Annotated in this window: 57 protein-coding genes and 2 tRNA genes (1 of these 59 only partly in view); 33 read left to right on the plus strand and 26 right to left on the minus strand. The window is 71.3% G+C overall.

The window, feature by feature from the left end; genetic code table 11:
• Nucleotides 1–161: 161 nt before the first annotated feature.
• Nucleotides 162–962, minus strand: a complete 801-nt coding sequence (locus tag ACWDN5_RS20370; RefSeq protein ID WP_310968122.1) for a trypsin-like serine peptidase — start codon at nt 960–962, stop codon at nt 162–164.
• Nucleotides 963–1093: 131 nt separating this feature from the next.
• Here ACWDN5_RS20370 and ACWDN5_RS20375 point away from each other — a divergent pair, with 131 nt between their 5' ends.
• Complete coding sequence (locus tag ACWDN5_RS20375; RefSeq protein WP_310968121.1) at nt 1094–1903, plus strand: SDR family NAD(P)-dependent oxidoreductase; 810 nt, start codon at nt 1094–1096, stop codon at nt 1901–1903.
• 120 nt (nt 1904–2023) lie between these two features.
• Nucleotides 2024–2650, plus strand: coding sequence for a hypothetical protein (locus ACWDN5_RS20380; RefSeq protein WP_449677394.1), 627 nt, complete (start codon nt 2024–2026; stop codon nt 2648–2650).
• 1 nt (nt 2651) lies between these two features.
• Here the strand turns inward: ACWDN5_RS20380 and ACWDN5_RS20385 are convergent, their stop codons facing one another.
• The gene (locus ACWDN5_RS20385) at nt 2652–3311 is read right to left on the minus strand and encodes a response regulator (RefSeq protein ID WP_310968119.1); all 660 of its coding nucleotides are present in this window, start codon (nt 3309–3311) and stop codon (nt 2652–2654) included.
• The gene (locus ACWDN5_RS20390) at nt 3308–4885 is read right to left on the minus strand and encodes an ATP-binding protein (RefSeq protein WP_449677431.1); all 1578 of its coding nucleotides are present in this window, start codon (nt 4883–4885) and stop codon (nt 3308–3310) included. Before ACWDN5_RS20390 ends, ACWDN5_RS20385 begins: the two co-directional genes overlap by 4 nt.
• Nucleotides 4886–5077: 192 nt before the next feature.
• On the opposite strand from ACWDN5_RS20390, the gene ACWDN5_RS20395 reads away from it, so the two are divergent.
• The 4 genes from ACWDN5_RS20395 to ACWDN5_RS20410 all read left to right on the plus strand — a co-directional run bounded on the left by ACWDN5_RS20395 (nt 5078) and on the right by ACWDN5_RS20410 (nt 8699).
• Nucleotides 5078–5884, plus strand: coding sequence for an ABC transporter ATP-binding protein (locus ACWDN5_RS20395; RefSeq protein ID WP_191309041.1), 807 nt, complete (start codon nt 5078–5080; stop codon nt 5882–5884).
• Nucleotides 5874–6761 (plus strand): ABC transporter permease, encoded by an 888-nt coding sequence (locus ACWDN5_RS20400; protein WP_449677395.1) that lies wholly within the window; start codon nt 5874–5876, stop codon nt 6759–6761. Before ACWDN5_RS20395 ends, ACWDN5_RS20400 begins: the two co-directional genes overlap by 11 nt.
• A gap of 1 nt (nt 6762) precedes the next feature.
• Nucleotides 6763–7818 (plus strand): ABC transporter substrate-binding protein, encoded by a 1056-nt coding sequence (locus ACWDN5_RS20405; protein WP_449677397.1) that lies wholly within the window; start codon nt 6763–6765, stop codon nt 7816–7818.
• Between the two features lie 188 nt (nt 7819–8006).
• Entirely contained in the window at nt 8007–8699 is a 693-nt protein-coding gene (locus ACWDN5_RS20410) for a G1 family glutamic endopeptidase (protein ID WP_449677398.1), read from the plus strand.
• A 1-nt stretch (nt 8700) separates the two neighbouring features.
• On the opposite strand, the gene ACWDN5_RS20415 is transcribed toward ACWDN5_RS20410, so the two are convergent.
• Entirely contained in the window at nt 8701–9309 is a 609-nt protein-coding gene (locus ACWDN5_RS20415) for a hypothetical protein (RefSeq protein WP_449677432.1), read from the minus strand.
• Nucleotides 9310–9400: 91 nt separating this feature from the next.
• Nucleotides 9401–12310, minus strand: coding sequence for an ATP-binding protein (locus ACWDN5_RS20420; RefSeq protein WP_449677399.1), 2910 nt, complete (start codon nt 12308–12310; stop codon nt 9401–9403).
• A gap of 448 nt (nt 12311–12758) precedes the next feature.
• Here ACWDN5_RS20420 and ACWDN5_RS20425 point away from each other — a divergent pair, with 448 nt between their 5' ends.
• Complete coding sequence (locus tag ACWDN5_RS20425) at nt 12759–13862, plus strand: S1 family peptidase (RefSeq protein ID WP_449677400.1); 1104 nt, start codon at nt 12759–12761, stop codon at nt 13860–13862.
• A 93-nt stretch (nt 13863–13955) separates the two neighbouring features.
• On the opposite strand, the gene ACWDN5_RS20430 is transcribed toward ACWDN5_RS20425, so the two are convergent.
• From ACWDN5_RS20430 to ACWDN5_RS20440, 3 genes are all read right to left on the minus strand, one after another.
• Nucleotides 13956–14360 (minus strand): SsgA family sporulation/cell division regulator, encoded by a 405-nt coding sequence (locus ACWDN5_RS20430; protein ID WP_310968113.1) that lies wholly within the window; start codon nt 14358–14360, stop codon nt 13956–13958.
• A 154-nt stretch (nt 14361–14514) separates the two neighbouring features.
• Nucleotides 14515–15729 (minus strand): MFS transporter, encoded by a 1215-nt coding sequence (locus ACWDN5_RS20435; RefSeq protein ID WP_449677401.1) that lies wholly within the window; start codon nt 15727–15729, stop codon nt 14515–14517.
• A gap of 20 nt (nt 15730–15749) precedes the next feature.
• Nucleotides 15750–16223, minus strand: a complete 474-nt coding sequence (locus tag ACWDN5_RS20440) for an Lrp/AsnC family transcriptional regulator (RefSeq protein ID WP_310968111.1) — start codon at nt 16221–16223, stop codon at nt 15750–15752.
• A 201-nt stretch (nt 16224–16424) separates the two neighbouring features.
• Here ACWDN5_RS20440 and ACWDN5_RS20445 point away from each other — a divergent pair, with 201 nt between their 5' ends.
• A complete protein-coding gene (locus tag ACWDN5_RS20445) occupies nt 16425–17414 on the plus strand; it encodes a beta-ketoacyl-ACP synthase III (protein ID WP_310968110.1) in 990 nt (329 codons plus the stop codon).
• On the opposite strand, the gene ACWDN5_RS20450 is transcribed toward ACWDN5_RS20445, so the two are convergent.
• The 3 genes from ACWDN5_RS20450 to ACWDN5_RS20460 form a co-directional block, all read right to left on the minus strand.
• A complete protein-coding gene (locus ACWDN5_RS20450) occupies nt 17402–18895 on the minus strand; it encodes an adenylate/guanylate cyclase domain-containing protein (protein WP_449677402.1) in 1494 nt (497 codons plus the stop codon). The genes ACWDN5_RS20445 and ACWDN5_RS20450 overlap by 13 nt on opposite strands.
• 100 nt (nt 18896–18995) lie before the next feature.
• Complete coding sequence (locus ACWDN5_RS20455) at nt 18996–19808, minus strand: class I SAM-dependent methyltransferase (RefSeq protein WP_449677403.1); 813 nt, start codon at nt 19806–19808, stop codon at nt 18996–18998.
• 1 nt (nt 19809) lies between these two features.
• The gene (locus tag ACWDN5_RS20460; protein WP_449677404.1) at nt 19810–20493 is read right to left on the minus strand and encodes a FadR/GntR family transcriptional regulator; all 684 of its coding nucleotides are present in this window, start codon (nt 20491–20493) and stop codon (nt 19810–19812) included.
• A 54-nt stretch (nt 20494–20547) separates the two neighbouring features.
• Here ACWDN5_RS20460 and ACWDN5_RS20465 point away from each other — a divergent pair, with 54 nt between their 5' ends.
• Nucleotides 20548–20790: a VOC family protein gene (locus tag ACWDN5_RS20465; RefSeq protein ID WP_310968105.1), complete on the plus strand. Its 243-nt coding sequence runs from the start codon at nt 20548–20550 to the stop codon at nt 20788–20790.
• An 87-nt stretch (nt 20791–20877) separates the two neighbouring features.
• Nucleotides 20878–21651 carry a sulfite exporter TauE/SafE family protein gene (locus ACWDN5_RS20470; RefSeq protein WP_449677405.1) on the plus strand — a complete coding sequence of 258 codons (774 nt, stop codon included), beginning with the start codon at nt 20878–20880 and terminating at the stop codon, nt 21649–21651.
• Here ACWDN5_RS20470 and hisC read toward each other — a convergent pair.
• Nucleotides 21632–22696: a histidinol-phosphate transaminase gene (hisC, locus tag ACWDN5_RS20475; protein ID WP_449677406.1), complete on the minus strand. Its 1065-nt coding sequence runs from the start codon at nt 22694–22696 to the stop codon at nt 21632–21634. The genes ACWDN5_RS20470 and hisC overlap by 20 nt on opposite strands.
• Nucleotides 22697–22842: 146 nt before the next feature.
• Here hisC and ACWDN5_RS20480 point away from each other — a divergent pair, with 146 nt between their 5' ends.
• The 5 genes from ACWDN5_RS20480 (at nt 22843) to ACWDN5_RS20500 (ending at nt 27560) form a co-directional block, all read left to right on the plus strand.
• On the plus strand, nt 22843–23472 hold the full coding sequence (locus ACWDN5_RS20480) for a dienelactone hydrolase family protein (protein ID WP_310968102.1): 630 nt from the start codon (nt 22843–22845) through the stop codon (nt 23470–23472).
• An 85-nt stretch (nt 23473–23557) separates the two neighbouring features.
• On the plus strand, nt 23558–25537 hold the full coding sequence (locus tag ACWDN5_RS20485) for an acetoacetate--CoA ligase (RefSeq protein ID WP_449677407.1): 1980 nt from the start codon (nt 23558–23560) through the stop codon (nt 25535–25537).
• Between the two features lie 37 nt (nt 25538–25574).
• Complete coding sequence (locus tag ACWDN5_RS20490; RefSeq protein ID WP_449677408.1) at nt 25575–27290, plus strand: phosphatidylglycerol lysyltransferase domain-containing protein; 1716 nt, start codon at nt 25575–25577, stop codon at nt 27288–27290.
• A 65-nt stretch (nt 27291–27355) separates the two neighbouring features.
• A tRNA-Ser gene (locus ACWDN5_RS20495) sits at nt 27356–27445 on the plus strand.
• Between the two features lie 41 nt (nt 27446–27486).
• A tRNA-Arg gene (locus ACWDN5_RS20500) sits at nt 27487–27560 on the plus strand.
• Nucleotides 27561–27638: 78 nt separating this feature from the next.
• Here ACWDN5_RS20500 and ACWDN5_RS20505 read toward each other — a convergent pair.
• The gene (locus ACWDN5_RS20505) at nt 27639–28865 is read right to left on the minus strand and encodes a cellulose binding domain-containing protein (protein WP_449677409.1); all 1227 of its coding nucleotides are present in this window, start codon (nt 28863–28865) and stop codon (nt 27639–27641) included.
• Between the two features lie 362 nt (nt 28866–29227).
• Here ACWDN5_RS20505 and ACWDN5_RS20510 point away from each other — a divergent pair, with 362 nt between their 5' ends.
• Nucleotides 29228–30856 carry a glycosyl hydrolase family 18 protein gene (locus ACWDN5_RS20510; RefSeq protein WP_310968098.1) on the plus strand — a complete coding sequence of 543 codons (1629 nt, stop codon included), beginning with the start codon at nt 29228–29230 and terminating at the stop codon, nt 30854–30856.
• Nucleotides 30853–32202: a cellulose binding domain-containing protein gene (locus ACWDN5_RS20515; RefSeq protein WP_449677410.1), complete on the plus strand. Its 1350-nt coding sequence runs from the start codon at nt 30853–30855 to the stop codon at nt 32200–32202. Before ACWDN5_RS20510 ends, ACWDN5_RS20515 begins: the two co-directional genes overlap by 4 nt.
• A gap of 53 nt (nt 32203–32255) precedes the next feature.
• On the opposite strand, the gene ACWDN5_RS20520 is transcribed toward ACWDN5_RS20515, so the two are convergent.
• Nucleotides 32256–33557, minus strand: a complete 1302-nt coding sequence (locus ACWDN5_RS20520) for an aspartate aminotransferase family protein (protein ID WP_449677411.1) — start codon at nt 33555–33557, stop codon at nt 32256–32258.
• A gap of 84 nt (nt 33558–33641) precedes the next feature.
• Between ACWDN5_RS20520 and ACWDN5_RS20525 the strand changes: the two genes are divergently transcribed.
• On the plus strand, nt 33642–34547 hold the full coding sequence (locus ACWDN5_RS20525; RefSeq protein ID WP_310968095.1) for a LysR family transcriptional regulator: 906 nt from the start codon (nt 33642–33644) through the stop codon (nt 34545–34547).
• Here ACWDN5_RS20525 and ACWDN5_RS20530 read toward each other — a convergent pair.
• Together ACWDN5_RS20530 and ACWDN5_RS20535 are read right to left on the minus strand one after the other, a co-directional pair.
• On the minus strand, nt 34525–34992 hold the full coding sequence (locus ACWDN5_RS20530) for a hydrogenase maturation protease (RefSeq protein ID WP_310968094.1): 468 nt from the start codon (nt 34990–34992) through the stop codon (nt 34525–34527). The genes ACWDN5_RS20525 and ACWDN5_RS20530 overlap by 23 nt on opposite strands.
• 119 nt (nt 34993–35111) lie before the next feature.
• Nucleotides 35112–36155 carry a tetratricopeptide repeat protein gene (locus ACWDN5_RS20535; RefSeq protein WP_449677412.1) on the minus strand — a complete coding sequence of 348 codons (1044 nt, stop codon included), beginning with the start codon at nt 36153–36155 and terminating at the stop codon, nt 35112–35114.
• Between the two features lie 178 nt (nt 36156–36333).
• Here ACWDN5_RS20535 and ACWDN5_RS20540 point away from each other — a divergent pair, with 178 nt between their 5' ends.
• From ACWDN5_RS20540 to ACWDN5_RS20550, 3 genes are all read left to right on the plus strand, one after another.
• A complete protein-coding gene (locus ACWDN5_RS20540; RefSeq protein WP_310968092.1) occupies nt 36334–37005 on the plus strand; it encodes an HNH endonuclease family protein in 672 nt (223 codons plus the stop codon).
• A 9-nt stretch (nt 37006–37014) separates the two neighbouring features.
• The gene (locus tag ACWDN5_RS20545; RefSeq protein ID WP_449677413.1) at nt 37015–37653 is read left to right on the plus strand and encodes an alpha/beta fold hydrolase; all 639 of its coding nucleotides are present in this window, start codon (nt 37015–37017) and stop codon (nt 37651–37653) included.
• Between the two features lie 121 nt (nt 37654–37774).
• On the plus strand, nt 37775–38518 hold the full coding sequence (locus tag ACWDN5_RS20550; protein WP_449677414.1) for a 3D domain-containing protein: 744 nt from the start codon (nt 37775–37777) through the stop codon (nt 38516–38518).
• 119 nt (nt 38519–38637) lie between these two features.
• Here the strand turns inward: ACWDN5_RS20550 and ACWDN5_RS20555 are convergent, their stop codons facing one another.
• On the minus strand, nt 38638–39276 hold the full coding sequence (locus ACWDN5_RS20555) for a nitroreductase family protein (protein WP_449677415.1): 639 nt from the start codon (nt 39274–39276) through the stop codon (nt 38638–38640).
• Nucleotides 39277–39294: 18 nt separating this feature from the next.
• Nucleotides 39295–40272 (minus strand): aldo/keto reductase, encoded by a 978-nt coding sequence (locus ACWDN5_RS20560; RefSeq protein WP_449677416.1) that lies wholly within the window; start codon nt 40270–40272, stop codon nt 39295–39297.
• 48 nt (nt 40273–40320) lie between these two features.
• On the opposite strand from ACWDN5_RS20560, the gene ACWDN5_RS20565 reads away from it, so the two are divergent.
• Nucleotides 40321–40800 carry a MarR family winged helix-turn-helix transcriptional regulator gene (locus ACWDN5_RS20565; protein ID WP_396136877.1) on the plus strand — a complete coding sequence of 160 codons (480 nt, stop codon included), beginning with the start codon at nt 40321–40323 and terminating at the stop codon, nt 40798–40800.
• Here the strand turns inward: ACWDN5_RS20565 and ACWDN5_RS20570 are convergent, their stop codons facing one another.
• The 3 genes from ACWDN5_RS20570 to ACWDN5_RS20580 form a co-directional block, all read right to left on the minus strand.
• On the minus strand, nt 40801–41220 hold the full coding sequence (locus ACWDN5_RS20570) for an ATP-binding protein (protein WP_449677417.1): 420 nt from the start codon (nt 41218–41220) through the stop codon (nt 40801–40803). It lies immediately after the preceding gene.
• Nucleotides 41221–41282: 62 nt separating this feature from the next.
• On the minus strand, nt 41283–42062 hold the full coding sequence (locus ACWDN5_RS20575) for a SigB/SigF/SigG family RNA polymerase sigma factor (protein WP_449677418.1): 780 nt from the start codon (nt 42060–42062) through the stop codon (nt 41283–41285).
• On the minus strand, nt 42059–42475 hold the full coding sequence (locus tag ACWDN5_RS20580; protein ID WP_310968084.1) for an anti-sigma factor: 417 nt from the start codon (nt 42473–42475) through the stop codon (nt 42059–42061). The genes ACWDN5_RS20575 and ACWDN5_RS20580 overlap by 4 nt, the downstream gene beginning before the upstream one ends.
• 163 nt (nt 42476–42638) lie before the next feature.
• Here ACWDN5_RS20580 and ACWDN5_RS20585 point away from each other — a divergent pair, with 163 nt between their 5' ends.
• The 3 genes from ACWDN5_RS20585 to ACWDN5_RS20595 all read left to right on the plus strand — a co-directional run bounded on the left by ACWDN5_RS20585 (nt 42639) and on the right by ACWDN5_RS20595 (nt 44366).
• Nucleotides 42639–42947, plus strand: a complete 309-nt coding sequence (locus ACWDN5_RS20585) for a WhiB family transcriptional regulator (RefSeq protein WP_310968083.1) — start codon at nt 42639–42641, stop codon at nt 42945–42947.
• Between the two features lie 218 nt (nt 42948–43165).
• Nucleotides 43166–43519: an STAS domain-containing protein gene (locus ACWDN5_RS20590; RefSeq protein ID WP_003078104.1), complete on the plus strand. Its 354-nt coding sequence runs from the start codon at nt 43166–43168 to the stop codon at nt 43517–43519.
• A gap of 58 nt (nt 43520–43577) precedes the next feature.
• Nucleotides 43578–44366: a metal-dependent hydrolase gene (locus ACWDN5_RS20595; protein ID WP_310968499.1), complete on the plus strand. Its 789-nt coding sequence runs from the start codon at nt 43578–43580 to the stop codon at nt 44364–44366.
• Here ACWDN5_RS20595 and ACWDN5_RS20600 read toward each other — a convergent pair.
• The gene (locus ACWDN5_RS20600; RefSeq protein ID WP_449677419.1) at nt 44329–45102 is read right to left on the minus strand and encodes a nuclear transport factor 2 family protein; all 774 of its coding nucleotides are present in this window, start codon (nt 45100–45102) and stop codon (nt 44329–44331) included. The genes ACWDN5_RS20595 and ACWDN5_RS20600 overlap by 38 nt on opposite strands.
• Nucleotides 45103–45198: 96 nt before the next feature.
• Between ACWDN5_RS20600 and ACWDN5_RS20605 the strand changes: the two genes are divergently transcribed.
• From ACWDN5_RS20605 to ACWDN5_RS20615, 3 genes are all read left to right on the plus strand, one after another.
• Nucleotides 45199–45744, plus strand: a complete 546-nt coding sequence (locus ACWDN5_RS20605) for a TetR/AcrR family transcriptional regulator (RefSeq protein WP_310968081.1) — start codon at nt 45199–45201, stop codon at nt 45742–45744.
• A gap of 92 nt (nt 45745–45836) precedes the next feature.
• Nucleotides 45837–46157, plus strand: a complete 321-nt coding sequence (locus ACWDN5_RS20610) for a hypothetical protein (protein ID WP_310968080.1) — start codon at nt 45837–45839, stop codon at nt 46155–46157.
• A gap of 38 nt (nt 46158–46195) precedes the next feature.
• Nucleotides 46196–46657, plus strand: coding sequence for a hypothetical protein (locus ACWDN5_RS20615; protein ID WP_449677420.1), 462 nt, complete (start codon nt 46196–46198; stop codon nt 46655–46657).
• Here the strand turns inward: ACWDN5_RS20615 and ACWDN5_RS20620 are convergent.
• Nucleotides 46654–48291 (minus strand): ABC transporter permease, encoded by a 1638-nt coding sequence (locus ACWDN5_RS20620; protein ID WP_449677421.1) that lies wholly within the window; start codon nt 48289–48291, stop codon nt 46654–46656. The genes ACWDN5_RS20615 and ACWDN5_RS20620 overlap by 4 nt on opposite strands.
• A complete protein-coding gene (locus ACWDN5_RS20625) occupies nt 48288–49184 on the minus strand; it encodes an ABC transporter ATP-binding protein (RefSeq protein ID WP_310968077.1) in 897 nt (298 codons plus the stop codon). The genes ACWDN5_RS20620 and ACWDN5_RS20625 overlap by 4 nt, the downstream gene beginning before the upstream one ends.
• Nucleotides 49185–49277: 93 nt before the next feature.
• Between ACWDN5_RS20625 and ACWDN5_RS20630 the strand changes: the two genes are divergently transcribed.
• From ACWDN5_RS20630 to ACWDN5_RS20645, 4 genes are all read left to right on the plus strand, one after another.
• A complete protein-coding gene (locus ACWDN5_RS20630) occupies nt 49278–49766 on the plus strand; it encodes a GbsR/MarR family transcriptional regulator (RefSeq protein WP_310968076.1) in 489 nt (162 codons plus the stop codon).
• 70 nt (nt 49767–49836) lie between these two features.
• Complete coding sequence (locus ACWDN5_RS20635; RefSeq protein ID WP_310968075.1) at nt 49837–50502, plus strand: SGNH/GDSL hydrolase family protein; 666 nt, start codon at nt 49837–49839, stop codon at nt 50500–50502.
• Between the two features lie 419 nt (nt 50503–50921).
• Nucleotides 50922–51527 (plus strand): RNA polymerase sigma factor, encoded by a 606-nt coding sequence (locus ACWDN5_RS20640; RefSeq protein WP_086843814.1) that lies wholly within the window; start codon nt 50922–50924, stop codon nt 51525–51527.
• Nucleotides 51524–52003, plus strand: coding sequence for a hypothetical protein (locus ACWDN5_RS20645; protein ID WP_086843812.1), 480 nt, complete (start codon nt 51524–51526; stop codon nt 52001–52003). The genes ACWDN5_RS20640 and ACWDN5_RS20645 overlap by 4 nt, the downstream gene beginning before the upstream one ends.
• On the opposite strand, the gene ACWDN5_RS20650 is transcribed toward ACWDN5_RS20645, so the two are convergent.
• Nucleotides 52000–52764, minus strand: a complete 765-nt coding sequence (locus tag ACWDN5_RS20650) for a polysaccharide deacetylase family protein (protein WP_449677422.1) — start codon at nt 52762–52764, stop codon at nt 52000–52002. The genes ACWDN5_RS20645 and ACWDN5_RS20650 overlap by 4 nt on opposite strands.
• A 108-nt stretch (nt 52765–52872) precedes the next feature.
• Nucleotides 52873–53322: an SRPBCC family protein gene (locus ACWDN5_RS20655; protein ID WP_449677423.1), complete on the minus strand. Its 450-nt coding sequence runs from the start codon at nt 53320–53322 to the stop codon at nt 52873–52875.
• A 69-nt stretch (nt 53323–53391) separates the two neighbouring features.
• Here ACWDN5_RS20655 and ACWDN5_RS20660 point away from each other — a divergent pair, with 69 nt between their 5' ends.
• Nucleotides 53392–53496 carry the 5' end (the start) of an FUSC family protein gene (locus tag ACWDN5_RS20660; RefSeq protein WP_449677424.1) on the plus strand. It continues 1863 nt past the right edge of the window, so the window shows 105 of its 1968 coding nt (coding positions 1–105); its start codon is at nt 53392–53394; its stop codon lies beyond the right edge, outside the window.

Consider the following 53496-nt stretch of genomic DNA (forward strand, 5'->3'; position numbering starts at 1 on the left):
CACCGACGGCGTCCGCCAGACGTCGAAGGAAGCCACCGTCTACGGCGGCGGCCAGGCGGACACCCAGGCACCGTCCGTTCCGGGCACCCCGGCCGCCGAGCCGGATCGGCTCTCCGGTGATGGGTACGTCGACGGGCTCGCTCATGCCCGCATCATGCCGCCTAGGTGCGGGCGGTCGTCTGCCGGTAGAGCGCCAGGACGTCCGTGTCGAAGTAGCTCGAGTACGACGTGTCGGCGTCGTCGCCGCCGAACTCGAAGCCGCCGATGACGCCGATGACCGTGCCGAGCCGGGTTTCCGGGTTCTGGCCGGCCACCCACGGCCCGCCGCTGGTGCCGGTCGGGAAACCGGCGCAGTCCACCTTCAGCTGGAAGGTGTCCTGCTTGCTCGTGGTGTTCCGGCAGACCGCGGGGACGTCGGAGTCGTCCGGGTAGCCGGTGAGCGTGATCGGCTGCTCGAACGCCGTGCCGGTGGCCAGCAGGTTCGCGCCGACCAGGCTCTCCAGGGACTTCGTGGTGCCCGCCTGGTGCGCGGTGGCGAAGCCGACGTCGAGGTCCGGGTCCGACGACGCCGTCCAGCCCGGCGCGACGAGCTCGTCCGACACCGTCCAGTAGCCGAACGGCGCGATCCCGTCGTGGTAGCCGGGGGCGAAGGTGACGCCGGTGAGGTAGCCGCCGCCCTCGCCGTTGTGGATGCAGTGGGCCGCGGTCAGCAGCACGTCACCGCGCTCGCTGTGCACGACGCTGGCGGTGCAGTAGTGCGCGCCCTCGGCGAACAACGCGCCGACCGCGGGGCTCGACACCGCGGGCAGGGCGGCCACCGGAGCCGCCTCGACCGTGGCGGCCTCCGGTGTCGTCGCGTCCGCGAGCTGGGCCGGCCGGGCCGCGACGACCACGACGAAGGTGATGCCGAGCAGCACGATGGCGGCGAGGGTGAGCAGGACGGCCGGCCGCCGCATGATCATCGCCTCCCTCGTCCGGTGCTGCCGACGAGACCACCATAGGGCGACGCACCGGCACAATCAGCGCACCCACAGCAAGCTCACAGCCGCTACGATTCCCTACTCGGTAGTAACACCGGTTGTCGGGAGGGCCGATGAAGCAGTTCGCGGACAAGGTTGTGGTGATCACCGGAGCGGGCTCGGGCATCGGCCGCGCGCTCGCGTGCGAGTTCGCCCGCCGCGGGGCCCGCGTCGCGCTCTCCGACGTCGTCACCGCGAACGCCGAGGAGACGGCCGAGCTCGCCGGCGACAACGCCCGCGCGTACACCTTGGACGTCGCCGACCGCAGTGCCGTGCTCGCGCACGCCGAAGACGTCGCCGACGAGTTCGGCGGGGTCAACGTCGTCGTGAACAACGCCGGTGTGGCGCTCGGCGCGACCGTCGAGGAAATGACGTTCGAGGACTACGACTGGCTGATGGGCATCAACCTCGGTGGGGTCGTGAACGGCACGAAGGCGTTCCTGCCGCACCTGATCGCGTCCGGCGACGGGCACGTCGTCAACATTTCCAGCGTCTTCGGCTTCGTCGGCGTGCCGACGCAGAGCGCTTACAACGCGGCGAAGTTCGCGGTGCGCGGATTCACCGAAGCGCTGCGCGAGGAAATGCTGATCGCGCGGCACCCGGTCGCGGTGAGCTGCGTGCACCCGGGCGGGATCAAGACCAACATCGTGCGCAACTCCCGCAGCGCGGCCGAGGATCAGGAGAAGGCCGCGCAGGGCTTCGAGCGGATCGCCCGCACGACCCCGGAGAAGGCCGCGCAGACGATCCTGCGCGGGATCGAGCGGAAGTCGGCGCGGATCCTCATCGGACCGGACGCCTACGTCATCGACGCCATTCCGCGCGTGCTCGGCTCGGCGTACCAGCGGCCCTTGGCGGCGCTCGCGCGGCTCGGTTTGAAGGCGTAGCGAAGAAACCGAATCATTTTCACGCCGCTCTGTCACTCAATCGAGTTGCGTTTCGGACAGCACCGTCCGAAATGGTCCAGAATGCGTGGGGTCCGCCAGCCCCCGTCCCGGAGGTCCCCGATGCTTCGCACCGCACCGCGCAGTGCGACCCGTTCGTCCAGCGACCGCACCGCGGTGGAACTGCTGGACCGCACCGGCATCGTCGCGGCGAGCCTGCCCCGGCGCCGCCGCACCGACGACGAGGTGGCGCGGCTGGAGGAGGCGCCCATCTACACCCGGCCGCCGGTGTGCGACCAGGACCTGCGGCCCAAGTCCGTGGTGATCCGGCGGCGCGCCCGGAGCTGGCTCGGCGGCGGGGCCGCGGTGCTGCTCGTCGCGGCCGGCTGGCTGGGTGGCGGCCTCTTCACCGGCGGCCTGTTCTCCCCGGCGCCGGAGCGCGACGTCGCCCAGCTCGACGCGCGCCCGGCGGTGGCCGCGGCCCCCGCGCCGGAACCGCAGCCGGTTCCGCAGGCGCCGGTCGTCGTCACGCCCGCGCCGAAGACCGTGTACGTGCCGGTGCCCGCGAAGCCGGCGCCGAAGCAGGTCCAGGCGCAGGCCAAACCGCAGCCGAAGAAGCCGGTGCCGGACGAGGAGGCCGAGGCGCGGGTCGACCTGCCGCCGTCGGCCGCCCCGTCGTCGACCACCAACCCGATCCAGGCCTGGGTCGAGGTCGCCGAGAGCATGGCCCAGCGCTACGGCGGCCGCTGAGTCAGGCCCCTGACCAGCGGTATTCATGCTCGGGGCGGCCGGTCGCGCCGTAGCGCAGCCGCATCTGGACCGTCCCCGACTCGGCCAGCGCGGTGAGGTACCGCTGCGCCGTCGCCCGCGCCATGCCGAGCTCGCCCGCGACCTCCGCGGCCGACAGCGGCCGCCCCGCCCGCCGCAGCTGCTCCGAGACGAGCCGGGACGTCGCCGTCGACTGGCCCTTCGGCGCGGTCGTGCGGTCCTGGTCGTGCAGCACGCGGTACGCGCGGTCGACGTCGTCCTGGGCTAGCGCCCGGTCTTCGGCGAGCAGGCCGCGGAAGCGCGCGTACGACGTCAGCCGTTCCGCGAGCTGGCGGGTGGTGAACGGCTTGATCAGGTAGTTCAGCGCGCCGGCCCGGATCGCGGCGGCCACCGACGCGCTGTCGGTCGCCGCGGACAGCACGATCGTGTCGGTCTGCAGCTCCGGGAGCACCGCGAGGCCGGACTCGTCGGGCAGGTAGACGTCGAGCAGGACGAGGTCCGGCGCGAGCTCCCGGACGCGGGCGCGCGCCTCGGCGGCGGTGTGCGCGGTGCCGACCACCGCGAAGCCCTCGACCTCCTCGACGAACCCGGCGTGCACGCCGGCCACGCGGAAGTCGTCGTCGACGATCAGCGTGCGGATCATCCGTCCTCCGTCAGCATTCCGGGCAGTTTGGCGACGAACAGGGCGCCCGTCTCGCCTTCGCCGGGGTCGGCCAGCCAGACGTCGCCGCCGCGGGCGCGGGCGGCCTGCCGGGCGAGTGCGAGGCCGAGACCGTGCCCGGGCGCGATCTTCGTCGAGACGCCTTCGTCGAACAACGTCCGCCGCAGGTCCGGGGGAACGCCGGGCCCACTGTCCACAACGGACACGTGCAGGGTGCCGCCCTCGGCGAGCAGCCCGACCTCCACGGTCGCCGGCCGCCGCGGGCCCATCCGGGCCGCGTGCAGGGCGTTGTCGACGAGGTTGCCGATCACGGTGTTGGCGGCGATCGGGTCGGTGACCGTGGTGGGCACCCAGGTGTCGTCGGCGAGCTTGAGCGTGAGGCCCTTTTCCTGCGCCTGCTCGGTTTTCGCGACCAGCAGCGCCTGCAGGTAGGGGTCGGCGACCGCGTCGCCCAGCTCGCTCGGCCGCGCCGACGGCGAGTCCGTCAGCGTCTGCAGGTACTCGACGGCCTCGGCGTGGTGGCCGAGCTGGAGCAGCCCGTACAGCGTGTGCAGCCGGTTGGCGAACTCGTGCCGCTGGGCGCGCAGGCCGTCGGAGAGGGCGCGGATGCCGTCGAGTTCGCGGGTGAGCGTGTCGAGGTCGGTGCGGTCGCGGAAGGTGAGCACGGTGCCGATCGGCCGGTCGTCCAGGCGCACGGCCCGCGAGTTGATCACCAGCACGCGGTTCCCGGCCACCGCGAGGAGGTTGTCGACCGGCCGCCCCTCCTCGACGGCCTTGTGGACCCGAGGGGACAGCGGCAGTTCGGCCATCGCCGCACCGATCGGGAGTTCGGTGCCCAGCAGGCGTTCGGCTTCGTCGTTGCGCACCGAGACGCGGTTCGCTTCGTCGACGGCGAGGACCCCTTCGCCGATCCCGTGCAGGACGGCTTCGCGTTCGTAGAGCAGCTCGGTGAGTTCGTGCGGTTCGAGACCGTGGGTGACGCGCCGCAGCCGCCGGTTCAACAGGGCCGACGCGCCCGCGCCGAGCAGCAGCGCGCCGCCCGCGAACAGCAGCGTGATGGTCAGCAGGCGGTTGAAGTCACCCGTCGGATCGCCGACTTCGAACCCGACGCTGACCTCGCCGACCACGCGTTTTCCCTGCCAGATCGGGGTCTTGCTGCGGACGGACAGCCCGAGCGTGCCGCTCTGCACCGCGCTGACTTCGTCCTGTCCGGCGAGGGCGACATCGGGGGAGGTGCTCACCTTCTGGCCGATCAGGCTCTCCGTCGGGTGGGCGAGCCGGATGCCCTTGTCGTCGGTGATCACGACGAAGAGCGCCTCGTTGGCCTTCGTGACGGCCAAGACCCGCTCTTCGAGGGGGCCGCCGGGGAGCTTCGCGGCCGCGTTGGCGACGACGACCGGGTCCGCGGCGACGGACTTCGCGATGGCCAGCGCCCGGCGGCCGTACTGATCGGTGAGGGTGCGGGAGAGGAGCAGGCTGACCAGGGCGACCCCGAGTCCCACGACCAAGGCGACCACGCCGATCTGCAGCAGCAGCACCTGCCTGCTGAACCGCATCCGCGGGAAGAGCGCCCACTTTGGCATGGCCGGGACCATACCCCCAGGTCAAGCCGGTGCGCTAAATGAGCAAAACATTCAGAACGCACAGCTCGCGCGGAGAACGTCGACAAGCTTCACCTGGGCGCCACACCTCCTTAACGTCCCTTCCCAACGTGAGCCCCACCACGTGACGAAGGAGTCACCTCCACCATGGTTCCCCCACTGATCGAACTCACCGGAGCCACCAAACGGTTCCCGAGCGGGTCCGGTTCCGTGCACACGGCCGTCCGCGACCTGACCATGACCGTCCAGCCCGGCGAGTTCGTCGCCGTCGTCGGCCCCACCGGCTGCGGCAAGTCGACGACGCTCTCGCTGGTCTCCGGCCTGCAGCCGCCGTCGGCCGGCCGGGTGCGGGTGAACGGCGAGGACGTGAAGTCCATCCCCGACGGGGTCGGCTACATGTTCCAGACCGACGCCGTGATGCCGTGGCGCTCGGTGCTGGAGAACGTCGCGTCCGGCCCGCGGTTCCGCGGGGTGCCGAAGGCCGAAGCCCGCGCGCAGGCCGTCGACTGGATCGCCCGCGTCGGGCTCGCCGGGTTCGAGAAGTACTACCCGCACCAGCTCTCCGGTGGCATGCGCAAGCGCGTCGCGCTGGCCCAGACGCTGGTCACCAAGCCGAAGATCCTGCTGATGGACGAGCCGTTCTCGGCGCTCGACGTCCAGACGCGGGCCCTGATGCAGGACGAGCTGCTGCGGCTGTGGTCCGGTTCGGGGGCCGCGGTCATCTTCGTGACGCACGACCTCGACGAGGCCATCGCGCTGGCGGACAAGGTCGTCGTGCTGACGACCGGGCCGGCCACCGTGAAGGACGTCTTCGAGATCCCCCTGGAACGGCCGCGGAAGGTGGAGGAACTGCGGCTCACCGAGGACTTCCGCAAGCTCTACGCCGACATCTGGGAATCACTGCGCAGCGAGGTCGACAAGGCCCGTGAGAAGGGAGCGAGCAATGTCGCTTGAGACCCCCGCGGCCACGTCCGCGCCCCTCCCCGTGCTCGAAACCGAGCAGGACATCCTCGCCCGCGCGAAGCAGGCGACCGCGCGCCGCAAGCGCAACATCTGGCTGCTGCGCCTGGCGATCGTCGTCGTGTGGCTGGGCAGCTGGGAGCTGACCGCCACGTACTGGATCGACCCGTTCTTCTACTCGAAGCCGTCGAAGATCTGGGAGCGGCTGGTCGAGTGGTTCAGCACCGGCACCGACTTCGGCTCGATCTGGTACCAGATCCTGGTGACCGTCGAGGAGGCCGCGCTCGGCTTCGTCATCGGCGCCATCTTCGGTGTCGTGTTCGGCGTGATCCTCGGCCGCAGCGCCTACCTCGCGCAGGTGCTGGCGCCGTTCATCAAGGCCGCCAACGCCTTGCCGCGCATCGTGCTCGCCGCGCTGTTCGTCATCTGGTTCGGGCTCGGGCTGTCGTCGAAGGTCGCGACCGTCGTCGTGCTCGTGTTCTTCGCGGTGTTCTTCAACGCCTTCACCGGCGCCCGCGAGGTCGACCGCAACCTGATCGACAACGCCCGCATCCTCGGCGCGACCCGCGGCCAGGTGCTCAAGTCGATCGTGCTGCCCAGCGCGACGTCCTGGATCCTGTCGTCGCTGCACGTGGCGTTCGGCTTCGCGCTGATCGGCGCGGTGGTCGGCGAGTACACCGGCGCGAAGGCCGGCATGGGCTTCCTGATCGCCAACGCGCAAGGCACGTTCGACACCGCGGGGGTGTACGCCGGCATGCTGATCATCACCGTCGTCGCGCTGCTGGCCGAGTGGGGGATCAGCACGCTGGAAGGCCGGCTGCTGCGGTGGCGGCCGCCGTCCGCCTCCGAAGCCGCGATCAAGGCGGTCTGACATGCGTCTCAAAAGGACAATCGGGGTGCTGGCCGCGGTCGCGGTCGCCGCGGCCGGGCTCACCGCCTGCCGCGACTCGCGGGAGATCGCGCTCGGCACCACCGGCAAGCCGCACATCAAGATCATGGTCGGCGGCCTGTCGAAGGTGATCTACCTGCCCGGCCAGCTGGCCCAGCAGATCGGCGCCTACCAGAAGCAGGGTCTCGACGTCGAGCTGTTCGACCAGCCGTCCGGCGCGAACGCCGAGACGTCGCTGCTGGCCGGCGAGGTGCAGGCGGTGGTCGGGTTCTACGACCACACGATCGACCTGCAGGCCAAGGAACAGTGCATCGAGAGCGTCGTGCAGTTCGCGAACGTGCCGGGCGAGGCCGAGATGGTCGCGACCGCCAAGGCCGGCGAGGTCAAGTCCGGTGCGGACTTCAAGGGCCGCAACCTCGGCGTCACGTCGCTGGGGTCGTCGACGGACTTCCTGACCAAGGCGCTGGCCCTGCGCGGCGGCGTCACGTCGAAGGAGTACACGCCGGTGAAGGTCGGCGCCGGGCAGACGTTCATCTCGGCGATGAACCAGGGCTCGATCGACGCCGGCATGACGACCGACCCGACGATCGCGCAGCTGACGAACACAGGCCAGGCGAAGGTGCTCTACGACATGCGCACGGTCGAAGGCACGAAAGCCGCTTTGGGCGGATTGTACCCGGCGAGTTCGCTGTACATGGGCTGCGAAATCGTGAAACGCTATCCGGACATCGTGCAGAAACTGGCCAATGCGTACGTCGAGACCCTGAAGTGGATTTCTTCGCACACACCGGAACAGGTGGCCGCGATGATGCCGCCGTCGTTCGCCGGCGGGGACAAGGCGCTGTACGTGAAGTCGCTGCGGGACAGCCTGCCGATGTTCACCAAGGACGGCCGGATGGACCCGGCCGGGGCGCAGAACGTGCTGAAGGTGCTCGGCGAGTCGTCGAGCAACGTCAAGCCGAAGAAGGACAAGATCGACCTGTCGAAGACGTACACGACCCAGTTCGTGGACACCGCGCACGCACAGGCGCAGCAGTAGCCCCGCTCACCTGACCGGGCGGTAGGTGAGCGATATGGACCCGTAAAGGCCTCTTTCCCCCGCGGAGGCCTTTACGGGTCTTTTCGGACAATGGAAGACCATGCGAAAGTAGCTACTTTATTTTCCATGGGGATCCAACACTTGAGGACACGGTTTTCCCGGTCCCCCTCGGTGAACGGAGTCCCCGCATGTCCAAAACCCTCCGCGTCCTCACGGTGGCCGCCGCCGCGGCGGCCTCGCTGGCTTTCTCGGGCACCGCGCACGCCGCCGTGTTCGGCGCGCACTTCCACGGCCACCAGTTCTCGGGCGGCAACTGGGGCGGGTACGTCAGCTTCGGCAGCTTCACCACGGCCACCGCGAGCTGGACGGAACCGGCCGTGACCTGCACGTCCACCGACGACCTGTTTGCGCCGTGGGTCGGTATCGACGGCGACGGGTCGTCCACTGTGGAGCAGACCGGCGTGGCCACCGACTGCTCCAGCGGCCGCCCGGTCTACCAGGCCTGGTACGAGATGTACCCGGCCGCACCGGTGTACTACTCGAACTCCGTCAGCGCCGGCGACCACATCACCGCCACGGTGACCCGGACGGCGACGAACACCTACCGCCTCGACATCAGCGACACGACCAAGGGCTGGTCCAAGACGATCACCAAGTCCCTGACCTCCAAGCACGCCTCGGCGGAGGCGATCATCGAGTCCCCGACCGACTCCTACCCGTCGATCTCGGGCGGGATCAAGTTCACCGGCGTCAAGTTCAACGGCACGAACCTGGCCTCGACGAGCCCGTCCGGCCTGAACGCCGACGACAAGGGCGTCTACACCTGGACCCCCGGCGCGATCGGCTCCGACGGCCAGAGCTTCACGATGACCCGCCACTGAGTCACTTCAGGTTGTTGATCGCCCAGGCGACGACCATCACCGCGAGCACCAGCGACACGATGGCCTGCAGCATCATCGTCATCTTCGCCCAGATCCGCAGGGGCATGACGTCGGTGGGGCTGAAGGCCGCCGCGTTGGTGAACGAGAAGTACAGGTAGTCCAGATAGGACGGTTCCCAGTTCTGGCTCGCCAGGCTCGGGTCGGCCATCTGCGGGAACTGCAGGTCGGGGTACTCGGCCCGCCCCGCGGCCCGCCGGCCCGGGCCGCCGCGGTCGAATTCCCAGTACCAGAGGGAGAAAGCCACGATGTTCGTCCAGTAGACGATCGCGCCGGTGACCAGCACGGCACCGGCGTGGTCGCCGATCGTCCCGGTGGCGATGTTGTAGACGAGGGTGACCGCGGACCCGGCGTTCACCGCGGTGACGGCGCCGACGAGCAGCAGCGAGATGACCCGCTCGACGGCGCTGAAGTGCGACATCCGCCCCGGGTTGGCCAGCAGCAGCGCGACGACGAGCAGCGCCGAGACCGCCGGCAGCAGCCATCGCGGGTGCAGGGCCATGTCGTCGGGCAGGGCGACCTGCAGCACGAGGGTGGCGACGACGACGCCCATCGCGGGCCAGCGGGTCTCGCCGGAAGTCCGCCTGCGCCAAGCGGGAAGTGCCTCTTCTGTCACGCGCCCAAGGTAGGACGACGCCGTCCGGTTAGCCAGCCGGTGCGGTCGTCACTTCGCCGGGGAGCTTGCGGGCCACGTCCGTCCGCGACCGCGCACCCAGCTTCCGCAGCACCTTCGCCACGTGCTGTTCCACCGTCCGGGGCGAGAGGAACAGCCCGTCCGCGATCTCCCGGTTCGTCCGGCCCTCCGCGAGCATCCGCGCCACCTCGCGCTCCCGCGGTGACAGCTCGCTCCCGTACCCCCGCCGCCCGCGCTGCGATGGCGCCCAAGCGCCGTGCTCGCGCAGCTGGTGACGGCAGCGGCCGGCGTCGCGGGTCGCCCCGAGCTGCTCGTACGCCTCGGCCGCCGAGGTCAGCTCGTCGACGGCCGACCGGTTGCCCGCGGCCAGCCGGCACATCGAGGCGCGCTCGCGCATGGCCGTCGCCGGGTAGGGCATCGGCAGGGCCGCGTAGCCGGACGCGGCTTCGTCGAACAACGTCGCCGCGGCCAGGTGCTTGCCGCGTGCTTCGAGCAGCACCGCGCGGCCCGCCACCAGCGCGGCCGCGGCGACCGGCGCGTCCCGGCCCTCGATGCCGCGCGCGAACGCCTCGACGACGTTGTCGGCCTCCGGCCAGCGCCCGGCCCGCGCATACGCTTGCGCCGCCGCCGGGACCAGCGCGGCGGCCCAGATCCAGACGCCCTTGCGGCCGGCCGCGGCCACCGCCGTGTCGGCCGCCGCGCACGCGCCGTCGACGTCGTCGGTCGCCAGGAGCACGGAGATCAGCACGCCGGCGGCCGAGAGCACCACCGGGATCGGGCCGCGGTCCGGCGCGTGCACGCTCGCCGCGGTCAGGTGCCGCTGGGCGGCTGCGAACTCGCCGCGCACCGCCGCGAGCCCGCCGAGCACCAGCGAGGACTCCATCACGATCGGGCCGAGTTCCGGGTAGCTGTCCCGCAGCTGCTCGGCGGCCTCGGCGAGGCCGGTCCAGCGCCCGCGCACCCAGTCCAGCCGGACGCGGGTGCCCTGGATCAGGCCGATCGCGTACAACGCGCCCGCGTCGGTCGCGCGGCGGACGCCCTCGGTCACCAGCCGGTCCGCGCGGTCGAGGTGCCCGGCCCAGGACTGCCCGTCGGCGAGGTTGCACCACAGCCGGGCCAGCTGGACGCGCTCGGCGACCGTGCCGACGGTGTCCGAAAGCGCTTCGAACTCCGCCCACGCCGAGCCGTCGCCGACGTGCGAGGCGGCGGCGATGCGGTCGGCGGTCAGCGCGAGCCGCAGCTCGGGGTCGTCGAGCCGCTCGTACACCTCGCCCGCGCGGGCGCGCCAGGATTCGTGCCACGACAACGGCGTCAGCCCGTCGATCGGCTGGGCGAGCAGGGTGATCCCGCGGGCGGCGAGGTCCGGCCGGTCGGTCAGTTCGCCGACCGCGCGCTCGACCTCCAGCCGGCCGCGGCCGAGGCCGCCGATGGTCCGGACCAGCAGCATGCCGAGGCACAGCCGGATCGAGCCGCGGACCGACGGCGGCAGCGTCACCTCTTCGAGGACGCGCTGCAGCGTGCCGAGCACCTCGGGGCGGAACCCCCGCAGCGCGACCTGGCTCAGCTTGCCCGCCACCCGCCCGGTGTCGGCCTGCGACGGCCCGGGCTCGGCGAGCACCGACTGCAGGAGGTCGATCGCGCGGGACGTCTCGCCGCGGGTGATCGCCTCGTCGGCGGCCGCTTCCGCGTAGTGGCGCCACTGGTCGACGCGGCCGGCGGCGCGGGAGTGCCGGGCCAGCAGTGTGAGCGGCGGGGACGGCTGCGCGGCGAGCACGCGGATCGCCTGCGCGTGCAGCAAAGCGCGTTCCGGGCCGGTCACCGTGTCGTAGACCGCCTTGCGCGCCAGCGGGTGCCGGAAGCCGTACCGGTCGTCGCCGACCTCGCCGAGCACGCCGCCGGAGAGCGTGTCGAGCAGCGCGGTGCGAAGGGTGTCGCCGGACAGCCCGGCCAGTTCGCCGAGCACGGCCGCCTCCGCGCCGACGCCGAGCACGGCGGCCGCGCCGGCCAGCCGCACCGCCGGCTCCGGCAGCGCGGCGAGCCGTTCGGTGACGGATTCGCGGAGCAGCACCGGTACCTCGAGGTTTTCGAGCAGGCGGTCGGAGAGGACCTCGCCGACCGGGAGCCGTTCGGCCGCTTCCTTCAGCGCGCGCAGGGTTTCCTCGGCCACGAACGGGATCCCGGCCGTGCACTCGTGCAGTTTCGCCGCGAAGTCGTCGGTCACCCTGGGCAGTTCGAGGATGTCGACGGCCAGCGCGCGCACGGCCGCGACGTCGAGCGCCCCGAGCGCGACGCGCGCGGAGTGCACCGCCGGGTCGGTCCGGAACGGGGCTCCCAGCGGGCCGGGGCGGACGTCGGTGGCCGACCGGTAGGTGGCGACCACCGCCAGCTCGGGCGGCATCGTGCCGGCCAGGAACCGCATGAGGTCGCGGGTGTCCTCGTCGGCCCACTGGAGGTCGTCGATCAGCACGAGCGTGGGGCCGCAGGCGTGCAGGAGCTCCCGCACCGCGCGGAACACGCGGTGGCGTTCGGCGACCGGGTCGGCCAGGGGTTCCGGCCGCGGGGGAAGCGCTTCCGCGAGTTCCGGCAGCAGCGGCCGCAGCACGCCGGCGACCGGGCTGAGCGGCCCGAGCGGGGCGTCGCCGACCGCGCGAAGCGCTTCCAGGACGGGCCCGTAGGGAAACGGTTGCCGCAGCGGCTGGCAGGCGCCGGTGAGCACGCGGCCGCCGTCGAACTCCTTGCGCCGCCCGATCTCCGCGAGCAGCCGGGTGCGGCCCATGCCGGGTTCGCCTTCGATGAGGACCGCGGCCGGGCGTCTCCGCAGCACGGCGACGATGGCGTCGAGCTCGGTGTCGCGGCCGGTCAGCCGGGCGGGTCCGGACCGGACGGAAACCGAGGTGGGGCGGGGGGTGGTCAGCCACATATGACCCTCCTCGACACACACCGGGACCAGCTCGCGGGAGCCTAAGCAGCGGCGATGCGTCCGTAAACCTTTCACCGAATACGTGGTGGGTGCGGTCGTCACACGTCTGCCTACCCACCGTCACCGGTTTGCTGCGGGAACCGGGGCGATCGGCTCACCCAGCGTGCGAAACCCCGGCCGATCGCACGTTCGAACGTCGCTTAACGCGTTCGTGTACTCCAAGTGACTACTGAAAGTAATTCACGGAAACCCTACTTACGGACCTGTCCGACTGGGTGACGACGGGCGGCTGAGCCCGGCTGGAGCAGGGGATTCGTCCTCGGTGAATGCGTATACCCATTCGCCGGGCGCCCGGATTGCACCGTAACGCCCACTGCGGGGACCCTCACCCGGGGGAGTACCACTGCGTGGCCGGTGCGGAGCCGCGCGTAACCACCTAGGGAGAAGCATGAAGATCGCGAGACTTCTCGGTGCCGCTGCCACCGCGGTGATGGCGACGGGCGCGCTGGCCGCGACCGCCGTCCCCGCGTCGGGCCAGGACCTGCTGAACCCGGACATGGTGCCCGCCATGCAGCGGGACCTCGGCCTGACCCACGACCAGGCGATCGCCCGGCTGAAGAGCGAGGACGTCGCGAACCGGGTCACCGAGTCGCTGACCGCGGCGCTCGGCGACGCGTTCGGTGGTGCCACCTACAACGCCGCCACCGGCAAGGCGCACGTCACCACGACGAACGCCGCGCTGGCCGGCAAGATCCGCGAAGCCGGTGCCGAAGCGGAAGTCGTCCGGTTCAGCGCCCGCCAGCTCAATTCCACTGTGGACAAGCTGAACGCCGCGGACAAGGCCGCGCCCGCCGCGATCACCGGCTGGGGGGTCGACGACGCCACCAACCGCGTCACCCTGGACGTGCTGCAGGGCCAGCGCGCCGCCGCGGTCACGTTCCTCGCCAAGTCCGGTGTGGACTCCGCCGTCGTGGCGATCCGCGAGACGGCGTCGGTGCCCACGACGTACGCCAACATCCGCGGTGGCGACGCCTACTACATCGGCGGGTCCTCGCGCTGCTCGGTCGGTTTCGCCACCACGACCGGCTTCGTCACCGCCGGCCACTGCGGCGCCCTCACCGGCGGCGGCTCGCTGACCGGGTCGAACGGCGCTTCGCTCGGCAGCTGGATCACCTACCGCTTCCCCGGTGTCGACTACGCGGCGGTCCGGACCAACAGCAACTGGACCCCGGTTGCCCAGATGAACAACGGGACCGCGGTGCGCGGCCAGTCGAACGCCGCGACCGGCTCGTCGGTCTGCAAGGCCGGTTCCACCACCGGCTGGACCTGCGGCACCATCGGCGCCAAGAACCAGAGCGTCCGCTACGCCGAGGGCACGGTCAACGGCATGACCGCGACCAACGTCCGCTCGGCCGCGGGTGACTCGGGCGGCGGCTTCATCGCCGGCAACTACGCGCAGGGCATCCTGTCCGGCGGCAACACGTCCGTGACGTACTTCTACCCGATCGCCGGCGCGCTTTCCGGTACCGGCACCACCCTCAAGACCAGCTGAGCCGGTAAACCGCGGAAGGGCGGGTTCCGGGCGCCTCCAGCGCGCCCGGAACCCGCCCTTCGTTCCTCGCCGCGGGAATGGGAGGTTCGCGGGTCAGACGTTGCTGATCTCCTCGATCAGCCCGTCGACGTCGAAGTGCGCGCTCTCTTCGCCGAGCGGCACCAGTTCGATGGAGGCGTCCAGGAAGCTCCGGACGTCTTCGACCTCGAGCTCGAACGACGCATAGCCGTCCGGTGACTCGATTTCCAGGGTCAGGAAGTCTTCGTCCTCGGAGAGGTCCGGGCGGATCCGGACGTCGCCGAGGCCGGCCGGCTCGTCGAGCCCGGCCACGAGCAGGTCACGCGCGAAGGTCCACTCGATCCACCGGCCGCGCTCGGTCCGGAAGGCCACGGTCACCGCGAAGGGTTCGTGGGAGTGGTAGGACAGGCGCGACAGGACGGGCGTGGTGCTCTCGTTCAGCAGCACGAACTGGCTCTGGTGTACGGCGTCGGTGTGCACGGCCCCTCCTGGAGTCTCGCGGTGGTTCGCGCGGCGCGAACTGTTCGGCAAGGAGATGACCAGGGGGAACGGTCATGACGGAGAAAGTCTCACGTTCACTTGATCGGTTGCATCCGTCCATTGTGGTGTAACACCGGGCACATACCCCTTGCGCTCAGACGGCCACGGGTGGTGACGGTTTGCGCAGTGCCTCCGGCAGTTTCTTCCGCAGCACGAGCAGTGCCGGGACGGCGGACGCGCAGGTCAGGGCCAGGATCGACCAGGTCAGCGCGTTGCTCGTGCTGAGCAGCGCGGCCAGCAGGCCCGGCGCGAGCGCGATGGGCAGGCCCCAGGAGAGCTGGAAGATCGAGCTGGCCCGCCCTTCGGCCCCCGGCGGAGCGGCCGCGGCGGCCGCGGCGGTGGCGGTCGGGCCGAAGAGGGCTTCGGCGATCGAAAAGCCGAGGCTGGTGAGCAGGATCAGCACGGTGGCCACCGGCAGCGGGACGGCGGTCAGCGGGACCAGGAGCGCGAAGCAGATCGCGAAGAGAACGGCGGACCCGATGAGCCCGGCGGTCCGGCTCCGCCCGGCGAGCAGCCCGACGATCGGCCGCTGCCCGGTGACGACGACCACGGTCCCGACGGTGATCGCCGTGCCGGCGATCCACTGTGGACCGTGCAGGAGGTCGCGGACGACGATCGGCAGCACGGAGAACTTGCTCGCGCTGGCGAGGGTGAACGCCATGTGGGTGACGCAGAACCCCGTGAAGGCCCGATCGCCCAGCACCGCCCGCCAGCTCCCGGCCGGTCGTGAGCGGAAAGGAGGGTTAGCACCCGCGTTACCACTCACGACCCGCGGCAGGAGGCGGATCAGCACCGCCGCCACCCCGAAGCTCGCGGCGTTCGCGTACGCGAGCAAGTGGAACGCCCACGGGCTCGTGATCGTCGGCAGCACCGCCATCGCCGCCGCGCCGAGACCCGCCCCCGCGAACCGGCCCATCGTCTGCGTGGCCAGCACACGGTCGGTGTCGGTGCCGGAGGTGAGCCGGGCCACCATCGGCGCGTTGCACGTCCAGAACAGCCGGTCGCCGAAGCCCGCCACCGCCGACACCACGACCACCTGCCAGCTCGTGTGCGCCGGCGGGTAGGCCGCGAACGCGGCGAGCCGCACCAGGTTGCCCGCGATGAGCAGCGCCCGCGGCCCGAAGCGGTCCATCGCCGCGCCGGTGGCCGGGCCGGTGACCAGGGCCAGCAGGGCGCCGGTGGTCAGCGACGCGCCCGCGTCGACCAGGCCCATGCCCTGCCCGTGCACCAGGAACAGCAGGGCGAACGGGACCCACAGCCCGCTGCCCAGCGCGTCGATCAGCGTCGCGGCCAGAAAGATCCGAAGCATGCGTCCCCCAGCGGGACAGCTTACGGGTCGAGCGGCAGCGTGAGCCCCACTTTCACGCGGTCCATCGCCACGCTGGTCGTGAAGTGCCGGACGTTCGGGTTGTCGAAGAACATCCGCCGGGTGAACGCCTCGAAGCCCGCCATGTCCGGGCACGTCACGATCAGCACGAAGTCCGCCGTGCCGGTGACGTAGTAGCACTGCTGGACGGCGTCCTCGGCGAGGACCTGGCGGCGGAACCCGTCGAAGACCGCGAGGTTCTCCCGCTCCATCTCGACCGTGACCACGAACGTCATGCTCAGCCCGAGCGCCTCCGGCGACAGCACCGCGACCTCGCGCTCGATGACGCCCGCCTCGCGCAGCCGCTTGATCCGCCGCTGGACGGCCGCGGCCGAGAGGCCGACCTTCGCGCCGATCGTTTCGGCGATCGTGCGGGCGTCGGCCTGGAGGCAGGCGAGGATGGCGATGTCCAGCTGGTCGAGGTCGGGTGTCCGCACCTCAGCAGGCTAACCGGCACCCCCGACAATTCGCCGCGTGTCACTCCTCCGTGACGTCGCTCACTACTCCGTCCGGGGCGAAGATGAAACAACTTTTTGCGTGAGCTGGAACACAACTGACCGGTCTACCAGGGGGTAGCCCATAGAAGTGGAAGACCAGCCGGTCGCTCCGCCAACCCGCCGGCGTGGGGAGGCTCTCCCGTGCCCGCACCTGCCGCCGTGCTGACCGGTCTCGGTTCGTGGTTGCCGACGAAAGTCCTGGACAACCACGAAATCGCCGCCCGGCTCGACACCTCGGACGAGTGGATCCGGACCCGCACCGGGATCCGCGAACGCCGCGTCGCGGGCCCGGACGAGTCCACTGTGGATCTCGCGGTCGGGGCGGGCCGCGAAGCGCTCGCGGGCACCTCCGCCGACGCCGTCGTCCTCGCCACCTCCACGCCCGACCAGCCCTGCCCGGCCAGCGCACCGCAGGTCGCCGCCCGGCTCGGGCTCGGCACGGCCGCGGCCTTCGACGTCAACGCCGTCTGCAGTGGCTTCGTCTACGCCCTGGCCACGGCCGCCGGGTTCATCGCGGGCGGGCTGGCCGAGCGCGTGCTCGTGATCGGCGCGGACACCTTCACCACGCTCATCGACCCCGGCGATCGCACCACCGTGCCGATCTTCGGCGACGGCGCCGGCGCGGTGCTGCTCCGCGCGGGTGACGCCGACGAGCCGGGCGCGTTCGGCCCGTTCGACCTGCACAGCGAGGGCGAGCACGCCGAGCTGCTGTGGGTCGAGGCCGGCGGCGCGCGGCGGCGGCTGTCCGACCAGCCGGGCGACCGCTTCCTCGCCATGCAGGGCACGGCCGTGTTCCGCCACGCCTGCGCGCGCATGGCCGAGTCGTCGCGCACGGTCCTGGACCGCGCGGGCTGGATGGTCGGCGACGTCGACCGGTTCGTCGGGCACCAGGCGAACATCCGGATCCTCCAGGCCACGGCCAAGCAGCTCGGCATGCCCGCCGACGCCGTCGTCGCCAACATCGACCGGGTCGGCAACACCAGTGCCGCGTCCATCCCCCTCGCCCTGGCCGACGCCCGCGCGGACGGGACGCTCGTCCCGGGCCACCGCGTCCTGCTCAGCGCGTTCGGCGCGGGCCTGACCTGGGGTTCGACCGTGCTGCGCTGGCCGGACCTGGGTCAGCTGTCCTGAGCGCCGGTCGTCCAGGTCGGCGTCGCCTCCTGGCGGCCGCGCAGCGCCAGCTCGCCGTGCTTCTCCCAGTGCGCGGCTTCGCCCGGCAGCGCCGCGGAGACGACGGCGTCGCTGGCGAGCACCCGTGACGGGACGGCCTTGGCGAGTTCGGTGAGCCGCGCGGCCTCGTTGACCGCGTCGCCGATCACGGTGTACTCGAGCCGGCTGCTGGTGCCCAGCTGCCCGGCGAACACCGGGCCGCTCGAGACGCCGACGCCGACTTCGAGCTCGCCGGCCTCGCGGACCGCGTCCCGGATCGCCCGCGCCGCGGCCAGCGCGGCCGTCGGGCCGTCCGCGAGCCGCGTCGGCGCGCCGAAGATGCACAGCGCGGCGTCGCCCTGGAACTTGTTGACCAGCCCACCGCGCGCGTTGACCGCGGAGACGACCGCGGCGAACAGCCGGTTGAGCTTCCCGACCAGTTCCTCCGGCGGCGTGCGGTAGGCCAGCGCGGTCGAGTCGACGACGTCGACGAACAACGCCGTGACCTCGCGGACGTCGCCCGAGAGGGACGCGCCGTACTCCAGCGCGTGCCGGGCGACGTCGGCCCCGACGTGCCTGCCGAACAGGTCCCGCATCCGCGCCTGCTCGCGCAGGCCGGCGGCGAGCTGGTTCACCGACGTCTGGAGCCGGCCGATCTCGCTGGCGTCGTCGACGTCCACGGCGACGTCGTTGTTGCCACGCGCGATCTCGTCGAGCGCCACCCGCAGCCGGTGCAGCGGTGCCGCGACCGCCCTGGCCAGCAGCGCGGTGCCGATCGCGCCGACGGCGAGACCGATCACCGACAGCATGACCAGGCTCGCGGTGTGGTCGCCCGAGCCCAGGTCCGGCGGCGTGGCGACGAGCAGCACGCCCACCAACGGGACACCGCTGGCCAGCGCCCAGGTGACGACCAGCCGGGTCAGCACGGTCACCGGCAGCGAGCCCCGCGGCGGCAGGACGTCCAGCGCGATCGTCATCACCGGCCGCGCCACCCACTCGGCGGCGAGGTAGGTGAGCCCGACCGTGGTGAGCCCGCCGAGCCCGATCACCGTCGCCATGCCCCCGGCGTCGCCGGCCGAGCCGAGCACCCCGGCGAGCACGGTGAGGATGACGGTGCCGATCAGCCAGAGCGTGCCGCTGACCACGGCCATGTCCACCGGCAGCCGCAACGCGCGCCGCGCCTCGCTCACCGACGGCGGGCGCCCCAGCACGAACCAGATGGCGGTGCGGCGCTGCAGCCAGGCGGTCCACAGCGTCCCGGCGAGCAGCGCGGCGGCGACGATGCCGGCGGCGGTCAGGCCGAGCACCCAGCCGCGGTCGCCGACGTCGTTGGGCAGGCCCTGCAGCACGAGCAGCAGGGCGACGACGCCAGACCCGGCCACGCTCGAGCCGATGCCCAGCCCGGCGAAGCCCAGGCTGGTGCGCAACACCACGCGGACGTTCTTCACGGCGATCTTGCGCACGGCGTCGATCGTACGGCCGGAAATGCGTGGCCACCCCCGGTGGCGGCTGGTTACCGTGCGCGGCGAGGCCAAGGGCGTGACGCGGCCCGCCCCGCCTTCGTCAGAAGCGGTACCGCACGATGTGCGCGGTCCGGGCCATGGGCCGGACGACCTTCAGCATCCGCAGCTGGAACCGGGTGATCGGGCCCATCTTGGCCAGCACGTCCGGGGTGGCCCAGTGCGCGGCGTCCAAAGAGGACTCCAGCGTGAGGCCGCAGCGCTCGAGTTCCCGCGGGTCGTCGACACCCCAGTACAGCGTCGCGCCCGCCTTGCGCACCGGCGCGTTGAGCTTCTGGATCTTGATGGCGGTCCGGTTGAAGAGGTCGCAGATCAGCTGGCCGGACGGGAACTTCGCGGCCAGCCGGCCGAACAGTTCGGTGCCGGTCTCGGGCTTCAGGTACATCGTGAGGCCTTCGGCGACGATCAGCGCCGGCCGGTCCGCGGGCACCTGGTCGAGCCACTCGAAGTCGGTCACCGACGAAGCGATGTGCGACTGGTTCGGCGCCTTCGGGTACAGCCTTTCGCGCAGCTCGACGACCTCGGGGTAGTCGACGTCGTACCAGTGGACGGTCTCCGGCGGCGCCAGGCGCTGGAACCGGGTGTCCAGGCCGCAGCCCAGGTGCAGCACGATCGCGTCCGGGTGGGCGCGCAGGTACTCGGCGGCCCAGTCGTCGATCGGCTTGGCCCGCAGCACGACCGAGATCGCGCGGTCGGGGGAGATACCGATCCTGGTGAAGTCGTAGTCGATCCGGCGGACGGCGTCGTCGGCCGCCCGGTCGCCGAGGATCGGGTGGGCGCTGCGGTAGTCGAGCGCGCGGCCGTACAGCGTGGCCAGGTTGGTGGCCTTTTCTCCGGTGAAGCGGACCTTTTCCATTTCAGCGCTCCTCCGCGGCGAAGTCGTGCGCGTAGTTCTTGGCGTCCACCAGGTGCTTGAGCGTCAGCTCGCGGGCGGCGGCGGGGTCGGACCGGCGGATGGCGTCGAGGATGGCCCGGTGGTCGGCGACGGCCTTGCGGATCTGCCCGGGCAGCCGCAGCGCCGCCCGCCGCTCCTCGCCGACCAGCACGAGCACGGACCGGAGCAGCCCGGCGACGTCGTCGTTGCCGGCGTTCTGCGCGATCACCCGGTGGAACTCGGCATCGGCGGCGATGACGTGCAGCATGTCCCCGTCCTCGGCGGCCTGCGCCATCTCGGCGACGTTGTCCTCGAGCCGGCTCACGGTCTTCGCGGAGGCGTGCCGGGCCAGCCGTTCGGCGAGGGTCGGTTCGACCGTCGCCCGGAGGTCGAAGAGCTTCTCGACGAGCTGGTCGTGCTCGGTGAACCAGGTCCGGAGGGGCTGTTCCTGCTGCTCGCGGACGTAGGTGCCGGAGCCGGCGCGGATCTGGACGTACCCGATGGAGTCCAGGACGCGCAGCGCCTGCCGCAGCGAGCCCCGGCTGATCCCGAGCTCTTCGCACAGGACGCGTTCGGCGGGCAGCCGGCTGCCGGGCGGCAGGTCACCGGAGTCGATCCGCGCCCGCAGCCGGTCGACGGTCGCGCTCCAGACCTGCTCGGTGTCCACCCGCTCATCCTCTCAGCTCCCGGAATCGTCGGGGGTGGCTGCCATGATCACGGCATGACCGCGCGATTCAAGGACCTCGCCCTGGACGCGGGCGACCACCAGGCCCTCGCCGACTGGTGGTGCCGCGCCCTGGGCTACCTCCGCCGCGACTCGATGACCGGCGACTCGCGCCCGGCGGACTGGCCGGTGCCGATCGTCGATCCGGTGGGCGACGGCCCCTTGATCTGGATCAACCCCGTGCCGGAGGCGAAGACGGTCAAGAACCGCCTGCACCTGGACGTCTTCACCCCACGGTGAACTCGGGGGTGTCTGACCTGACACATCCGACCCCGTGCGCGTCGCGGGAGTGGCCCACGATGCTTAGGCTCGCTGCGTGAATGCTTCATGACGTGGTGGCACGCCCTGATCGTCGTGGTCGCCGGGGTCTGGGCCGGGACCATCAACGCCGTCGTCGGGTCCGGGACGCTCGTCACCTTCCCGGTGCTCGTCGCGCTCGGGTACCCGCCCGTGACCGCCACCACCTCGAACGCCATCGGCCTCGCGCCCGGGACGATCAGCGGGGCGTGGGGGTACCGGCACGAGGTCACGGGCTACTGGCGGCAGACCGCCAAATTCGCCGTGGCGTCCTTCCTCGGGGCCATCGGCGGCACCATCCTGCTGCTCTCGCTGCCCAAGGACGCCTTCGAAGCCGTCGTCCCGGTGCTCGTCGGGCTGGCCGTGGTCCTGGTGGTCATCCAGCCGCGGGTGTCGAAGTGGGTCGCCGAGCGGCGCGAACAGAACGGGACCGAGCACAAACCCGGGCCGCTGCTGATGTTCTTCATCTTCCTCATCGGCGTCTACGGCGGGTACTTCACCGCCGCGCAGGGCGTGATGCTGATGGCCGTCATGGGGATGCTGCTGTCCGAACCGCTGCAGAAGCTCAACGGCGTCAAGAACGTGCTCGCCGCCGTCGTCAACCTCGTCGCCGGGATCATCTACGCGTTCGTCGCGCCGGTCAGCTGGGCCGTCGTGCTGTGGCTGGCCGTCGGCAGCACCGCCGGCGGCTTCCTCGGCGCGAAGATCGGCCGGAAGCTGTCGCCGGTGGTACTGCGCGGCGTGATCGTGGTGATCGGCGTCGCCGCCGTGATCGAGCTGGTCGTCAAGCAGTTCGCGAGCTGAACTCCCGCGCCGCGGCCAGGAACAGGTCGTTCTCTTCGCGGGTCCCGATGGTCACGCGCACGCCGTCGCCGGCGAAGGGGCGCACCACCAGCTTGCGGTCCAGCGCGTGCTCGGCGAACGGGACGGCCTGGTCACCGAGCGGCAGCCAGACGAAGTTCGCCTGCGTCTCCGGCACCCGGTAGCCCGCCTCCAGCAGCGCGTCCCGCACCCGCGTCCGCTCGACGACGATGTCCTGGCAGCGGGCCAGGAGCTCGTCGGCCGCGTCGAGCGACGCCAGCGCGGCCACCTGGGCCAGCATGTTCACCGAGAAGGCCACGTACACCTGGCGAAGCGCGTCCGCGATCGGCTCGGGTGCCACCGCGTAGCCGACGCGGAGGCCCGCGAGGCCGTACGCCTTCGAGAACGTGCGCAGCACCATGACGTTCGGCCGGCTGCGCGTGTACCCGACGCCGTCGGGCACCTCGGGGTCGGTGACGAACTCCTTGTACGCCTCGTCCAGCACGACCAGCACGTGCTCGGGCACGGCGGCCAGGAACCGCTCCAATTCCGCGCGGCGCACCGCCGTCCCGGTCGGGTTGTTCGGGTTGCAGACGAAGACCACGCGCGTCCGGTCGGTGATCGCCGCGAGCATCGCGTCGAGGTCGAGCTCCTGGCCCTCGGTGATCGGGACCTTCACCGAGACGGCGTTCGCGACCTGCGTGACGATCGGGTACGCCTCGAACGACCGCCAGCCGAAGATGACCTCGTCACCGGGCGCGCACACCGCCTGGATCGTCTGCTGGCACAGCGACACCGAGCCGCAGCCGATCGCGACGCGCTCCACCGGCACGTCCAGCTCGCGCGCCAGCCGCTCGCGCAGTGCCTGCGAGCCGGTGTCCGGGTAGCGGTTGACCCCCGTCGCGGCCTCGGCGATCGCCTGCGCGACGCTCGGCAGCGCACCGCCGGGCACCTCGTTGCTCGCCAGCTTGATCGCGCCTTCGATCGTCCGGCCGGGGACGTATTTCGGCAACGATTCGAGATCGGCACGCGGGGACACGGACGGCATCTTCGGCGCTCCTGGAAATCGACGGGACGACCCCGTCACCGTATCTTTCCCGCCCGCCGCCCCGCGACTCCCTTCGCGCGGTTTCCCCACCGCGACCTGCGTCACCGGGCTTCCTCCCGTTCACCTCCAGGTGATTGAGTGAAGCAATGACGCCGACCTCCACCGTGGACTACCAGCGCACCGACGGCCGCACCCTGCGGCTGACCTTTTCGGAACCCGAAGGCGCGCTGCGCGGCGGCCTGGTGGTGCTGCACGAAGCCGACGGCGTCACCGACGGCGTGAAACTGCTGCTCGCCAGCCTGGCCACCGAAGGCTGGCTGACCGTCACCCCGCACCTGGAGAACGAGGAGCTCACCCAGCAGGACCTCCTGGAAGCGACCGACCGCACCCTCGCCTGGCTGGTCGAGCGAGGTGTCCAGGCCGACCTGCTCGGCGTGATGGGCTTCGACCTCGGCGGCACCGCGGCCCTCGTCGTCGCCTCGCACCGCAAGCTCGGGGCCGCGGTCAGCGTCGGCGGGCAGCAGACCGCCGAACTGCCCGCGCTGGTCGAGATCGCCGGGCGGCTCACCAGCCCGTGGCTCGGCATGTACGGCGACGCCGGCGACGAGGCGGGCGGTGCCGACGTCGAGCGCCTCCGCGACGCCGCCGCGTCGGCGAAGGTCGCCACGAACGTCGTCCACTACCCGGGCGCGAACCACCGCTTCGACGCCGACCCGGGCGCGGCGGCGGAGGCCTGGCAGCGCACGCTCAACTGGTTCGACGCGCACCTGCGGTGAGTGTGGTCGGCACCCACTCCCGGCCGGGGTTCCGTGTCGGTTGCGACCACGGTGACTTCCGGATCCGAGGGATTAGGCTCGGACCGTGACGCACACCGCCGACGCCCCCGAAGTGCTCTGGCGCCCCGAGCCGGGCCACGTTGCCGACACCAAGATCGAAGCCTTCCGCCGGTGGCTGCGCGCCGAGCGCGGCGTCGAGGTGGACGACTACCGCGCGCTGCACGAGTTCTCGGTCGAGCGCGGCCCGGACTTCTGGGCGGCGGTCGCGGACTTCCTCGGCGTCCGCTGGCACGACCAGCCCGGTGAGGTGCTCTCCGGCGGGATGCCGGACGCCGTCTGGTTCGAGGGCGGCACCCTGAACTACGCCGAGCACGCGCTCACCCCCGGCGTCGCGGGCGCCGCTAAGGGCGACGACGAGACGGCGGTGATCTTCCACCGCGAAGACGGCTTCGCGAGCCACCTGACGTACGGCCGGCTCCGCGCGCAGGTCGCCGCCGCCCGGACCGCGTTCCTCGAACTCGGCGTCGGCAAGGGCGACCGGGTCGTCGCGCTCGCGCCGAACTGCCCGCAGACGCTGGTCGCCTTCCTCGCCGCCGCGAGCATCGGGGCGATCTGGTCGTCGTGCTCGCCGGACTTCGGCGTCCGCGCGGTCGCGGACCGGTTCGTGCAGATCGAGCCGAAGGTGCTCTTCGCGGTCAACGCCTACGCGTACAACGGCCGCCAGTTCGACATCCGGACCACGATCGCCGACCTGCAGGCGCAGCTGCCTTCGCTGGCCGCGACCGTGCTCGTCGAGTACGTCGGCGAAGGCCGGATGGACGGCGCTCTCGACTGGGACGAGCTGCTCGCGAAGCACGAAGGCGCGCCGCTGCTGTTCGAGCCGGTCGAGTTCGCGCACCCGCTGTGGGTGCTCTACTCGTCGGGCACCACCGGCCTGCCGAAGGGCATCGTGCACGGCCACGGCGGCATCACCCTCGAGCACCTCAAGGCGCTGGCGCTGCAGACCGACCTCGGCCCCGGCGACCGGTTCTTCTGGTTCAGCACCACCGGCTGGATGATGTGGAACTTCCTCATCTCCGGCCTGCTGGTCGGCACCACGATCGTGCTCTACGACGGCAGCCCCGGCTTCCCGGACCTGAACGCGCTCTGGCACCTGGCCGAGCAGCACCGCGTCACCTACTTCGGGACGTCGGCGCCGTTCATCCAGAGCTGCCTCAAGGCCGGCATCAAGCCCGCCGAGCGCTACGACCTGACCGGGCTGCGCGCGCTCGGCTCCACCGGCGCGCCGCTGAGCGTCGAAGGCTTCCGGTGGATCGTGAACGAGGTCGGGCGCAACGTCCAGATCTGCTCCGTGTCCGGCGGCACCGACCTGTGCGCGGCGTTCGTCGCGTCGGCGCCCGACGTCCCGGTCTGGCTCGGCGAGCTGTCGTGCCCGGCGCTCGGGGCCGCGGTCAACGCCTTCGACGAGGCGGGCAAGGCCGTCGTCGAGGAAGTCGGCGAGCTGGTCATCACCAAGCCGATGCCGTCGATGCCGGTGTTCTTCTGGAACGACCCCGACGGCTCGCGGCTGCGGGAGGCCTACTTCGAGATGTACCCGGGCCGGTGGCGCCACGGGGACTGGATCCGGATCACGAACCGCGGCTCCGCGGTGATCTACGGCCGCAGCGACTCGACGCTCAACCGCGGCGGCGTCCGGATGGGCACGGCCGAGTTCTACCGGGTCGTCGAGGGCTACGACGAAATCGCGGATTCCCTGGTCGTGGACACCTCGGCGGCCGGGAACGAGGACGGGCAGCTGATCTGTTTCGTGGTGCTCGCCGGCGGCGTCGCGCTCGAAGACGTCGAACCGCGCCTGCGCAAGGAGCTGCGTAGCGCACTGTCACCGCGCCATGTACCCGATCGGTTCGTCGTGGTTTCCGAGATTCCTCGTACCTTGAACGGTAAGAAGTGTGAGGTACCGGTGAAGAAGATCCTCGCCGGTGTGGCTCCCGACCGGGCCGTCAGCCGGGACGCGCTGGCCAACCCGGCGGCACTGGCGCCGTTCGTGGAGCTCGCCGGGGGGTAGATGGGGGAAGCATGATCATCCACGGCGGGTTGTACGGGTGGTGACGGGGACACGCGCGCAGATCACCTGGAAGGTGGCGGGGGCCACCACCGTGGGGGTGATCACCTGGGTGACCCGGCTGGCGGGCCTGATGACCCTGGGCTCGATCCTGATCCCGGCCGGGCGGCGCAGCCTGCGCGGGCACCTGGCCGAGTGGCTGGAGCTGCCGCAGGAGGCCACCGTCGCGGCGGCGACCGTGGCGCTGGTCATGGGCGTCCTGCTGGTGCTGCTGGCCGCGGGGCTCCGGCGCCGCAAGCGCCGGGCCTGGCAGCTGGCGGTCGGCGCGACGGTGCTGCTGACGATGTCACACCTCGGGCTCAAGCACGTCTTCGCGGCCGGCCTGGTGTCGGTGCTGCTGCTGGTGGGCCTGATCGCCAACCGGCGCTACTTCGTCGCGAAGCCGGACCCGGTCGTCGGGCGCTGGCGGGCGGTGCGCGTGTTCGTCCAGCTGGCGCTGGCCGGGTTCGTGATCAACGTCATCCTGCTGTCCGTGGCGCCGCGCGCGGCCCTGGAACCGATGGGCTTCGGCGACCGGCTCGCCGAGTCGGCGCTCGCGCTGGTCGCCGCCAGCGGGCCCGCGGTGTTCCACCAGATGTGGCTGGAAGACCTGGTCACCGGCGTCGGGCTGCTGTTCGGCCTCGCCGCGGTGCTCGTGTCGGCGTACTTCCTGCTGCGCTCGGCCGAACCGGCGCCGCGGCTGACCGACGAGGAGGTCGCGCGGCTGCGCCGGCTGCTGGACGAGCACGGCGAGCGCGACTCCCTCGGCTACTTCGCGCTGCGGCGGGACAAGTTCGCGGTGTTCTCCAAGACGGGCAAGGCCGCGGTCACCTACCGCGTGATCGCCGGTGTCGCGCTGTGCTCGGCCGACCCGCTGGGCGACCACGAGGCGTGGCCGGGCGCGATCGAGGAGTACCTGGAGGTCTGCCGGCGGAACGGCTGGACCCCGGCGGCGATGGGCGTCTCCGAGCTCGGCGCGACCGTCTGGGCCCGCTTCGGCTTGGAGGTCCTGGAGATCGGCGACGAGGCGGTCGTCGACGCGGCGGGGTTCACCTTGGCCGGCCGCACGATGCGCGGCGTCCGCCAGGCGGCGGCCCGCACGAAGCGCGCGGGCTACAAGGTGCTGGTGCGCCGCGCCGAGGACCTGCGCCCGGGCGAGCTGGCCGAGCTGGAGGTCCTGGCGGCCACCTGGCGCGGAACGGACACCGAGCGCGGCTTCTCGATGGCACTGGGCCGCATGGGCGACCCGGGGTCGGTCCTGGTGACGGCCGAGCAGGGCGGCCGCGTCCGCGGCGTGCTCCAGTTCGTGCCGTGGGGCAAGACGGGCCTCTCGCTGGACGTCATGCGCCGCGACCGCACGGCCGACAACGGCGTCAACGAGCTGATGATCTCCGAACTCCTCCTGGCGGCCGCTCGCCACGGCGTCACCCAGGTCTCCCTGAACTTCGCGGCGTTCCGCGCGCTGATGGAGCAGGGCCAGCGCATCGGCGCCGGACCGGTCGCCCGCATGTCGGCGAAGGTCCTGCACTTCTTCTCGCGCTGGATCCAGATCGAGACGCTGTACCGCTTCAACGCGAAGTTCCAGCCGCGCTGGGTACCCCGGTACCTGGTGTACCCGGGCGTCCGCGAACTCCCGCGCGTCGGCATCGCCACGTTCGAGGCCGAAGGCCTGGGCGGCCGCTCTCCACGCCTGCTCAGACTGCTGCGGCGGGCGTAAGGGGGGTCCCGTTCCGGGGTGATCGAGGGGTGTGTAACCTATCTGAGCAGTGGTCGTTGGGCCCAGGAGGCTTCGCCTAGTCTGGTCTATGGCGCCGCACTGCTAATGCGGTTGGGGGTAACCCCCCCTCCCGGGTTCAAATCCCGGAGCCTCCGCTGGTACCCGGTTCGCCGGGTGCTAGGTTACAACTGAACACGCGCCCGTAGCTCAGCTGGATAGAGCATCTGACTACGGATCAGAAGGTCAGGGGTTCGAATCCCTTCGGGCGCACGTCTGGTTGAGACAGCAGTACAAGGAACCCCCTGGAAACAGGGGGTTCCTTGCTGTTGCAGGCCGTTGGTGCCGTCGTCAGAAGTTCTTCTTGGACACCGTCCACGGGTACTTCGACGCGAGTCCGGACGGGTCCAGGATGTACGAGCGAGCCGTCGCGTTGCCGTTGAGGACCATGTCGAGGAACTGGACGACCGTCGTCATGCCGTCGGACAGCTGGTTGCCGGTGATGAAGCCGACGTGCCCGGCCTGGGGGTGCACCGCCAGCACCGCGGGCACGGTGGCGAGGTCGTAGTTGGCCCGGGTGTTGTCGTAGGCGATGTCGGACGGGCCGCCGGCCATGAACAACGTCGGTGCGTGGAGCCGGGCGAGCTCGGCCCGGGAGTAGCCGAACGAGCCGTCGGCGAAGAAGCCGCTGTCCAGGGACACCGCGGCGGAGACCCGGCTGTCCTGCGCGGCGACCAGGGCCTCGAGGCCGCCGCACGAGTGGCCGGCGGTCGCCACCTTCGTCAGGTCGAGCCGCTGGGCCAGCGGTGCCCCGGACCGGTTCTGCTCCCGCTCCGCCCACGTGATCGCGCCGGTCAGCAGTGACGGGATGGGGGAGCCGCTCGGCACGCCGTTGGCCGATCCGTTCGCCGAACCCGTGTCCACGACGACGAAGCCCTTCGACGCGATGACCGTCAACGCGCGGGTGACCTCGCTGTTGTCCGTGTGCGCGCAGGCGCCGTTGCCGAACGCCAGCACCGGCATCGGCGCACCCACCGCCTGCGGGTTCGACGGCCGGAACACGGTGTACCGGTTGTCGCCGTACGCGGCCTCCCGGGTGACCGGGAAGTTGTTGTTCACCGCGGGATTGCCCTCCTCCGGCGGGGTCGGCGCCGAGCCGTTGCACGCGACGCCGTTGAGCGTGAACGCCGACGGCGTGGCCGGGCTGCCGCCGGACGTGGCGGTGAACCCGAACGAGACCGTCCCGCCCGTGGCGACCGCGCCGTTCCACGACGCGTTGGTCACCGACACCTGGGTGCCCGACTGGGCAGGGGTGCCGTTCCAGAGCTGGGTGATCCGCTCGTTGCCGGAGAACGTCCACCCCACCTGCCAGCCGGTCACCGGGCTGCCGAGATTCGTGACCGTCACGGCGGCGCCGAACCCGCCTTGCCACTGGGAGCTGACCGTGTAGTCGACCCGGCAGCCGCCGGCGGCCTCCGCCGCGTCCGCGGCCGGGCCGGCCACCGCGGGTGCCGTCGTCACCGCCAAGGCCGCCGCGAAGGCGGTTGTTCGCCGGGCACGGGAACCGGTTGCGCGCATGATGATCTCCTCGTCGACGAGTGGCTGTCCGACTTGGGAGCGCTCCCATTCCCGGTTGGGACTGTGGACTGATTGCGGTACGCCCGTCAAGCAAAGTGTCTGGCGAAGTGCCGGTTTCACCCGGTCGGGCCAGTCGCGGTCGGTTCCGGATACGGCCCGGGTCGGCTGCGCTGCGTTACTGGACTGGACCAGTGCGGCGACTGGACCGAGGGCTGGTCTTGACCACTGGCCACGCTCCGTGGTGACGCTTCCCTAATTGGTCTGGACCACGTAACGTTTGCGCAAACGGCGCAAAACACCGCCCTGGTCCCCGCCGGCGGTGTCGGTGTCCGCCGTCCCTGCACCTGGCTCAAGGGAGAGCGATGTCCAGAAAGAGATGGCACCTCCTCGGTCTTTTCACCGCGGTCGGCGCGATCGCGGTCGGCCTCGTCACCGTGCCGGCGAGTGCCGCCGGTGGCGTCGGCGCCGCCTTCACCAAGGGGTCCGACTGGGGCACCGGGTACGAAGGCAAGTACACGATCAACAACGGCTCCGGCTCGACGCTGCCGAGCTGGACGGTCGAGTTCGACCTGCCGTCCGGCGCGAAGATCTCGTCGCTGTGGGACGGCAGCTACACCGCGTCCGGGCAGCACGTCACCGTGAAGAACACCTGGAACGGCAACGTCGGCAACGGCGGTAGCGCCAGCTTCGGCTTCAACGTCGCCTACTCCGGCACCTACTCGGCCCCGGCGAACTGCAAGCTGAACGGCGGCTCCTGCGACGCCGGCGGCGGCACGCCGACCACCACGCCGACGACCCCGACCCAGCCGACCACCACCCCGACGACGCCGACCACGCCCACCACCCCGACGACGACCACGCCGCCCCCGCCGGGTGGCCTGAAGAACGTCGGCTACTTCGTGCAGTGGGGCGTCTACGGGCGCAACTACCACGTCAAGAACATCGAGACGTCGGGCTCGGCGAGCAAGCTGACCCACATCAACTACGCGTTCGGCAACGTCAAGAACGGTCAGTGCACCGCGAACGACGACCCGTACGCCGATTACCAGAAGACCTACGACGCCGCGGGCAGCGTCGACGGCGTCGCCGACACCTGGGACCAGCCCGTCGCGGGCAACTTCAACCAGCTGCGCAAGCTGAAGAAGCTGCACCCGGGCCTGAAGGTGATCTGGTCGTTCGGCGGCTGGACCTACTCGGGCGGCTTCGGCCAGGCCTCGCAGAACGCGGCCGCGTTCGCGCAGTCCTGCTACAACCTGCTCAAGGACCCGCGCTGGGCGGACATCTGGGACGGCATCGACATCGACTGGGAGTACCCCAACGCGTGCGGCCTTTCCTGTGACACCAGCGGTGCCGCGGCCTACAAGAACCTGATGGCCGCACTGCGGGCGAAGTTCGGCTCGTCGTTCCTCATCACCTCGGCGATCACCGCGGACGGCAGCAACGGCGGCAAGCTCGACGTCGCCGACTACGGCGGCGCGGCGCAGTACATCGACTGGTACAACGTGATGACGTACGACTACTTCGGCGCCTGGGCGGCGCAGGGTCCGACGGCCCCGCACTCGCCGCTGACGAACTTCAACGGCATCCCGACGCCGGGCTTCTACTCCGACGCGGCCATTCAGAAGCTCAAGAGCAAGGGCGTCCCGTCGAGCAAGCTGTTGCTGGGCATCGGCTTCTACGGCCGCGGCTGGACCGGCGTCACGCAGGACGCCCCGGGTGGTACCGCGACCGGCCCCGCGCCGGGCACCTACGAGCAGGGCATCGAGGACTACAAGGTCCTGAAGAACACCTGCCCGTCGACCGGCACCTTCGCCGGCACCGCGTACGCCAAGTGCGGCAGCAACTGGTGGAGCTACGACACCCCGGCGACCATCGGCGGGAAGATGTCCTACGCCAAGCAGCAGGGTCTCGGCGGCGCCTTCTTCTGGGAGCTGACCGGGGACACCACCGGCGGCGAGCTCATCACCGCGATGAAGAACGGCCTGTCATGACGCGCCGGTGGTTGCCCGCACTCGGGCTGGCGGCCGCTGCCGCCACGATCGGCGCGATGTTCGTGATCGCACCCGCGAACGCGGCGGGCGGCGTGTCCGCGACCTTCTCGAAGGGCTCCGACTGGGGCACCGGGTACGAAGGCAAGTACACGATCGCCAACGGCTCGGGCTCGACGTTGCCGAGCTGGACGGTCGAGTTCGACCTGCCCAGCGGCGCGAAGATCTCCTCGCTGTGGGACGGCAGCTACACGGCGTCCGGCCAGCACGTCACGGTGAAGAACACGTGGAACGGCAACGTCGGCAACGGCGGTAGCGCCAGCTTCGGCTTCAACGTGACGTACTCCGGTTCGTACGTCGCGCCGTCGAACTGCAAGCTGAACGGGGGGTCGTGTGCCGCCGGGGGCACACCCCCCACGACCACGACGCCTCCTACGACGACGACCCCGCCGACGACGACCACCCCGCCCCCGCCGGGCGGCCGCGGTGCGCCGTACCTGTACATGGGCTGGGGCAGCCCGCCGAACCCGCAGACGGTGATGAACGCGACCGGGGTCAAGTGGTTCACCATGGCGTTCGTCAACGCCTCCGGTGGCTGCAACCCGGCGTGGGACAGCAGCCGGCCCCTGCAGGGCAGCGCGGACGCCACCGCGATCGCGCAGATCAAGGCGGCGGGCGGCCAGATCGTCCCGTCGTTCGGCGGCTGGAGCGGCAACAAGCTCGGCCCGAACTGCTCGACGCCGGCCGCGCTGGCCGGCGCCTACCAGCAGGTGATCAACGCCTACGGGCTGAAGGCGATCGACATCGACATCGAGAACTCCGACGAGTTCGAGAACGAGGCCGTGCAGGACCGCATCCTGAACGCGCTGAAGATCGTCAAGCAGAACAACCCGGGGATCCAGACGATCCTGACCTTCGGCACGTCGACGACCGGCCCGAACTATTACGGCAACCGGCTCATCGACCAGTCGAAGGCGCTGGGCGCGAACGTCGACGTGTTCACGATCATGCCGTTCGACTTCGGCGGCGGCGCGAACATGTACAACAGCACGGTGAGCGCGGCGAACGGCTTGCGCGACAAGCTGAAGTCGACGTTCGGGTGGAACGACGCCACGGCGTACGCCCACCTCGGCATCTCGGGCATGAACGGCCTGTCCGACCAGCAGGAGCTGACGGACCTGTCGACCTGGACCCAGATCACCAGCTGGGCCAAGTCGAACAAGATCGCCCGCCTGGCGTTCTGGTCGGTCAACCGCGACCGGGGCTGCCCCGGCGGCGGCGTCCAGTCGGCGTGCAGCGGCATCGCCCAGAACGACTGGGACTTCACGAAGGTGACAGCGGGCTTCTGACGCTGTCGTGACGGCCTCCTTGCCCGCTCCCCGGGCGGGCAAGGAGGCCTTCTTCATGACATCTTGACGGCGTCCCCGATCGCCTGGTCCAAAATGGACACACCCAGCGAGATCTCTTCTTCGGACGCCGTCAGCGGCGGCGCGATCCGGAACACCCCGCCCATCCCGGGCAGCTGCACGATGTTCATGTGCAGCCCGAGCTCCAGGCAGCGCTGGGTGACCCGCGCGCCCAGCTCGTCCGAGCTCCGCTTGGTCTCGCGGTCCACCACCAGCTCCAACCCGGCCAGCAGGCCGCGCCCCCGGATGTCGCCGACGACCTCGTGGCGAGTCGCGATCTCCTCCAGGCCCCGGCGCAGCAACGCGCCCAGTGACAGCGCCCGCTCGTCGAGCCGGTCGCGGGTCAGCACGTCCAGCACGGTGTTGCCGACCGCCGCCGGGAGCGGGTCCGAGACGTGCGTCGTGAAGAACAGGTACCCGCGGTCGTGGGCCTCCTGCTCAATGGATGCGCTGGTCAGCACCGCGGCGAGCGGGAGCCCGGCGCCGAGCGTCTTCGACAGCGTCAGGATGTCCGGGACGACGCCGTCGCGCTCGAACGCGTACCAGTTTCCGGTGCGGCACAAGCCCGTCTGGGCTTCGTCGAGGATCAGCAGCATGCCGCGTTCCCGGCACTTTTCGGCCAGCGCGGCGAAGTAACCCGGCGGCGGCTCGATGATCCCGCCCGAGCTCAGGATCGGCTCGGCCAGGAACGCGGCCAGGCTGCCGACCGACTGCGCGTCGATCAGCTCGAAGCCGAAGTCCAGCTGGCGACGCCAGTCCAGCGCACCGGACGCGTCGGTGAAGTCCGGGCGGTAGGCGTTCGGCGCCGGGATGGCGAAGTTGCCGGGTGCGGCCGGCCCGTAGCCGCGACGGCCCGCGCTGTAGGTCGCACTCGCCGCCGCCTGCGTCATGCCGTGCCAGGAGCGCGCGAACGAGACGATCTCGTGCTTGCCGGTGACCAGCTTGGCCATCCGGACGGCGGCCTCGTTCGATTCGGCGCCCGTGGTCAGCAGCAACGCCTTCTCGAGCGGCGCCGGCAGCGTGCCGGCCAGCCGGCGCGCCAGATCGACGACCGGGCGGCTCAGCATGCCGCTGAACAGGTGGTCGAGCTTGCGCACCTGCCGCTGGACGGTCTCGACGATCTCCGGGTGCGCGTGCCCGAGGATCGCGCTCATCTGGCCGGAGGTGAAGTCGAGGATCCGGCGGCCGTCCTCGGTGACGAGGAAGCTGCCCTCGGCGTGGTCGATGATCTCGCGGGTGAAGGCGCCGCCGTAACGCACGAGGTGCCGGTCGACGTCACCCCAAAAGGTGTCAGCCATGGCTTCGACGGTAAGTCCGGGGCGAGCGACACGTCCATCTCACAATTCCGGCTTCCTTGTTCGGTTTTGCCGCACAATCGGCGGATGCTGAACCCGTGGCGCCTGCGCCTGCTGAGCCGGCTCGACACGCTGGGCACGGTTCGCGCGGTGGCGCAGGACGCGAACCTGAGCGCGTCGAGCGTGTCGCAGCAACTGGCCGTCCTCGAAGCGGAAACCCGCACCCAGCTGCTGGAACGCACCGGCCGCCGGGTCCGCCTCACCCCGGCGGGCCTGATGCTCGCCCGCCGGGCGCGCGTGATCCTCGACCACATGGACACGGTCGAGGCGGAACTGCGCAGCCTCGGCGACGAGCCGGCCGGCCTGGTCCGGCTCGGCGCGTTCCAGAGCGCGATCCACACCCTGGCCGTCCCGGCGGTGAGCCGGCTGGCGCACCCGGACCTCGAGGTCCAGCTCCTGGAGCTGGAACCGCACGAGAGCATCCCGGCCCTGCGCGGCGGCGACGCCGACGTCATCATCACCACGACCGACTTCGTCGAGCTCCCGCTGGGCCCGGATCTCGACATCGTCCCGCTGGCCACGGACCCGATCGTGCTGGTGACCCCGCCCGACGCCCCTCGTGGCCCGGCGGTCCTGTCGGCCTACGCGGACGCGGCCTGGGCGCTGGACATGCCGCAGTCGTACATGGCGAACCTGACGCTGCGCCTGTGCCGCGAGTCGGGCTTCGAGCCGCGGGTGGTGTGCCGCTTCAGCAACTACCTGATGACGCTCCAGCACGTCGAAGCCGGCTTGTCGATCGCCCTGCTGCCGGGCCTGGCGGTGGACGGCCGGTACCGCGTGGCCACCCGCGAGCTGGCCACCCCGGTGACCCGCACGATCGTGGCGGCCACCCGCCGCGGATCCCCACCCCGCGCGGCGGTCAACGTGGTCCTCGAAGCCCTGCGGCAGCTGCCCGACCTGGCCGAGCGGGTCAGACTTCGGTCTTCTCCTTGACCGGCAGGGCCGGGCTCGCGCCCCAGGCCAGTTCGGTGACCACCCGCGCCGCGGCCGGGACCGCGGCCCGGACCGCCGCCGACAGGCCGAGGCCGCCGTCGACGCACGCCGGTTCGCAGCTCAGGACCAGGACCCGGCCCGCGTCGCCGCCCAGGAGCCGGAGGAGGCGGACGACCGCGTCGCCGGGGAGGTCGTGCGTGTCGGGCGCCGAGGCCAGGGAGAGCGTGCCCGGGGCCTCGCCGTGCGGGGTGGCGTCGAGCAGGATCGTCGTGTCGTAGCCGCCGGTCAGGTCGTACGCCAGGTGGACAGTGGCGATGTCGTAGTCGGCGATCTGCACCCACGGCGGCAGGCCCGCCCGGTCCAGTTCCCGGAGCACTTCGACGCCGAAGCCGTCGTCGTGCAGGAAGACGTTGCCAATACTCGCGACCAGGACTCGTGGCCTCATTGCGCAACCTCCTGGGGTGCCCACCCAGGCTAGAACTGTGAATTGGATCACACAATAGCTGATTCATTCGGGGCTTCGCCCCGGCCGGGGGCTTCGCCACCCGGACCCCCGAAAAGCGGTCAGTGTTGGTGCTCCCGCTCGTCCTGCACGGTTTCGGCCCGCGCCAGCCACAGTTCGGCCTCGTGAGCCGCCCCTCGTGCCCGCAGCATGCGCGCCAGGCTGAGCATGCCCTGGACGTCGCCGGTCTCGGCGGCGCGGCGGAACCACAGCTCGGCCGCCGCCAGGTCCTCGCGGTGCTCGGCGAGGTGGCCGAGGTTCGTCAGGGCCGGGACGCTGCCGTGCTCGGCGGCCTTGCGGTACCACGCCGCGGCTTCGCCCTCGTCGCCGCGGTTGCGGGCCAGGACGCCCAGGTTGGTCATCGCCGCCGGGTCGCCGTGCTCGGCCGCCTCCAGGTACCAGTTCTCCGCCTCTTCGACGTCGCCGCGGCGGTGCAGCAGCAGCCCTAGGCGGGTGATCGCCTCGAGGTGACCGCCCTTCGCGCCCTGGCGGTACCACGATTCGGCGTCGCCCGGGCGGCCCAGCCGCTCGGCCTGCCTGCCGAGCTGGCAGGTGGCCGCGAGGTCCCCGGCCTGGACCGCGGACCGCCACCAGTGGCCCGCCTCGGCGGCCTGGCCGCGGTCGCGCAGCACGAGACCCAGGTCGATCATCGCGCCGGTGAAGCCCGCCTCGGCGGCCTGCCGCAGCCACGACTCGGCCTCTTCGCCCCTGCCCTCTTCCCGCAGGAGACGGCCCAGCGCCGCCATCGAGGGCAGGTCGCCGGTCCGGGCCGCCTCGCCGTACCAGTGCCGGGCGTCTTCGCGCTTGCCGCGCCGCTCGCAGGACTTGGCCAGGTGCTGCATCCCGTGCGGCTCGCCGGCCAGCGCGGCCTCGTGGTACCAGCGCTCGGCCTCGTCCTGCGCGCCGCGTTCGGCGAGGAGGAGGGCCAGCGCCGTCATCGAGACGCGGTCGCCGCCCATCGCGGCCTTGCGGTACCACGACTCGGCCTCGGCCAGCTCTCCGCGCTCGCGCATCGCCAGGCCCATCCGGGCCATGGCGACGACGTTGCCGCCCTCGGCGGCTTTGCGCTGGAAGAACTCGTCGAACTTCTTGAGCCGGCCGGGCATCGGCTGCTCCCTCCGGATGGGTCCTGCTCCGGTAGTCGCAGAAGATCGGCTCCGTGTGACAGCTCCGCCGTGGGTGGGCGACGTCACATTCGCGCCAGGTCGTCGTGTCGGCGCGGTTGTCCCGCGCCGGCAGAGGTGAGACTACGCCGCGCGACCGCGCAGGTGAGAGGAGAAAATCGTGGCGGCCCGGGGTTTTCGGCTGAGCGTGACGCAGCGAACTCTGCTGGTAATCGCGATTCTGGCCGTCGCGCTCTTCGGGTACTGGGCGACGAGAGGCGCGGGCGCGGCCCCGCCGACGTCGGGCGCACCGGTGCCGGTCAGCGCGGCCGACGCGCAGAAGCAGCTCGGCGAGCTGACCATCGCCGCGCGGACCTCCATGGACGGCTATTCGCGGGAGAAGTTCCCGCACTGGGACAGCCAGGGGTCAGGTTGTGACACCCGCGAAGTCGTCCTCAAGCGCGACGGCAAGGACGTCAAGACCGACAAGGACTGCAAGGCGCTGTCCGGCACCTGGACCAGCGTCTACGACGACGAGACCTGGACCAAGCCGACCGACCTCGACATCGACCACATGGTGCCGCTCGGGCAGGCGTGGGCGAGCGGCGCGAAGTCGTGGACGACCGAGAAGCGCGAGCAGTTCGCCAACGACCTGACCCGGCCGCAGCTGTTCGCCGTGACCGACAACGTCAACCAGCAGAAGAGCGACAAGGCGCCCGACCAGTGGAAGCCGCCGCTGGTGGCCTTCTGGTGCACCTACGCGACCGACTGGATCGTCGTGAAGCACTACTACGGGCTGACGATCACGCAGGCCGAGAAGACCGCCTTGACCGACATGCTGCGCCGCTGCTGAGCTGGCCGCGTGACGACTTTCGCGCTGATCCACGGAGGCGGCGGCAGCGGCTGGGACTTCCACCTGCTCATCCCCGAGCTCGAGGCCCGCGGGCACGACGCCGTTGCCCCCGACCTGCCGATCACCGACCGGGCGGCCGGGCTGGCCGAATTCACCGAGACGGTGCTGGCCGCGCTGGGCGACCGCACGGACGTCGCCGTCGTCGGCCATTCGTACGGCGGGTTCACCGCGCCGCTGGTCGCCGCGAAGGTCCGGGCGCGGCTGCTGGTGTACCTGGCCGGGATGGTCCCGGCGCCGGGGGAGCAGCCCGGGCAGTGGTGGGGCAACACCGGTTTCGAGTCGCCGAAGGGCCTGAGCGAAACCGAGCAGTTCTTCAACGGCGTCCCGCCGGAGCTGGCCGAGGCGTGCCAGGCGCACGGGCGCGAGCAGGTCAGCAAGGAGTGGGACGAGCCGTGGCCGCTCCCGGCCCACCCGGACGTGCCGACCCGGGTGCTGCTGGCCCGCGACGACCGGTTCTTCGTCCCCGACTTCCAGCGGCGGGTGGCCCGCGAGCGCCTCGGCGTCGAGCCGGACGAGCTCGACGGCCCGCACTGCGTACCGCTCAGCCACCCCGGTCCGCTGGCCGACCGCCTGGTGAGCTACCTCTGATTGCGCCGATCGGCGCTTAAAGGTCTAGACCTATTGACTGTGTGGTCCAGGCCACTTGCGGTCTGGACCAGCGGCGAACCCGCTCGCGTCACCTCCACCCGGTCCCCACCACGGAGGTTCCATGCGTCTCGCGCACGTCCTCGCCCTGGCGGCCCTCGCCGCCGGCAGCCTGCTCGTCGCCCCCGCCGCCGAGGCCGCGACCCTGCCCGCGTGCCAGCACTTCTACTCCGGCCCGATCCCCGACCGCCCGGTCACCGGCGGGCACGGCCCCGGCACGCTCGTCGGCGCCGTGGACGTCGGCAACCGCCTGCCCGCGCCCGGCTCGGTCAGCGGGGGACTGGGCAGCGACGGCAGGGTCACCTTCACGTTCGCCCGGGTCGCCGGCGCGAAGGCCTACCGGGCTTTCCGCAACGGTCAAGCCCTGCAGTGGATCAGCGACTGGGGCCAGCCGACGCTCACCGTCACCGACGCCAGTCCCTGCCAGAACGCGAACTACCAGCTCTACGCGATGACGGCGGAGGACAACTCCCCGGGCTCGCTCGGCCAGATATCCACCGCCTACCGCCTCGACGGCGCGAACCGGCTCGCCGCCTACCGGATCCCGGCCGGCACCACGCTGAACTACCGCGTCACGGCGTACAACGACGTCGCCCAGACCGCCCTCGGCTACCAAGCCGGGCCGGGCTTCTGCGCGGTCGACGCCCGGATCGTCCCGTGGGGCACCCGGTTCTCCGTGCCCGGCTACGGCGAGTGCTACGCGGCCGACATCGGAAGCTGGATCAAGGACGACATCGTCGACGTCTGGCTGCCCGGATCGCAAGCCGACGCCTGGGGCATCCAGCGGCTCACCCTCACCGTGCGGTAGACCACCTGGCCGCCGAAAGGCCGTGACGGCCTCCTTGCCGACGTCCCCCATCTGCCCCGGCAAGGAGGCTTTCACGGGGGTCCGGGTGGCGGAGCCCCCGGCAAGGAGGCTTTCGCGGGTCACCAGCGGTCGAGGTGCAGGACCTCTTCGAGGGGCTGGCGCGCCGCCGGCTTGAACGTCTCGCCCGTGTAGAACGCCGTCGGGATCAACGCCGCCTGGTGGACGTTCTTCGGCAGCTCCAGCACCTCGGCCGCCTCCTGCTCGTACTTCAGGTGCAGGGTCGTCCACGCCGTCCCGAGCGTCACCGAGCGGGCCGCCAGCATGTAGTTCCACACCGCCGGCAGCAGCGACGCCCACAGCCCCGCCTGGTTGCCGGCCGGCAGTTCCGACGACGGCGTTTCCAGGCAGGGGACGACCAGCACCGGGACGTCGCCCATCCGGTCGGCCAGGTAGGCGACGCTGTCGCCGACCCGCTGCTGGACCGCGGCCCGCGCCGGGTCGTCCGCGAACAGCTTGCCCGCGGCGTTCGGCGACTCGAGGTACTCGTGGCACGCCCGGCGGTAGATCTCGCCGAGCGCCGCCCGCTGGCCGGCGTCGGTGACGACCAGCCACTGCCACCGCTGGGTGTTCGAACCGCTCGGCGCCTGGAGCGCGACCTGCACGCAGTGCTTGACCAGGTCGAGCGGCACCGGGCGCTCGAGGTCGAGGCGCTTGCGGACGGTCCTGGTCGTGGTCAGCAGCTCTTCGGGCGTCATCATCGGCCCATCATGCCGGGCTCACCAGCGATCGTGCACCAGCGGCCGGATGAGCTCGTCGTAGGTTTCGCGCACGCCCGCCAGCGCTTCCGAAGACAGGGGCGGGAGGGACGCCGCCGCTGTGTTCGCCGAAGCCTGCTCGGCGTTGCGGGCGCCCGGGATGACCGTGCTGACCCCCGGCTGGTCGATGATCCAGCGCAGCGCGAACTGGGCGAGCGTCTGGCCGGACGGCACGAGCCCGCGCAGCCGTTCGACGGCCTCCAGACCCACGTCGTAGGGCACGCCGGAGAACGTCTCGCCGACGTCGAACGCGTCGCCGTGGCGGTTGTAGTTGCGGTGGTCGTTCTCGGCGAACGTCGTCTGCGCGGTGTAGCGGCCGGACAGCAGGCCGGACGCCAGGGGCACGCGCGCGATGATCCCGGCGCCCGCCTCCGCCGCCGCGGGCAGCACGCGCTCCAGGGGCTTGAGCCGCAGGCAGTTGAGGATGATCTGGACGGACGCCACGTTCGGCCGGGCCAGCGCGGTCAGCGCCTCTTCACAGGTCTCGACGCTGACGCCGTACGCCTTGATGCGCCCCTCGTCGACCATCGCGTCGAGGGCGTCGTACACCGCGTCGGAGGAGTACACCGGCGTCGGCGGGCAGTGCAGCTGGACCAGGTCGAGCGTGTCGACGCCGAGGTTGCGGCGCGACCGGTCGTTCCACTCGCGGAAGTTCTCGGCGACGTAGTTCTCCGGCACCTGCTCGACCCGGCGGCCCATCTTGGTGGCCACGAAGATGCCCCCGCGCTCGGCGAGGAACCGGCCGACCAGCCGCTCGCTGCGGCCGTCGCCGTAGACGTCGGCGGTGTCGAAGAAGGTGACACCGTTGTCGGCGGCCGCGTGCAGCACGGCCAGCGCGTCGTTCTCGTCGACCTCGCCCCAGTCCGCCCCGAGCTGCCAGCAGCCGAGCCCGACGACGGACACCTCACGGCCCAGGCGGGCGATCTTCCGGTTCTCCATGCCGCGATCCAAGCACACGACCGGCGCCTATGATCGGCCGTCATGGCGATGACTGCGGGTCCGGAGGGACTGGGGACCCGGATGCGTCACGTCCTCGAAATCCTCGACGGCGACGTGGCGCGCTTCCTCGCCGACATCGGCCTCGACGACTACCGGCCGCGGTACTCGCCGGTGGTGCGGGCGCTGCTCGCGCGCGGCCCGCTGGCCATCCGCGACCTCGCCGGGGAGATGCGCGTGACGCACTCGGCGGCCAGCCAGACCGTCGCGCAGATGAACCGGGCCGGGTTCGTCAGCCTGGAGCCGGGCGCCGACGCCCGCCAGCGGATCGTGTCGCTCACGCCGCGGACGCGCGAGCTGCTGCCGCTGATCGAGGCGGAGTGGACGGCGACGACCGAGGCGACGGAAGCGCTGGAAGCCGAGCTACCGTACTCGCTGCGGGCCCTGCTGGACGCGCTTATGGCGGCCCTGGAGCGCAAGCCGTTCCGGGAGCGGATCGGCGAGACCGATGCCGCGCGCGAACTGCGCTGATCAAGCGTCCGGCAGCGCGAACACGGCCCAGACGTACTTGCCGCCGGGGCAGCGTTCGAAGCCCCAGTCCAGCGACAGCGCCTGGACCAGGACGAGCCCCCGGCTGCGCGCCTCCGCCGGGGACGGCGCGCGCAGCTCGGGCAGCATCCGGCCGGTGTCGTGCACCCGCAGTGTCAGCCGGCCGTCGGTGTACTCCAGTTCGAGCCGCTGGGGCCGTTCACCGTGCTCGAAGGCGTTGGTGACCAGCTCCGACGTCGCCAGCAGGACGTCTTCGAGCTGCTGCTCCCGCACGCCGAGGCGCAGCAGCGCCGTCCGGACCTCGTGCCGGGCCAGTGCCGGAGCCGTGACGTCGGCCGGGAGGAGCACCCTCAGCGGGGCGGCCGCCGCGGCGGAACGCTGCGGCATTCTCGACGTCGTCATCCGGTCCCCCTCCCAGTGAGTTCGGTACCGCCCGCCAAGTACCCAAGTGGCGGATGGGCTAATCAGGTGCCGTCGGCCAGCTCGGATTCGTCCAGGCCGGACCGCAGTTTCTTCAGCGTCGCGGCCAGCAGCCGCGACACCTGCATCTGGGACACCCCGACGCGGCGGGCGATGTCCGACTGGCTCATCCCCGAGCCGAACCGCAGCGCGACGATCTTGCGCTCCCGCTCCGGCAGGCTCTCCAGCATCGGGCGCAGTGCCTCGCGCAGCTCGGCCTGGCCGAGCTCGGCGTCCGGCGCCCCGAAGCGCGTGTGCGCCGCGTTCTCCAGCAGGTGGTCCAGCGACGCGCCGTAGCGGCCCTGACCGGCGCGTAGCCCCTCGTAGACGTCCTCGATGGGCACTCCGAGCCGCCCGGCGATCTCGCTCGGCTTCGGCGCGCGCGAGAGCTGCACGGTGAGCTCCTCGCGCGCGGCGGAGATGTTCGCGTTCAGCTCCTTGAGCCGTCGCGGCACCCGCACCGACCAGCTGTTGTCCCGGAAGTGGTGCCGCAGTTCCCCGGAGATCGTGGGGACGGCGAACGCCAGGAAGTCCGTTCCCTGTTCGGGGTCGAACCGGTCGACGGCGTGGATCAGCCCGACCGTGGCGATCTGGACCAGGTCCTCCATCGCCTCGTCCCGGTTGCGGAACTTCCGGGCCAGGTTCCGCGCCAGCTCCAGGTGCGCGCGCACGAGGGTGTCGCGGATGCGCTCGCGCTCCGGCGAGCCCGCCGCCGCGGCGGCGAGTTGGCGGAACAGCGTGCCGACGTCGAGGTCGCCCTCGCTGCTCCCGGCGGGATCGCTCACGAGTCCGCCGCCTGGCTCTCCCGGACGAGGTCCACTCGCGACAGGTAGCGGCCGTTCTCCGGCGTGATCGTGCGCTCGGCCGACGTCGCGAGCGCCGTCAGCAGCTGCCACGACAGGCCGGCGTCGTCCTCGTGGTCGGCGCTGTCGGCCAGCACCGACACCGAGACCTCGATGCGCGGCCCGTTCCAGGAGAAGACGCAGGTCAGCCGGCCGTCCGAGCTGGCGGGGAGCAGCAGTGAGCACGCTTCGTCCACCGCCATCCGGAGGTCCTCGACGGCGTCGAGGTCGAAGTCCTGGCGCATCGCGATGTCGGCCACGATGGTCCGCAGCGTGGGCACGACGTGCGGGATCGCGGCCGTCCGCACCTCGATGACCTGCGCGCCTTCCGGGACGAGCGGGGCGTTGTCCTCCACGTTTGTTCCTTTCTCCGCACTCGCGCTGCCGGGGATCGGCGGTCTCTGCCACGCCCGGTCAGCGAGATGCCCGTGGGGTGAGCAAACCAAACCCGGGTTTGATCCGCTCCACCGGCGGGCATGTAGCGGTCGACATGCTGATCCTGGGAAAGGCGGGGACGACATGGCTGACGTGAGCCGGCTGCCCAACGTGGTTGCTGAAGAGTGGGAATGGCAGCTGCGCGGCTCGTGCCGGGGTGCGGACAGCAGCCTGTTCTTCCACACGGACAACGAGCGGGGTTCGGCGCGGGAGCGGCGCGAGTCGCGCGCCAAGGCCATCTGCCAGACCTGCCCGGTTCTGGCCCAGTGCCGCACGCACGCGATGACCGTACAGGAGCCGTACGGCATCTGGGGCGGCCTCGGCGAGATCGAGCGGCGGCAGTTGTTCCTGCGCCAGCGCAGGGCGGCGCGGAAGGCCGTCAGTGCGCACTGAGCAGAGCGCTGAGCAGGCAGGATTTGATCGCCGGTGAGCAGTACACGCGAAAGGGCGGCGGCCGTGGCGGGTGCGGTCGCTTCCTGGGTTAGGGTTGGCCCCGGAGTTGCCTTGACCGTGCCAGGCGCGAGCTTTGGAAAGGCACGGTGACACGGTTGCCGCTTGAGACAACAGGCGCGTACCCGGCGCAGGAGCAGCGCCTGACGAGGAGAAACTGCATGCCCGCAGCCGACCAGAACGCCACCCCGCCCGGGTTCGGCATCACGCTGGACACCGACGCGACGGAACCCCGGGTGGTGGTCACCGGCGAGCTCGACCTGCTGACCAGCCCGCAGCTGCAAGAGGCCCTGGCGGGGCTGATCGCGGACAAGCGCGCGCAGCGGGTCGTGGCCGATCTGACCGGGGTGACCTTCTTCGATTCCTCCGCGCTGAACGTGGTGCTCCGCGCACAACGCCAGGCCGGCGAGCAGGACGTCGAACTCGCGGTCGTCCCGAGCCCCGCGGTGAGCCGCGTGATCGAGCTCACCGGCGTGGCCGAACACCTGAGCGTGTCGGAAGACCCCCAAGCCTGACCGCCCGCTACGGTTCCGCGGACTGATTTTCGTTCGCGGACCTGGGGGCGGCACGATGATGGGGCGGACGCACGCCCTGACCGGCTGGTGCGCGGGCTTGGCCCTGGCGCCCGCGGTGGGGGCGGGTTCGGTGCACCAGGCGGTCGTCTTCGCGGCGACCACGGCGGGGTTCGCCCTGCTGCCCGACCTCGACCACCCCGGAGCGAGCGCGTCCCGCCTCCTCGGCTGGCTGACGGGCGCGTTGTCCTGGGTGCTGCGCCGCGTCTCGGCGGGCTTCTACGCGCTGACGAAGGGCCCGCGGGACGAGAAGGTCTCGGGCAAGCACCGCCACCTGTCCCACACGGTCCTGTTCGCGGCCGGCCTCGGCCTGCTGACGTCGTGGGGCACGACGGAAGGCGGCCCGTGGGCGGTCGTCGGCGTGGTCGTCTTCGGCCTGATGCTGGCCGAAGGCGCCCTGGGCGACTGGCTCCTGCCGGTGAGCGGAGCGGCGGTGGCGTGGTGGTTCTTCACGGCCCCACCCGATCGAGCGGGTGAACTGGAGTCCATTTCGGGCTGGCTCGGGATCGCGGTGGCGGCCGGGTGCCTGACCCACTGCCTGGGCGACGCCCTGACCGAGGCCGGGTGCCCGTTCCTGTTCCCGATCCCCATCGCGGGCGAGACGTGGTACGAGATCCGGCCACCCCGGGTGTTGCGCTTCCGGACCGGCAAGAAGGTCGAGAAGCGGCTGATTTTCCCGGTGTTCGCGCTGCTCGGGGTGCTGCTGGTGCCGGGCGTGTGGGAGCACACGGTGAGCACGTTCGAGCGGCTGTTCATCCCGCCGACGAGCCAGCGGGCGACCACGCCTTGAGCCGTTCCGCCGCGGCGGCGGTGTCGGTGTAGTCGCGGGAGCGGGCGATCAGCCCGTCCCGGATGGTGAGGACCATGACGTAGGAGACGGCGAAGGCCGTATCGCGGACCTCCTGGTGCAGGTCGAACTCGGCGACCAGGGTGCCGGGGTCGTTCGTTTCGTGGACCACGACGTTCTCGGCCTTGGTGATCCGCCGTGACTCGGCGGCGGCGCGAAAGCGGCGGCGCAGCTCTTCGCGGCCCTCGGTCACGCGAGGCACGCCCGGGAGGGTGAACGGCATCTCGAGGACGACGTCTTCGGCGTACAGGTCGGCGAGGTCGTCCCAGCGGTTCTCCACCGAGGCGGCGAGGAACCGGTCGAACACCGCCCGTGTGAGCTTCGAAGCGGCCGAAACGTTCGGGTAGTCGCGGTAGGAGGTGATTTCGCCGTCCGAGACCGTCACGATCCCGACCGAAGACGGGAGCTCCACACCCGGGCCCTTGACGACCACCTCCACCACGAACCCCGACTCCGAGAGGGTCGTCGTGACCCGCGCTCCCGTCAGGCCCGCCGCCCGGGCCCGGGTGCCGCCGTCGGTCAACGTCGACACCACGGCCTCGCGTCCTTCGATCCGCTGTCCCAGGAACGGCACCTCGAACACCGCATCGGCGGCGATCAGGGACGCGAACCGGGAGGCGTCGAAGGTGGCCATCCCCTCGCGGACCAGGTCGGCGATTTCGGGCGTGGTCTGCGGCATCGGAATTCTCCTGCCAAACTGGGCGTTGAATCGGAACGGTGGGCCCGCTTAGGACGATACGGAGCGATCGTTCCGGTTGTCAACGAGGAGAACGTGATGGAGAAGATGCGCGCCGACGCCCGGCGCAACCGGGCCAAGGTGCTGGCCGCCGCCGAGGAGGCCTTCGCCCTGGACGGCCTGGCCGTGCCGCTCGACGACATCGCGCGGCTCGCGGGGGTCGGGGCCGGCACCGTCTACCGGCACTTCCCCAGCAAGGAAGCCCTGTTCCAGGCCGTCGTCCTCGAACGGATCCAGCAGTTCGCCGAGGAGGCCCGCGCGCTCGCCGGCGCCGAGGAGCCCGGCGAGGTCTTCGTCGACTACTTCGTCCGGGTGATCAAGCAGGCGTCCCTCAACCGGGCCATCTGCGACGCCCTGGCCGAGTCCAGCGGCCACGCCTTCAAGGCCGGCGCGGGCGAGGAGTTCCGCGCCGCGCTGGCCGAGCTGCTCGCCCGAGCGCAGGCGAGCGGCACCATCCGCCCCGACATCGACGGCGACGACCTGCGGGCACTCATCGTCGGCTGCCTCGCCGTCGAGCGGTACGCCCCGGGCAGTGCGCACCTGGTCCGGGTGGTGATCGACGGCCTGCGGACCCGCGCAGGCTGAGAAATCTCCGGGGTGCGCATCGGGTAACACGACGTAAGATCAACGCGAGTTAGTCCTCGTACCTGCGCTGCGCGTGGCGAGGGGGTGCCCGGATGAACGGCCGACCTACCTGGGGCTCCGCCGCGGTCACGGGGCTCGCCGGGTTCGCCACCGGCCTGCTGGTCGCCGCGCTGCTCATCGCCGGGCGGAGCACGCCTCGCACCGTCGACACCATCACGCCGCCGACCAGGACGGTTGCCGCGGTTCCCGTCACCGTCACCACCTCCGCGACGCCGTCCACGGTCACGTCCGTGGAGACGTCCCCGCCGACGACGACCACCAGCTTCGTCGAGGTCACCGTCGAGCCGACGACCTCGGTCACGCCCACTTCGCAGACCCCCGCGTTGCCGTTCACCAGCGGATGGCGCGACTGACGGTGCAACCCGGCGGCCGCCGGTCCCGTCTGGTCGGCATGCGCTACGCACTGGGGTTCGCGATGCTCCTGACGGCGGGTTGTGCCGGGCCGGAGCTCGCCTGCACCGCCATCGGCGTCCCGATCGGCATCAGCCTGTCCATTCCGGCCCCGAACGGCATCTCGAAAGCCACGCTCGAAGCCTGCTGGCGCGGCCAGTGCCTGACGCGCGACGTCGGCCTCTACCCCGAGACGTCGGCGGGCGCGACGACCTGCACCGGCACCGGCCCGGACAGCTCGTGCGGCACGTCGATGGTCCCGACCGGCGGGCTCCACGGCTTCGCGGACCTCCCCGGCCTGCCCGCCGAACCGGTCCGGGTCACCGTCCGGTTCGACGACGGGAAACCGCACACGATCGACGTGACGCCGGCCTTCGCCGAGGCGAACGGGCCCGGCTGCGGTAAGGGCGGCCCGCAGGCGCAGCTCGTGGCCGGTCCCGACCACGAGCTGCGGGTGCGTTAGCCGACGTCCCGGCGCTTCCAGCCGGCCAGACCGGCGACCAGGGCGACGACGGCCACCGCCGCCAGCCACACCAGCGGCGTCGCGGTGAACTCCTGGCCCGGGATCTTCGGCGGGTGCTGGAACGGCGAGACGTCCAGCACCACCTGCGGCAGGTTGACGATCGGGCCGAACAGGCTCAGCAGCAGCGCCAGCGCCCCGACCGCCCACGCCGCCGCCGAAAAGCCCGGCAGCAGCCCGAAGATCGCCACCGCCAGCGCGACCACCACCCAGGCCGCGGGCAGCTGGACGAGCATCCCGGACAGGGTGTCCGCGAGGGAGCCGCCGACGTCGCCGGTGCGCAGCCCGTTCGCCAGGCCCATGAAGACCGCGCCGGACAGCAGCAGCGCGGCCGTGCCGAAGAAGGCGAACACCAGGTGGCCGGCCGCCCAGCGCAGCTTCCCGACGCTGGTGGCGAGCACCGGCTCGAGCCGGATCGCGGTCTCCTCGCCGCGCATCCGCAGCACCGCCTGGACGCCGTACAGCGACGCCACCATCGCGAACATCCCGGCCATCGCGGCCAGGAACGCCTGCGTCAGCGCGTGGCTGCCGCCGAGCCGCTCGAAGATCTGCTGGGCCTGCGGGCTCGAGCCGACCAGGTCGCCGATGCCGCTGGCGATCGAGCCGAACACCGCGCCGACCACGGCCGTGCCGATGAGCCAGCCCAGCAGCGGTCCCCGGTGCAGCCGCCAGGCGAGGGCGAGCGGGGACCGCAGGCTTGCCGCGGCGCGGGCCGGGCCCGGGCGGGGCGGCAGGATGCCGACGCCGACGTCGCGGCGGGGCAGCAGCCAGTAGCCGGCCGCGCCGACGGCCAGCGCGAACCCCAGCGGCAGCAGGAGCACCCACCAGCGTTCCCCGGCGAAGGCCCGGACCTGCTGCACCCAGCCGATCGGCGACAGCCAGGACAGCCAGCGGGCGTCCACAGTGGAATCCCCGGCGCCGCGGAGCAGGAACGCGGCGCCGACCACGGCGGTCCCGATGCCGTTCGCCGTCCGGGAGTACTCGGCCAGCTGGACGGCGACCGCCGCGACGGCCGTGAACACCAGCCCGGCCAGGGCTTCCGCCGCGCCGAAGGCGAGCGAACCGGCCGCGGGCAGGCCGGCACCGATCAGGGTGACCGCCTGGATCACCCCGGTCAGCACGCTCGCGCCGCCGGCCACCAGCAGGGCCGCCGTCAGCGCCGCGTACCGGCCGACCACCGCGGACGCGAGCAGTTCCGCGCGCCCGGTGTCCTCCTCGGCGCGGGTGTGCCGGGTGACCGTGAAGACGGCCATCAACCCGGTGAGCAGCGCCAGGAACCCGCACATGCGCCAGGCGATGAACCCGCCGGCCGTGGTGAGGTCGAACGGCGGGCCGTAGAGCAGCGCGTAGGACGGGTTGGCGTTCGCCCCCGCCTGCAGGGCGAGCCGGTCGGCGACGGTCGGGTAGAACTGCGTGAACGTGTTGACCGTGCTCGCCGGGACGACGCTGAGCAGCACGATCCAGATCGGCAGGACCACGCGGTCGCGGCGCAGCGCGAGCCGGGTGAGGTGCCCGGTGCCGGCCAGTTCGTGCGCGGGCGCCACCGCGGCTTCGGTGCGGGCGAGCGTCGCGGTCATTTCGCGCTCGCTTCGGTCGTGTAGTGGCGCAGGAACAGCTCCTCCAGCGTCGGCGGCTGGCTGACCAGGCTCCGGACGCCGACCTCGGTCAGCTGCCGGAGGGCTTCGTCGAGCGAGCGCGTCTCGACGTCGAAGCGGACGCGGTTGCCCTCGACCTTGAGGTCGTGGATGTTGGCCAGCTCGGTGAGCCCGTTCGGCGGCCCGGCGAGCTCGGCGGTGATCGACGTCCGGGTCAGGTGCCGCAGTTCGGCGAGCGTGCCCGACTCGACCGTGCGGCCGTTGCGGATGATGCTGACCTTGTCGCACAGCGCCTCGACCTCGGCGAGGATGTGGCTGGAGAGCAGCACGGTCCGGCCCTGCTCGCGCTCCTCCTGGATGGCGTACTGGAAGGTCGCCTCCATCAGCGGGTCGAGGCCGGACGTCGGCTCGTCGAGGATCAGCAGGTCGACGCGGGAGGCGAGGGCGGCGACGATGGCGACCTTCTGCCGGTTGCCCTTCGAGTACGTCCGCCCCTTCTTCTTCGGGTCGAGGTCGAAGCGCTCGATGAGGTCGGCGCGGCGTTTCTCGTCCAGGCCGCCGCGCAGGCGCCCGAGCAGGTCGATCACCTCGCCGCCGGAGAGGTTGGGCCAGAGGTTGACGTCGCCGGGCACGTAGGCCAGGCGGCGGTGCAGGCTCGCGGCGTCCTTCCAGGGGTCGCCGCCGAGCAGCCGGACGTCCCCCGAGTCCGCGTGGAGCAGGCCGAGCAGCACCCGGACGGTGGTCGACTTCCCCGCGCCGTTGGGGCCGAGGAAGCCGTGCACCTCCCCAGCGGGTACCTGCAGGTCCAGGCCGTCGAGGGCCTTGGTCCGGCCGAACGACTTGTGCAGGCCGGTGACCGAAATGGCGTTTTCCATGCTTCGGAAGCTACACTTGCTTCATGAAGTTGTGAAGTTAAGAAAATGTCTAGATCGAGTGATCATGGGGGACGGGTACGGAAGGATGGGCCGATGACGACGCCTGAAGTGCAGCGAGATGAAGACGCCGTCCGCCGGTACGTCGAGAGCCTCGGGCTCGTGCTGTCGCAGATCGGGATGCAACGCATGCCGGCGCGGGTGTTCGCCGCGCTGATGACCACCGACGAGGGCCGGCTGACCGCCGCCGACCTGGCCGCCCAGCTGTCGGTCAGCCCGGCCGCCGTGTCCGGCGCGGTGCGCTACCTCGAGCAGATCGGCCTGGTCGCCAAGGAGCGCGAGCCCGGCGAGCGCCGCGACCACTACCGCCTCTACGACGACCTCTGGTACGCCACGTTCATGAAGCGCGACCGCATGATCATCATGTGGCGCGACGCCGCCGAGAACGGCATCGACGCCCTCGGCGAGGACACCCCGTCGGGCAAGCGGCTCGCCGAGATGCGGGACTTCCTGTCGTTCATGCTCGAAGAGCTCAACAACATGTACGAGCGCTGGCACAAGATGCGCGAGGAGAAGAACGCCTAACCGCGCCGGGTCACCACGCACCGGGCTGATCAGGCAGGAGGTTTCGATCGCGCACGGCTAGCTTCGAAGAATGGTGCTGCTCGCTCAGGCTCTGTACGTCAAGCGCAAGACCCCGCGGCTCCCCGGCGCGGCGGGGCCGGCGGAGGGGCTCGTCCCAGGTGACGGCGAGCCCTTCCGGCTCGCCGTGCTCGGCGAGTCCACGGTGGACGGTGTCGGCGCGGCGGACCACGGGGAAGCGCTCACCGGCTGCCTCGCCCGCGAGCTGGCCCGCGACGGCCGGGCGGTGCGCTGGCAGGCGGTCGGCCGGACCGGCGCCAACGCCCGGGTGGTCCGCGCCGAGCTCGTCCCGCTGGTCCGCCCGGCCGACCTGGTCGTGATCGCCCTCGGCGTCAACGACACCATCGAGCTCCGGACGGCTCCCGCCTACCGCCGTGACCTCCTGCGCCTGGTGCTCGACCTGCGCGGGCGGCTGGGCCCGGTCGACGTCCTGCTGGCCGGCGTGCCGCCGATGTCCCGCTTCCCGGCCCTGCCCCGACCGCTGCGTGACGTCCTTTCGGCTCGTTCGACCGCGTTGGACAAGGCCGCCGCGACGCTCGGGAGGGTCCCCGGCGTCCGGCACCTGCCGATGGATCCCGCGTTGCTCGACCCGGCCGCCTTCGCGAGCGACCGGTTCCACCCGGGCCCGGCCGGCTACGCCCGCTGGGCCGGGACGCTGGCACACGCTGTGATCAGTTAGCAGCTCTGCGTCGATCTTCAAAAAAAGTTGCCGATTCGGGTATCTGGCGGCGCCCTCACTGCGTCCTGTGGAGCAGCCAAGCACGGAGGAACACGACAGGGGGTGTCGCGTTCGCAGTGATCGCGGTGGCCGGGAGCCGAGGGGGCTGCCGGACACCGTCGGCCGGGTGCCCTTCGGGGGAGGGGACATCCGGCGGGGGCCCGTTGGGGAGCGGGTCCTTGAGGGAGGGGAGTACCGGCCGGTGCGGGTCCACGCGCGCCGGCCGGTACCTCACGGATTTGCCATTGACCGGTAGTGCACGACCGACGAAGTAAGTGACCTTGATGTATCCGAGATCCACCTGCACGCTCCTTCCCCCCGAAGGACCCGCGATACTGCCAACGCCGACTCGAAGACTCTTCCGAAGAGGGGCAGATACGGTGACCGACGTGCAAACCACAGAGGTAGATCCGCCGTGGGAGGGCCTGACCGGCGCCGAGCTGCACGCTGCGTGCATGCAGGCCGCCAGAGACGGTGACCGCCGGGCGATGGCCCGCCTCGTCGAAGAGCTGACCCCGCTCGTCTGGCACGTCGCCCGGGCCAACGGGCTCGACCGCGCGGTCGCCGAGGACGTCGTCCAGACCGTCTGGCTCGCGCTGTTCAGCCAGCTCGGCAAGCTCCGCGACCCCAAGGCCCTCGCCGCTTGGCTGATCACCACCACCCGCCGTGAGGCCACCCACCCGTTCGGCCGCCGCATGCAGCCGGTGCCGCTGAGCGACGAGGTGGCCGAGGCGATGCCGAGCACCCAACCGGCACCCGAGGACGAAGCCGTCCGCGCCGACCGCGACCGCCGGGTCTGGCGCGCCTTCGTCCGGCTGCCCCAACGCTGTCAGGAACTGCTCCGGCTGACCGTGCTCGCGGGTCGGGCGGAGTACCAGCTCGTCGCCGAGGCGCTGCGCATGCCGCGCGGCAGTGTCGGACCGACCAGGGGTCGCTGCCTCGACCAGATGCGCGATCTCCTCGCCAGTGAAGGGGGAAGCCGATGAACGACCTCGGGGCGCCGGGGGGCCAAGCCTCCTTCGGTGACGACGTGCTGCTGGCCGACATCGGCCGTTTCCTCGACGAGCTGGACCCGCCACCGGGAGACCTGGTGCAGCGGGTCCAATTCGCGCTCGCCCTGGAGGATCTCGACGTCGAGGTCGCCCGCTGGGAACGGCTGGACAACCTGGCCGGCGTCCGCGGCGGCGGCACCGGCACGATCACGTTCACCGTCAGCGATCTGACGGTGATGATCAACCTGACCAAGATGGGCAAGCTGCACCGGATCGACGGCTGGCTGGTACCCGCCGGCCAGTACGGCGTCGAGGTGCGGGTGGCCGAGCACGGGACGTCGTCGACCACGGCGGACGAGGGCGGCCGGTTCGTGCTCGACAACGTGCCGCGCGGGACGACGCAGATCCTCGTGCACCTGGGTGACGTGTCGTGCCGGCGGACGGTCGTGACGCCGACGGTGGTGCTTTAGCCGAGGAAGTCGGCCAGGGGGACGGGCGTCAGTCCGTCCTTCTCGGCCCGCTCCACGAACGCCGTGTAGTCCTCGGCGAACGTCTTCCGGAAGTGCATCAGCACGATGTCACCCGGCTTGAGCTTGTCGCCGGACTGGAACTGGACGACGCCGTCGTTGACCGCGGCCGTCCACAGCACCGAGGCGCGCATGCCGCAGGCGGCCGCCGCTTTCAGGGTGTTCTGGTCGTAGTTGCCGAACGGCGGGCGGAACAGCGACGGACGGATGCCGAGGCTCTTCTGGAAGTCGTCGGCGTCGTCGCAGATCTCCTTGCGCTGGAACTCGTACGGCTTGCCCTTGAGGTTCGGGTGGTCGACCGTGTGGTCGCCGAGCGTCGCGCCGGTGGCGTCCAGGATCTGCTTGAAGTAGGCCTCGTGGCCCTTCACGTACTTCTGGTTCAGGAACAGCACCGGGTGCGTGCCGTTCTCCTGCATCAGCTTCAGCGCGCCGGGGTCCTGCACGGCGCCGTCGTCCATGGTGAGGAAGACGTACGGCTTGTCGGTGGTGATCCGGCGGACGACCGGTACTTGACCGTTCTCGATCGGGGGCGCCTTCTGCTGGACCGTGCCGAACGGGTACGGACCGGACGTCTGCACGTCGGGGGCGGCCTGGGGCGCCGGGTTCGGCTGGCTCGTGCCGAACTCGCGCTCGTCCGGCTCGTGCGTCGAACAGGCAGTGAGCGCCAACGCGACCACGGCCAAGCCCGCCACCACTCGCTTCATCCCGCGCCCCCTCTCTCGCGGGTGATCGAAAAGACCACCCGAAAGAGTGACGTCGAGGGGGTGGGCGAAGTTGCGCCGGACGATCTTGTGTGGTGTGGCGCACCCAGGTCAGCGCCCGGTTTCGGCCGCCTTGACCAGCTTCGCCGAGAACAGCCGGATCACCGCCCGGAGCGTCGCGGCCAGCGCCGGACCGCTCCCGCGCACCGGCTCGGTGAACGAGCCCGTCCACCGCAGGTGCGTCCCGCCGCCGGGGGCCGGCGTGAAGAGCACTTCGGCGCGGTAGTCCTTGAGCGGCTTGCCCGCGGCGAAGCCGTAGACGTGCTTGCGGCCGGGCTCGTACTCGAGGGTCTCCTCGCGGATCAGCACCGGCCACAGTCCGACTTCGCGGACCGCGCCGACGCCCCCCGGCTCTTCGGTGCCCGGCCGTGCCCAGCGGGCCTGGACGATCAGTGGCTTTCCCCACTCCGCCCACCGCGGGCCGTCCGCTTCGAGCGCGAACAGCGCCTCCGGCGGCGCGGTGCTCGTGCGGTTGACCTCGTACGAGTACCTGCGGCCCACCGGAACCTCCCGAGTTGTTGACAGGTTGATAATTAATCCGTCTCCGGGAGCGTAGGTCAAGATGAGGGGGTGAGCACGCCGCGCCCCGACCTCGCCGCGCCGCACTGGCTGGTCCAGCTCCTGCGCAGCACGCCGGTGCCGGTGCCGTGGAACATGGTCGCCCGGGCCGTGGTC

Source organism: Amycolatopsis sp. NPDC003731, from assembly GCF_053586895.1.

What these genes read in the sequence shown, in the direction of transcription:
- ACWDN5_RS20370 (WP_310968122.1), bottom strand. Translation starts at nt 962, where the DNA reads ATGATCATGCGGCGGCCGGCCGTCCTGCTCACCCTCGCCGCCATCGTG.
- ACWDN5_RS20375 (WP_310968121.1), top strand. Translation starts at nt 1,094, where the DNA reads ATGAAGCAGTTCGCGGACAAGGTTGTGGTGATCACCGGAGCGGGCTCG.
- ACWDN5_RS20380 (WP_449677394.1), top strand. Translation starts at nt 2,024, where the DNA reads ATGCTTCGCACCGCACCGCGCAGTGCGACCCGTTCGTCCAGCGACCGC.
- ACWDN5_RS20385 (WP_310968119.1), bottom strand. Translation starts at nt 3,311, where the DNA reads ATGATCCGCACGCTGATCGTCGACGACGACTTCCGCGTGGCCGGCGTG.
- ACWDN5_RS20390 (WP_449677431.1), bottom strand. Translation starts at nt 4,885, where the DNA reads ATGCGGTTCAGCAGGCAGGTGCTGCTGCTGCAGATCGGCGTGGTCGCC.
- ACWDN5_RS20395 (WP_191309041.1), top strand. Translation starts at nt 5,078, where the DNA reads ATGGTTCCCCCACTGATCGAACTCACCGGAGCCACCAAACGGTTCCCG.
- ACWDN5_RS20400 (WP_449677395.1), top strand. Translation starts at nt 5,874, where the DNA reads ATGTCGCTTGAGACCCCCGCGGCCACGTCCGCGCCCCTCCCCGTGCTC.
- ACWDN5_RS20405 (WP_449677397.1), top strand. Translation starts at nt 6,763, where the DNA reads ATGCGTCTCAAAAGGACAATCGGGGTGCTGGCCGCGGTCGCGGTCGCC.
- ACWDN5_RS20410 (WP_449677398.1), top strand. Translation starts at nt 8,007, where the DNA reads ATGTCCAAAACCCTCCGCGTCCTCACGGTGGCCGCCGCCGCGGCGGCC.
- ACWDN5_RS20415 (WP_449677432.1), bottom strand. Translation starts at nt 9,309, where the DNA reads ATGGGCGTCGTCGTCGCCACCCTCGTGCTGCAGGTCGCCCTGCCCGAC.
- ACWDN5_RS20420 (WP_449677399.1), bottom strand. Translation starts at nt 12,310, where the DNA reads ATGTGGCTGACCACCCCCCGCCCCACCTCGGTTTCCGTCCGGTCCGGA.
- ACWDN5_RS20425 (WP_449677400.1), top strand. Translation starts at nt 12,759, where the DNA reads ATGAAGATCGCGAGACTTCTCGGTGCCGCTGCCACCGCGGTGATGGCG.
- ACWDN5_RS20435 (WP_449677401.1), bottom strand. Translation starts at nt 15,729, where the DNA reads ATGCTTCGGATCTTTCTGGCCGCGACGCTGATCGACGCGCTGGGCAGC.
- ACWDN5_RS20455 (WP_449677403.1), bottom strand. Translation starts at nt 19,808, where the DNA reads ATGGAAAAGGTCCGCTTCACCGGAGAAAAGGCCACCAACCTGGCCACG.
- ACWDN5_RS20465 (WP_310968105.1), top strand. Translation starts at nt 20,548, where the DNA reads ATGACCGCGCGATTCAAGGACCTCGCCCTGGACGCGGGCGACCACCAG.
- ACWDN5_RS20470 (WP_449677405.1), top strand. Translation starts at nt 20,878, where the DNA reads ATGACGTGGTGGCACGCCCTGATCGTCGTGGTCGCCGGGGTCTGGGCC.
- hisC (WP_449677406.1), bottom strand. Translation starts at nt 22,696, where the DNA reads ATGCCGTCCGTGTCCCCGCGTGCCGATCTCGAATCGTTGCCGAAATAC.
- ACWDN5_RS20480 (WP_310968102.1), top strand. Translation starts at nt 22,843, where the DNA reads ATGACGCCGACCTCCACCGTGGACTACCAGCGCACCGACGGCCGCACC.
- ACWDN5_RS20505 (WP_449677409.1), bottom strand. Translation starts at nt 28,865, where the DNA reads ATGCGCGCAACCGGTTCCCGTGCCCGGCGAACAACCGCCTTCGCGGCG.
- ACWDN5_RS20510 (WP_310968098.1), top strand. Translation starts at nt 29,228, where the DNA reads ATGTCCAGAAAGAGATGGCACCTCCTCGGTCTTTTCACCGCGGTCGGC.
- ACWDN5_RS20515 (WP_449677410.1), top strand. Translation starts at nt 30,853, where the DNA reads ATGACGCGCCGGTGGTTGCCCGCACTCGGGCTGGCGGCCGCTGCCGCC.
- ACWDN5_RS20520 (WP_449677411.1), bottom strand. Translation starts at nt 33,557, where the DNA reads ATGGCTGACACCTTTTGGGGTGACGTCGACCGGCACCTCGTGCGTTAC.
- ACWDN5_RS20525 (WP_310968095.1), top strand. Translation starts at nt 33,642, where the DNA reads ATGCTGAACCCGTGGCGCCTGCGCCTGCTGAGCCGGCTCGACACGCTG.
- ACWDN5_RS20530 (WP_310968094.1), bottom strand. Translation starts at nt 34,992, where the DNA reads ATGAGGCCACGAGTCCTGGTCGCGAGTATTGGCAACGTCTTCCTGCAC.
- ACWDN5_RS20535 (WP_449677412.1), bottom strand. Translation starts at nt 36,155, where the DNA reads ATGCCCGGCCGGCTCAAGAAGTTCGACGAGTTCTTCCAGCGCAAAGCC.
- ACWDN5_RS20550 (WP_449677414.1), top strand. Translation starts at nt 37,775, where the DNA reads ATGCGTCTCGCGCACGTCCTCGCCCTGGCGGCCCTCGCCGCCGGCAGC.
- ACWDN5_RS20555 (WP_449677415.1), bottom strand. Translation starts at nt 39,276, where the DNA reads ATGATGACGCCCGAAGAGCTGCTGACCACGACCAGGACCGTCCGCAAG.
- ACWDN5_RS20560 (WP_449677416.1), bottom strand. Translation starts at nt 40,272, where the DNA reads ATGGAGAACCGGAAGATCGCCCGCCTGGGCCGTGAGGTGTCCGTCGTC.
- ACWDN5_RS20565 (WP_396136877.1), top strand. Translation starts at nt 40,321, where the DNA reads ATGACTGCGGGTCCGGAGGGACTGGGGACCCGGATGCGTCACGTCCTC.
- ACWDN5_RS20570 (WP_449677417.1), bottom strand. Translation starts at nt 41,220, where the DNA reads ATGACGACGTCGAGAATGCCGCAGCGTTCCGCCGCGGCGGCCGCCCCG.
- ACWDN5_RS20585 (WP_310968083.1), top strand. Translation starts at nt 42,639, where the DNA reads ATGGCTGACGTGAGCCGGCTGCCCAACGTGGTTGCTGAAGAGTGGGAA.
- ACWDN5_RS20590 (WP_003078104.1), top strand. Translation starts at nt 43,166, where the DNA reads ATGCCCGCAGCCGACCAGAACGCCACCCCGCCCGGGTTCGGCATCACG.
- ACWDN5_RS20595 (WP_310968499.1), top strand. Translation starts at nt 43,578, where the DNA reads ATGGGGCGGACGCACGCCCTGACCGGCTGGTGCGCGGGCTTGGCCCTG.
- ACWDN5_RS20600 (WP_449677419.1), bottom strand. Translation starts at nt 45,102, where the DNA reads ATGCCGCAGACCACGCCCGAAATCGCCGACCTGGTCCGCGAGGGGATG.
- ACWDN5_RS20605 (WP_310968081.1), top strand. Translation starts at nt 45,199, where the DNA reads ATGGAGAAGATGCGCGCCGACGCCCGGCGCAACCGGGCCAAGGTGCTG.
- ACWDN5_RS20610 (WP_310968080.1), top strand. Translation starts at nt 45,837, where the DNA reads ATGAACGGCCGACCTACCTGGGGCTCCGCCGCGGTCACGGGGCTCGCC.
- ACWDN5_RS20615 (WP_449677420.1), top strand. Translation starts at nt 46,196, where the DNA reads ATGCGCTACGCACTGGGGTTCGCGATGCTCCTGACGGCGGGTTGTGCC.
- ACWDN5_RS20620 (WP_449677421.1), bottom strand. Translation starts at nt 48,291, where the DNA reads ATGACCGCGACGCTCGCCCGCACCGAAGCCGCGGTGGCGCCCGCGCAC.
- ACWDN5_RS20625 (WP_310968077.1), bottom strand. Translation starts at nt 49,184, where the DNA reads ATGGAAAACGCCATTTCGGTCACCGGCCTGCACAAGTCGTTCGGCCGG.
- ACWDN5_RS20630 (WP_310968076.1), top strand. Translation starts at nt 49,278, where the DNA reads ATGACGACGCCTGAAGTGCAGCGAGATGAAGACGCCGTCCGCCGGTAC.
- ACWDN5_RS20635 (WP_310968075.1), top strand. Translation starts at nt 49,837, where the DNA reads ATGGTGCTGCTCGCTCAGGCTCTGTACGTCAAGCGCAAGACCCCGCGG.
- ACWDN5_RS20645 (WP_086843812.1), top strand. Translation starts at nt 51,524, where the DNA reads ATGAACGACCTCGGGGCGCCGGGGGGCCAAGCCTCCTTCGGTGACGAC.
- ACWDN5_RS20650 (WP_449677422.1), bottom strand. Translation starts at nt 52,764, where the DNA reads ATGAAGCGAGTGGTGGCGGGCTTGGCCGTGGTCGCGTTGGCGCTCACT.